The 46,223-nt window shown below is 68.5% G+C and carries 42 protein-coding genes and 1 pseudogene (1 of these 43 only partly in view); 25 read left to right on the top strand and 18 right to left on the bottom strand.

What is annotated here, in order from left to right; genetic code table 11:
• A pseudogene (locus tag AB4Z27_RS16755) lies at positions 1–177 on the top strand (hydrolase); the annotation flags it as partial.
• Here AB4Z27_RS16755 and AB4Z27_RS16750 read toward each other — a convergent pair.
• On the bottom strand, positions 164–976 hold the full coding sequence (locus AB4Z27_RS16750; protein ID WP_092291744.1) for an IclR family transcriptional regulator: 813 nt from the start codon (positions 974–976) through the stop codon (positions 164–166). The pseudogene AB4Z27_RS16755 and the gene AB4Z27_RS16750 overlap by 14 nt on opposite strands.
• A complete protein-coding gene (locus AB4Z27_RS16745; RefSeq protein WP_092291746.1) occupies positions 973–1,788 on the bottom strand; it encodes an IclR family transcriptional regulator in 816 nt (271 codons plus the stop codon). Before AB4Z27_RS16745 ends, AB4Z27_RS16750 begins: the two co-directional genes overlap by 4 nt.
• Positions 1,789–1,916: 128 nt before the next feature.
• Between AB4Z27_RS16745 and AB4Z27_RS16740 the strand changes: the two genes are divergently transcribed.
• The 6 genes from AB4Z27_RS16740 (at position 1,917) to AB4Z27_RS16715 (ending at position 7,539) form a co-directional block, all read left to right on the top strand.
• Positions 1,917–2,801, top strand: coding sequence for a LysR family transcriptional regulator (locus AB4Z27_RS16740; RefSeq protein WP_441644851.1), 885 nt, complete (start codon positions 1,917–1,919; stop codon positions 2,799–2,801).
• A 175-nt stretch (positions 2,802–2,976) separates the two neighbouring features.
• Positions 2,977–3,936, top strand: coding sequence for an MBL fold metallo-hydrolase (locus AB4Z27_RS16735; RefSeq protein ID WP_092291749.1), 960 nt, complete (start codon positions 2,977–2,979; stop codon positions 3,934–3,936).
• Between the two features lie 3 nt (positions 3,937–3,939).
• Positions 3,940–5,697 carry an FAD-dependent oxidoreductase gene (locus AB4Z27_RS16730; protein ID WP_441591636.1) on the top strand — a complete coding sequence of 586 codons (1,758 nt, stop codon included), beginning with the start codon at positions 3,940–3,942 and terminating at the stop codon, positions 5,695–5,697.
• Between the two features lie 35 nt (positions 5,698–5,732).
• Positions 5,733–5,924: a DUF2783 domain-containing protein gene (locus AB4Z27_RS16725; protein ID WP_092291752.1), complete on the top strand. Its 192-nt coding sequence runs from the start codon at positions 5,733–5,735 to the stop codon at positions 5,922–5,924.
• A 48-nt stretch (positions 5,925–5,972) separates the two neighbouring features.
• Complete coding sequence (locus AB4Z27_RS16720) at positions 5,973–6,389, top strand: hypothetical protein (RefSeq protein WP_441644850.1); 417 nt, start codon at positions 5,973–5,975, stop codon at positions 6,387–6,389.
• A gap of 229 nt (positions 6,390–6,618) precedes the next feature.
• Positions 6,619–7,539 (top strand): glutamate/aspartate ABC transporter substrate-binding protein, encoded by a 921-nt coding sequence (locus AB4Z27_RS16715; RefSeq protein WP_092291756.1) that lies wholly within the window; start codon positions 6,619–6,621, stop codon positions 7,537–7,539.
• Positions 7,540–7,557: 18 nt separating this feature from the next.
• Here the strand turns inward: AB4Z27_RS16715 and AB4Z27_RS16710 are convergent, their stop codons facing one another.
• Positions 7,558–8,457: a MurR/RpiR family transcriptional regulator gene (locus AB4Z27_RS16710; RefSeq protein ID WP_092291757.1), complete on the bottom strand. Its 900-nt coding sequence runs from the start codon at positions 8,455–8,457 to the stop codon at positions 7,558–7,560.
• Positions 8,458–8,639: 182 nt separating this feature from the next.
• On the opposite strand from AB4Z27_RS16710, the gene AB4Z27_RS16705 reads away from it, so the two are divergent.
• The 3 genes from AB4Z27_RS16705 to AB4Z27_RS16695 are packed head-to-tail and all read left to right on the top strand — an operon-like array spanning position 8,640 to position 12,085.
• Positions 8,640–9,965, top strand: a complete 1,326-nt coding sequence (locus AB4Z27_RS16705; protein WP_092291759.1) for an aspartate aminotransferase family protein — start codon at positions 8,640–8,642, stop codon at positions 9,963–9,965.
• A 15-nt stretch (positions 9,966–9,980) separates the two neighbouring features.
• Positions 9,981–10,829: a 3-keto-5-aminohexanoate cleavage protein gene (locus tag AB4Z27_RS16700; RefSeq protein ID WP_218158018.1), complete on the top strand. Its 849-nt coding sequence runs from the start codon at positions 9,981–9,983 to the stop codon at positions 10,827–10,829.
• Between the two features lie 59 nt (positions 10,830–10,888).
• Positions 10,889–12,085 carry a pyridoxal phosphate-dependent aminotransferase gene (locus AB4Z27_RS16695; protein ID WP_441644849.1) on the top strand — a complete coding sequence of 399 codons (1,197 nt, stop codon included), beginning with the start codon at positions 10,889–10,891 and terminating at the stop codon, positions 12,083–12,085.
• 132 nt (positions 12,086–12,217) lie between these two features.
• Here the strand turns inward: AB4Z27_RS16695 and AB4Z27_RS16690 are convergent, their stop codons facing one another.
• The 5 genes from AB4Z27_RS16690 to AB4Z27_RS16670 are packed head-to-tail and all read right to left on the bottom strand — an operon-like array spanning position 12,218 to position 17,466.
• Positions 12,218–13,642, bottom strand: coding sequence for an efflux transporter outer membrane subunit (locus AB4Z27_RS16690; protein WP_441644848.1), 1,425 nt, complete (start codon positions 13,640–13,642; stop codon positions 12,218–12,220).
• A 9-nt stretch (positions 13,643–13,651) separates the two neighbouring features.
• A complete protein-coding gene (locus AB4Z27_RS16685; protein WP_441644847.1) occupies positions 13,652–14,794 on the bottom strand; it encodes an ABC transporter permease in 1,143 nt (380 codons plus the stop codon).
• A complete protein-coding gene (locus AB4Z27_RS16680; RefSeq protein WP_441644846.1) occupies positions 14,791–15,777 on the bottom strand; it encodes an ABC transporter ATP-binding protein in 987 nt (328 codons plus the stop codon). Before AB4Z27_RS16680 ends, AB4Z27_RS16685 begins: the two co-directional genes overlap by 4 nt.
• On the bottom strand, positions 15,774–16,745 hold the full coding sequence (locus tag AB4Z27_RS16675; protein ID WP_441644845.1) for an HlyD family secretion protein: 972 nt from the start codon (positions 16,743–16,745) through the stop codon (positions 15,774–15,776). Before AB4Z27_RS16675 ends, AB4Z27_RS16680 begins: the two co-directional genes overlap by 4 nt.
• 16 nt (positions 16,746–16,761) lie before the next feature.
• Positions 16,762–17,466 carry a TetR/AcrR family transcriptional regulator gene (locus tag AB4Z27_RS16670; protein ID WP_092291771.1) on the bottom strand — a complete coding sequence of 235 codons (705 nt, stop codon included), beginning with the start codon at positions 17,464–17,466 and terminating at the stop codon, positions 16,762–16,764.
• Between the two features lie 200 nt (positions 17,467–17,666).
• Between AB4Z27_RS16670 and AB4Z27_RS16665 the strand changes: the two genes are divergently transcribed.
• Positions 17,667–19,025, top strand: a complete 1,359-nt coding sequence (locus AB4Z27_RS16665; RefSeq protein ID WP_441644844.1) for a carbohydrate porin — start codon at positions 17,667–17,669, stop codon at positions 19,023–19,025.
• 13 nt (positions 19,026–19,038) lie between these two features.
• Here AB4Z27_RS16665 and queF read toward each other — a convergent pair whose 3' ends face one another.
• Complete coding sequence (gene queF, locus AB4Z27_RS16660) at positions 19,039–19,872, bottom strand: NADPH-dependent 7-cyano-7-deazaguanine reductase QueF (protein ID WP_441591654.1); 834 nt, start codon at positions 19,870–19,872, stop codon at positions 19,039–19,041.
• Between the two features lie 10 nt (positions 19,873–19,882).
• Positions 19,883–21,472, bottom strand: coding sequence for a threonine ammonia-lyase, biosynthetic (ilvA, locus tag AB4Z27_RS16655; protein WP_092291775.1), 1,590 nt, complete (start codon positions 21,470–21,472; stop codon positions 19,883–19,885).
• Positions 21,473–21,723: 251 nt separating this feature from the next.
• On the opposite strand from ilvA, the gene otsB reads away from it, so the two are divergent.
• The 3 genes from otsB to AB4Z27_RS16640 all read left to right on the top strand — a co-directional run bounded on the left by otsB (position 21,724) and on the right by AB4Z27_RS16640 (position 25,857).
• Complete coding sequence (gene otsB / locus AB4Z27_RS16650) at positions 21,724–22,536, top strand: trehalose-phosphatase (RefSeq protein ID WP_441644843.1); 813 nt, start codon at positions 21,724–21,726, stop codon at positions 22,534–22,536.
• 137 nt (positions 22,537–22,673) lie between these two features.
• The gene (locus AB4Z27_RS16645; protein WP_092292137.1) at positions 22,674–24,431 is read left to right on the top strand and encodes a glycoside hydrolase family 15 protein; all 1,758 of its coding nucleotides are present in this window, start codon (positions 22,674–22,676) and stop codon (positions 24,429–24,431) included.
• 31 nt (positions 24,432–24,462) lie between these two features.
• A complete protein-coding gene (locus AB4Z27_RS16640; protein WP_092291779.1) occupies positions 24,463–25,857 on the top strand; it encodes an alpha,alpha-trehalose-phosphate synthase (UDP-forming) in 1,395 nt (464 codons plus the stop codon).
• 132 nt (positions 25,858–25,989) lie between these two features.
• Here AB4Z27_RS16640 and AB4Z27_RS16635 read toward each other — a convergent pair whose 3' ends face one another.
• Genes AB4Z27_RS16635 through AB4Z27_RS16615 form a run of 5 tightly spaced genes read right to left on the bottom strand, consistent with a single transcriptional unit; the run spans position 25,990 to position 30,316 of the window.
• A complete protein-coding gene (locus tag AB4Z27_RS16635) occupies positions 25,990–26,607 on the bottom strand; it encodes a nucleotidyltransferase family protein (RefSeq protein ID WP_092291781.1) in 618 nt (205 codons plus the stop codon).
• Positions 26,604–27,659 carry an XdhC family protein gene (locus AB4Z27_RS16630; protein ID WP_441644842.1) on the bottom strand — a complete coding sequence of 352 codons (1,056 nt, stop codon included), beginning with the start codon at positions 27,657–27,659 and terminating at the stop codon, positions 26,604–26,606. The genes AB4Z27_RS16635 and AB4Z27_RS16630 overlap by 4 nt, the downstream gene beginning before the upstream one ends.
• Complete coding sequence (locus tag AB4Z27_RS16625) at positions 27,632–28,195, bottom strand: CoxG family protein (RefSeq protein ID WP_441591658.1); 564 nt, start codon at positions 28,193–28,195, stop codon at positions 27,632–27,634. The genes AB4Z27_RS16630 and AB4Z27_RS16625 overlap by 28 nt, the downstream gene beginning before the upstream one ends.
• Positions 28,186–29,415 (bottom strand): vWA domain-containing protein, encoded by a 1,230-nt coding sequence (locus AB4Z27_RS16620; RefSeq protein ID WP_441644841.1) that lies wholly within the window; start codon positions 29,413–29,415, stop codon positions 28,186–28,188. The genes AB4Z27_RS16625 and AB4Z27_RS16620 overlap by 10 nt, the downstream gene beginning before the upstream one ends.
• Before the next feature lie 4 nt (positions 29,416–29,419).
• Entirely contained in the window at positions 29,420–30,316 is an 897-nt protein-coding gene (locus AB4Z27_RS16615; RefSeq protein ID WP_092291789.1) for an AAA family ATPase, read from the bottom strand.
• 105 nt (positions 30,317–30,421) lie between these two features.
• Here AB4Z27_RS16615 and AB4Z27_RS16610 point away from each other — a divergent pair, with 105 nt between their 5' ends.
• Both AB4Z27_RS16610 and AB4Z27_RS16605 read left to right on the top strand, forming a co-directional pair.
• Positions 30,422–30,856 carry a T6SS amidase immunity protein Tai4 family protein gene (locus AB4Z27_RS16610; RefSeq protein ID WP_218158019.1) on the top strand — a complete coding sequence of 145 codons (435 nt, stop codon included), beginning with the start codon at positions 30,422–30,424 and terminating at the stop codon, positions 30,854–30,856.
• The gene (locus AB4Z27_RS16605) at positions 30,853–31,356 is read left to right on the top strand and encodes a type VI secretion system amidase effector protein Tae4 (RefSeq protein ID WP_255370712.1); all 504 of its coding nucleotides are present in this window, start codon (positions 30,853–30,855) and stop codon (positions 31,354–31,356) included. Before AB4Z27_RS16610 ends, AB4Z27_RS16605 begins: the two co-directional genes overlap by 4 nt.
• Before the next feature lie 59 nt (positions 31,357–31,415).
• Here the strand turns inward: AB4Z27_RS16605 and AB4Z27_RS16600 are convergent, their stop codons facing one another.
• The 3 genes from AB4Z27_RS16600 to AB4Z27_RS16590 are packed head-to-tail and all read right to left on the bottom strand — an operon-like array spanning position 31,416 to position 35,116.
• Positions 31,416–32,216 (bottom strand): FAD binding domain-containing protein, encoded by an 801-nt coding sequence (locus AB4Z27_RS16600; protein ID WP_441591663.1) that lies wholly within the window; start codon positions 32,214–32,216, stop codon positions 31,416–31,418.
• A 17-nt stretch (positions 32,217–32,233) separates the two neighbouring features.
• The gene (locus AB4Z27_RS16595; RefSeq protein WP_441644840.1) at positions 32,234–34,612 is read right to left on the bottom strand and encodes a xanthine dehydrogenase family protein molybdopterin-binding subunit; all 2,379 of its coding nucleotides are present in this window, start codon (positions 34,610–34,612) and stop codon (positions 32,234–32,236) included.
• Between the two features lie 9 nt (positions 34,613–34,621).
• Positions 34,622–35,116, bottom strand: a complete 495-nt coding sequence (locus AB4Z27_RS16590) for a (2Fe-2S)-binding protein (RefSeq protein WP_092291798.1) — start codon at positions 35,114–35,116, stop codon at positions 34,622–34,624.
• Positions 35,117–35,410: 294 nt separating this feature from the next.
• Here AB4Z27_RS16590 and AB4Z27_RS16585 point away from each other — a divergent pair, with 294 nt between their 5' ends.
• The 9 genes from AB4Z27_RS16585 to ubiB all read left to right on the top strand — a co-directional run.
• Positions 35,411–35,989 (top strand): YqaA family protein, encoded by a 579-nt coding sequence (locus tag AB4Z27_RS16585; protein WP_092291800.1) that lies wholly within the window; start codon positions 35,411–35,413, stop codon positions 35,987–35,989.
• A gap of 117 nt (positions 35,990–36,106) precedes the next feature.
• Positions 36,107–40,087 carry a DUF3683 domain-containing protein gene (locus tag AB4Z27_RS16580; RefSeq protein WP_092291802.1) on the top strand — a complete coding sequence of 1,327 codons (3,981 nt, stop codon included), beginning with the start codon at positions 36,107–36,109 and terminating at the stop codon, positions 40,085–40,087.
• A gap of 27 nt (positions 40,088–40,114) precedes the next feature.
• Positions 40,115–40,549 (top strand): HIT family protein, encoded by a 435-nt coding sequence (locus AB4Z27_RS16575; protein ID WP_092291804.1) that lies wholly within the window; start codon positions 40,115–40,117, stop codon positions 40,547–40,549.
• A gap of 142 nt (positions 40,550–40,691) precedes the next feature.
• Positions 40,692–42,626, top strand: a complete 1,935-nt coding sequence (locus tag AB4Z27_RS16570; protein ID WP_092291806.1) for an ABC transporter ATP-binding protein/permease — start codon at positions 40,692–40,694, stop codon at positions 42,624–42,626.
• Positions 42,627–42,633: 7 nt separating this feature from the next.
• Positions 42,634–43,050 carry a gamma-butyrobetaine hydroxylase-like domain-containing protein gene (locus tag AB4Z27_RS16565; RefSeq protein ID WP_092291808.1) on the top strand — a complete coding sequence of 139 codons (417 nt, stop codon included), beginning with the start codon at positions 42,634–42,636 and terminating at the stop codon, positions 43,048–43,050.
• 37 nt (positions 43,051–43,087) lie between these two features.
• Positions 43,088–43,819, top strand: coding sequence for a bifunctional demethylmenaquinone methyltransferase/2-methoxy-6-polyprenyl-1,4-benzoquinol methylase UbiE (gene ubiE, locus AB4Z27_RS16560; RefSeq protein WP_092291810.1), 732 nt, complete (start codon positions 43,088–43,090; stop codon positions 43,817–43,819).
• A gap of 50 nt (positions 43,820–43,869) precedes the next feature.
• Positions 43,870–44,880, top strand: coding sequence for a Tim44 domain-containing protein (locus AB4Z27_RS16555; RefSeq protein ID WP_441591671.1), 1,011 nt, complete (start codon positions 43,870–43,872; stop codon positions 44,878–44,880).
• A gap of 108 nt (positions 44,881–44,988) precedes the next feature.
• Positions 44,989–45,654: a ubiquinone biosynthesis accessory factor UbiJ gene (locus AB4Z27_RS16550; RefSeq protein ID WP_092291815.1), complete on the top strand. Its 666-nt coding sequence runs from the start codon at positions 44,989–44,991 to the stop codon at positions 45,652–45,654.
• An 82-nt stretch (positions 45,655–45,736) separates the two neighbouring features.
• Positions 45,737–46,223 carry the beginning of a ubiquinone biosynthesis regulatory protein kinase UbiB gene (gene ubiB, locus AB4Z27_RS16545; RefSeq protein ID WP_092291817.1) on the top strand. 1,091 nt of this gene lie beyond the right edge of the window, so 487 of the gene's 1,578 nt are visible here — the first part of the coding sequence; it begins with the start codon at positions 45,737–45,739; the stop codon falls past the right edge of the window.

Genomic DNA, 46,223 nt, shown 5'->3' with positions numbered 1-46,223 from the left:
CGTGACTGGAAGAACAAGGAAACGTACGACGCCGTGACCGGCCTGGCCAAGCAACACTCGGGCGCCTACGGCATGGGCATCGACTACGCCTACACGATGGTCCACAAGGCTGCGCAGCGCACGCAGACCCCGCACGCGTCGATCGCGCCGGTGCATGCGCCGGTCATCGAGCGCTGATCGTCGGACCTGCCACAGGCGCCCCGAACCGCCAGGACAGCCGCTGCGCGGCCTGGCGGACCAGCGCGGCGGTGCCGCTGTCCGTGGCGCTGTCGAAGCTGCCGCTGCTGCCCATGACCGCGATGACGATGGCCAGCACTCCGGTATGGTCGAACACCGGCGCGGCCAGCGTGTCGATGCCGGGCACCGGCTTGCTGACGGCGTTGTCGATCCCTGTCGCTCTCACCGCCTTCAGCCGGTTGGCATAGCCCGCCGGCGTCCCGCCCGGGGTGCCGGCCATGCGGATGGCGTCCTGCGCCAGCGCGCCGGCCAGTACGTCGGCCGGCAGATGGGCGGCGAAGGTCCGCCCGATCGCCGTGTTGACCATCGACAACACCGTGCCAACCCGCAGGCTCACATGCTGGGGTCGCGCCGCTTCCTCCAGCCGGATCACGGTGGGCCCCAGCGGGCCAAGCACCGCCATCGCCACAGACAACCCGGTGGCATGGGCCAGGGCGATGATCTCCGGCTCGGCCTCCCGGGTGGGCGACAGCCGCTGCAGCGCCACCAGCCCCAAATCCAGGCTCAACGCCCCGGCCACGAAATCCCCCGATGCATTGCGCGACAGCAGCCCGATCTTCTGCAGGCTGACCAGATGCGGAAACGCCTTGGCCGGCACCATGCCGGCCGCGCGCGCCAGTTCGCCCAGCGGCAGGGGCCGTCCGGCCGCGACCAGTGCCATCAGCAGCTGCCCCGTGTTGTCGAGCGACTGGATGCCGCGTTGCGGCTTGGCGCCGCCGGGGAGCGTGTCGTCGTTCATGCGGGCGCCTTGTCGATGTTGGCGGCGATGGCGGAGGCGATGTCCTCCGCGGCGTCGCGCAGGGCGGCGGCCACCGGGCCGGTCCAGTCCACGTCGATGCCACCCGTGGAGCCGATCACCGTTAGCACCAGCCGTAGCGCGCCATCGCCATCCCGCAACGGCACGGCGAGGCTGCTCACGGCGGGGCTGGGCGAGTCGATGCTGCGCTCCATGCCGCGCGCGCGGATGTCCTCTAGCTGATGCAGGAAGCCGGGCAGGTCGGCGCCCTGCGGATGCTGCCGCGCCCAGATGTCCTGCCAGTGCCCGGGCGGCTGGAACGCGCAGTAGGTGCGGCCGGTGGCGGTGGCGGCGAGCGCCATGACCGTGCCGACGTGCAGGTTCACATGCAGCGGCGTGCCGGCGTGGGCGTAATGGACGATGGTCGGCCCCTGTGGCGTAGGCAGGCTGATCGCCACGCTGAAGCCGATGCGGGCGGCCAGCGCCTGCACGCGCGGCACGGCGGCGCGATAGGCYGGATCGTGGTCGAGGTGAAGCATSCCGAGCCGCAGCGCCAGCGGGCCGGGCTCGTAGTAACCGTCGATATGGTCGCGCTTGATCAGCCCGAGCCGCGTCAGGCTGACCAGATAGGTGTGCGCCTGCGCAGGCGCCAGTTGGGCGGCGGCGGCGAGGTCGGCCAGCGACATCGGCCGGCGCGCGTCGGCCAGCGCGCGCAGCACGCGGCCGCCCACCTCCACGCTCTGGATGCCGCGCTGCGTGCGCTCGGTGCTGTCGGCGCTATCGGTACTGTCGATGCTGTCGATGGGTGGGGCCATGCGGCGTCTGCCCGGGGTCCATGCTGGGGAAGCCCAGATAGTAATGGAATCCCTCCGGGAAACCATCCGCAGATCATGCCGCCCGGCGTACCATGCCTGCTTCATTGACAACCAGAGGTTGGCAACGCATGGACAAGGCCAGGGTGTTGACGCTGTTCCTGGGCGTGGTGCGCGCCAAGAGCTTCGCGCGGGCGGCCGTGGAGGCCGAGGTCACGCCGCAGGCGGTCAGCAAGGCAGTGCGCACGCTGGAGGAATACCTCGGCGTGCGGCTGTTCCATCGCACCACGCGCAAGCTGAGCCTGACCACCGAGGGCGCCCGGCTGTTCGAGCTGGCCGAGCCGGGCATGCGCCAGCTTGACGAGGCGCTCGAGCAGGTGCGCAGCAGCCGCAGCGAGGATGACGGCATGGTCCGCGTGACCGCGCCGCACTCGGTGGGCGCCCGCGTGCTGGTGCCGCTGATCCGGGCCTTCCGGGAGGAATACCCGGGCATCACCTTCGATGTGGTGCTCACTGACCTGTTCACCGATCTGGTCGAGGCGAAGATCGACATCGGCTTCCGCGCCGGCACCAGCCCCGGCCAGAACCTCGTCGCCCGCAAGCTGTGCGACCTGCCGCTGCTGATCTGCGCCGCCCCCGAATACCTGGCTCGCCATGGCACGCCGGACTCGCTCGACGCCCTGCGCAGCCACGCCTGCACCGGCTTCCGCCGGGCGGTCACGGGCCGGCTGCTGCCGTGGGAGCTGATGGTCGATGGCGATCTCGTCTACCTGGAGGTGCCGGCCGTGGCCACCTTCAGCGATGTGGAGACCGAGATCGAGGCGGTGCGCGCCGGYATCGGCATCGGGCAGCTACAGGCCTACATGGTGCAGGACGATCTGGCGGCCGGTCGGCTGGTGTCGATCCTGCCCGCCTACCGCAGCAASAACGTCGGCCTCTATATGTATTACCCGCACCGCACCCACGTGCCCGCGCGGGTGCGCCGGTTCATCGACTTCGTGATGGCGGCCAGCTAGGAGACGCTGCCGGCGCTGGCCGGGGAGGGGGGTAACGGCGGGTAGGGAGTTTCCCGGACGCCGCCACAGCGGCATGCGGTCTGGCGGGTGATTTAGCAAATGACAATTCGATTTGCCATTGACTAAGATTGGTCGGCTTCCTAAGCTTGGCCTATCCCCCCGCATCGAGACCGACATGGCAAAAGCATTCGCATCCCAGGCCGACCTGGAAGCCAAGCAGATCACCTTCACCCAGTTGTCCGAGAACGCCTACGCCTACACGGCCGAGGGCGACCCCAACTCGGGCGTGATCATCGGTGACGACGGCGTGCTGATCGTCGACACCACCGCCACCCCGGCGATGGCGCAGGATCTGATCGCCCGCATCCGCCAGATCACCGACAAGCCGATCAAGTACGTGGTGCTCTCGCACTACCACGCGGTGCGCGTGCTGGGCGCGTCGGCGTACTTCGCCGAAGGGGCGCAGCAGGTCATCGCCAGCCGGGGCACCTACGAGATGATCGTGGAGCGCGGCGAGGCCGACATGAAGTCCGAGATCGAGCGCTTTCCGCGCCTGTTCGCCGGCGTGGAGACCGTGCCGGGCCTGACCTGGCCGACGCTGGTCTTCGACAAGGAAATCACCCTGTTCCTCGGCAAGCTGGAGGTACGCATTGCCCATCTGGGCGCCGGCCACACCAAAGGCGACACCGTGGTCTGGCTGCCGCAGCAGAAGGTGCTGTTCTCGGGCGATCTGGTCGAGTACGACGCGGCCTGTTACTGCGGCGACGCCCAGCTCGCCCAATGGCCGGCCACGCTCGACGCGCTGGCCGCGCTGCAGCCGCAGAAGCTGGTGCCGGGCCGCGGCCCCGCGCTGACCACGCCCGCCGATGTGGCCAAGGGCATCGCCTACACCAAGGACTTCGTCACCACGCTGCTGCAGGCCGGCAAGGAGGCCGTGGCGGACCGTATGGACCTGAAGGCCGCCATGGCGCACACGCGCAAGTCCATGGACCCGAAGTTCGGCCAGGTGTTCATCTACGAGCACTGCCTGCCGTTCGATGTGTCGCGCGCGTTCGACGAAGCCGCCGGCATCACCCATCCGCGCATCTGGACCGCCCAGCGCGACCAGGAGATGTGGGCTGCGCTGCAGGACTGAGCCATGGCCACGGACGCCATCGACCCGGATTACCAGCGCCAGCAGTACGCCTACGCGCCGTGCGCGGAGCAGCGTCCGGGCCATGCCGCCGGCGCGCCGCACCCCGTGGTGGTAGTCGGGGCCGGCCCGGTCGGGCTGGCCACCGCCATCGACCTCGCCCGGCATGGCGTGCCGGTGGTGCTGATCGACGAGGACTGCACGCTCTCCACCGGCTCCCGCGCCATCTGCTTCGCCAAGCGCACGCTGGATATCTTCGACCGCCTCGGCTGCGCCGGGCGCATGGTCGAGAAGGGCGTGCGCTGGCACCTCGGCAAGGTCTTCCTGCGCGACAGCCTGGTCTACGCGTTCGACCTCCTGCCCGAGTCCGGCCACCAGCGCCCGGCCTTCATCAACCTCCAGCAGTATTACGTCGAGGGCTATCTGCTCGATCTGGCGCGCGCGCTGCCCCTGATCGACATCCGCTGGAAAAGCCGCGCGGTGAACCTGGAGTCGCGCGATGACCACGTGGCGCTGACCGTGGAGACGCCCGACGGCGGCTACACGCTGTGCGGCCGCTACGTGGTGGCCGCCGACGGCTCGCGCAGCGGCCTGCGCAAGCTGATGGGGCTGGAGAGCCATGGCCATACCTTCCGCGACCGCTTCCTGATTGCCGATGTGAAGATGGAGGCCGCGTTTCCGCCCGAGCGCTGGTTCTGGTTCGATCCGCCGTTTCATCCGAACCAGTCGGTGCTGCTGCACCGGCAACCGGACAACGTCTGGCGCATCGACTTCCAGCTCGGCTGGGATGCCGACCCGGTGTTGGAGAAAACACCCGAACGGGTGATCCCGCGCGTGCGGGCGCTGCTCGGCCCGGATGCGAAGTTCGAGCTGGAGTGGGTCAGCGTCTACACCTTCTCCTGCGTGCGGATGGACCACTTCCGCCATGGCCGGGTGCTGTTCGCGGGCGATGCGGCGCATGGCGTCTCGCCGTTCGGCGCGCGCGGCGCCAACAGCGGCGTGCAGGATGCCGAGAACCTCGCCTGGAAACTCGCCTATGTGCTGGCGGGCCGCGCGCCGGACAGCCTGCTGGACTCCTACGCCAGCGAGCGCGAGTTCGCCGCCGACGAGAACATCCGCCATTCCACGCGTTCGACTGATTTCATCACCCCCAAGAGCGCCGTCAGCCGCACCTTCCGCGACGCTGTACTCACGCTGGCGCGGGACCATGGGTTTGCCCGGCAACTGGTGAACAGCGGGCGGCTCTCGGTGCCGGCGGTACTGCACGCATCGCCGCTCAATACGGCCGATGGCGACGGCGAGGCCTTCGCCGGGGCGATGGTGCCGGGCGCGGCCTGTGCCGATGCGCCGGTATGCAGCATGAGCGGTGAACCGTGGCTGCTGCCCCGGCTGGGCGACCAGTTCGTGGCGCTGATCTTCGGCGCCCCGGCCGGGCTCGATGCCGCGACCCGCCGCGCGCTGCAAGCCTTGCAGCAGGGCGCGGCGCCGCTGCGGCTGGTCTTCGTGACCGATGCAGCCATCGCCGCCTCCGCCGATCCGTGGCCCGGCGCCACCGTGGTCCGCGACGTGGAAGGGCTGGCCGCCCGCCGCTACGACGCCCGCGCGGGTACCTGCTACCTGATCCGCCCGGACCAGCACGTCTGCGCGCGCTGGCGGACGGTGGATGCGGCGCGCGTCGGCGCTGCGCTGGACCGGGCCATCGGTCAGGCGGGGCAGGGCCGGCCAGCGGTGGCCCCGGCTCCCAAGCCGATGGCGATGGCGTGACTTGCCGCCCGTCGCGACAATCAGGAGACCCGCCGATGCCCCTCAACACCGCGCCGAACCTCGCGCGCCCCGACGATTTCTACGAGGCGCTGATCGACATGCATCGCGACCTCGACGACGCCGCCAGCCAGGCCGCCAACGCSCGGCTGATCCTGCTACTGGCCAACCATATCGGCGATCACCAGACGCTGCTCGAAGCCCTCGCGCTGGCCCGCGAGGCGCCGTAGGGCACCCCCGGTCGCCCTTGGGGCCGTCCGGACGCGTTAGGCGTTACCATGGCAGCACCGACCACAGGGAAGGAGTTCGTCATGCCGAGCCGTTGCCTTGCCGCAGTGAAGTGCCATGCCGTCGTTCTCCTCGCGCTGGGTGCCTGCCTCCCGGCCTATGCCCAGAATCCGCCCCAGCCCGGCGGCACGGCCGCCATCGACAACGTGATTGGCGATGCCGTGAAGGAAGGCGAGTCGCCCTACCGCCCCATGCCGCGCCCGCCCGGCGCCGCCGCGCCCACCCAGCAGACCATCGACGACGCCGAATGCCAGCAACTGATGGCGCAGATGAACGAGACACCCAAGCGCAGCTACAAGTCAGGCGCGCCGGTGGAGAACAGCCAGGGCAACGACGTGCTGTCCGTCGAGCGCGACCGCAGCCGCCGGCAGTTGCAGAAGACGTTCAAGGAGAAGTGCGGGACGTAGAACTGCTGCGCCGCAGCATTCCCCGGCCATCCCAACGCCGTGCCACCAACGCCCCGACCCGGGGCGTTTTTCTTTCCGGCTGCCCCCCTTGTGGCTCCCTTCTCGCTCCTTTGTTGCACCATCCCCGGGAATAACACATTTGTTTCATGGTAATCCATGATGGAACACTTGTTGCTCAATGCCTAGCATTGCAACACCTGACGCATCCATTCAAACAGGAGTGTTTTCCATGCCCAAGTCGATTTCCGTCCGCCCGGTGCTGCGCCTGATCGCTGCCGCCGCCGTCCTGGCCACCGCAGCCCCGGCCTTCGCGGTCGACGTGGCCGCCAGCCCGACGCTCACCAAGATCAAGTCGTCCGGCACGATCTCGATCGGGCACCGGACCTCGTCGATCCCGTTCTCGTACTACGACGCCAGCCAGAAGGTGATCGGCTTCTCGCAGGACATCTGCGACCGGGTGATCGATAGCGTGAAGAAGGAAGTGGGCGCGGCCAGCCTGCAGGTGCGCATGGTGCCGGTGACCTCGCAGAACCGGATCTCGCTGGTACAGAACGGCACGGTGGACCTGGAGTGCGGCGTCACCACGAACCTCAAGTCCCGCCAGCAGCAGGTGGCGTTCTCGACCACGTTCTTCGTGGCCGGCACGCGGCTGCTGGTGAAGAAGGGCAGCCCGATCCATGACTTTGGCGATTTGTCGGGCAAGGCCGTGGTGACCAATGCCGGCACGACTTCGGAGCGGATCCTGCGCAAGCTCAACGACGAGAAGCAGGCCAATATCACCATCCARAGCGCCAAGGACTACGGCGAGTCCTTCCTGATCCTGCAGTCGGGCCGGGTGGCCGCGTTCATGATGGATGACGTGCTGCTGTCGGGCGCCCGCACGCTGGCGCAGAACCCCGGCGACTGGACCGTGGTCGGCACGCCGCAGTCGTTCGAGGCCTACGCGTTCATGCTGCGCAAGGACGATCCCGGCTTCAAGCAGGTGGTGGACGGCGCCATCAGCGGCCTGATCAAGAGCGGCGAGATCAACACGCTGTACGCCAAATGGTTCGCCAAGCCGGTGCCGCCCAAGAACATCAGCTTCGACCTGCCGCTCAGCGAGCCGATGAAGAAGGCCTACGCCAGCCCCAACGACGAGGCGTTCGAATAAGTCCGAAAGACGGCCGGCTTAGCCGCGCTGGGCGGGCAGGTAGGCGCCGGTGCGGTGGAGCTGGCCCTCGGTCTGCTCCAGCGCGCGGATCGCACCCTTGCCCTTGCGGGCCAGCAGTTGCTCGACCAAGGCCTCGACCATCGCCACGCCAGCCGTGATCGACGGGAAGAAAGACGGGCTGTCGATGGCGAACAGCAGCGTGCAGTCCGCCTCCAGCGCGATGGGCGCCACCGTGCTGTCGGTCAGCGCCACGACCTTGCAACCGGCCTCCCGCGCGGCCGAGGCCACGCGCAGGCTCTCCTGCGAGTACGGCGCGAAGGCGGTGACCAGCACCACGTCCTTGGCGGTCAGCGCGCGCAGCTCCATCTCCAGCGTGCCGGCGTCGCCGCGCACCAGRTGCACCGAACTGCGGAACAGCCGGTAGATATAGTGGAACGTGAACGCGATCGGGAAGCACGAGCGGAAGCCGGCCACGTAGACATTGGGCGCCGCCGCGAGCAGGTCGGCGGCCTGCGGCAGCGTCTCGGCATTGTTGGCCAGCAGGGCGTCCAGGTTGTGATGCTGCACCTCGATCATCTCGGCCAGCATCCGGTTGGAGCCGCTCTCCTTCACCACCTTGCGCGCCCGCTTGGCGTAGGGCTGCGCGCCCTGGTCGCGCATCGCCTCCATGAACAGCTCGCGCAGGCCCTGCCARCCTTCGAASCCGAGCGACTGCGACAGCCGCACAAGTGTCGCTGGCTGCACCCCGGCGTTGGCGGCCACCTTGCGCATCGAGTGGAGCGCGATGTCGTGCGGATGGTCSAGCAGGTAGCGCGCGCCGCTCTGGAACTGCGCGCTCAGCGTCGGGAAATCGGCGCGGAGCTGGGTCAGCAGGGCATCCAGCGAGAGGGGCGAGGCAGGGGTGGTGTCAGGRGACATGGGCGAKGGCGGARCGCGGAATGCAACGATTGTTGCACAGGTCGGCGCCCCGTCCCCACGTCGATTGCTGGATCGAGTGTTTCTTTTTCATCGATCAATGAAACACATGTTGCAAAGAGGGTGCGCTTGTTCCTATACTCGCACCTGATCTCGGCGCCCCGCACAGGACAGCTTCTTCCATCATGACGCACGTATTCCATCGCAATCCCAAGCAAACCATGCCCGTGGCCGTTGGCGGCCAGGGGATCGAGCTGATCGACAGCACCGGCCGCCGTTACCTGGATGCCTCGGGCGGCGCGGCGGTGTCGTGCCTCGGTCACGGCCACCCGCGCGTGGTGGCGGCCATCAAGGCGCAGGTGGATACGCTTGCCTACGCCCACACCTCGTTCTTCACCACGGAAGTCTCCGAGACACTGGCGCGCACGCTGGCCGAGGCCGCGCCGGGGGATCTCGATCACGTCTACTTCGTCTCGGGCGGCTCGGAGGCCGTGGAAGCCGCGCTGAAGCTCGCGCGCCAGTATTTCGTCGAGACCGGCCAGCCGGCGCGCCGCCACTTCATCGCGCGCCGCCAGAGCTACCACGGCAACACGCTCGGCGCGCTGGCGATTGGCGGCAACGCGTGGCGGCGCGAGCCGTTCCTGCCGCTGCTGGTGCCTGCGCACCATGTGTCGCCGTGCTATGCGTACCGCGACCAGGCCGCYGGCGAGACGGACGCCCAGTATGCGCAACGGCTGGCGGACGAACTCGAAGCCAAGATCCTCGAACTGGGGCCGGAGAGCGTGGCCGCCTTCGTCGCCGAAACCGTGGTCGGCGCCACGGCCGGCGCGGTGCCGCCGGTGGGCGACTACCTGAAGCGCATCCGCGCCGTGTGCGACAAGTACGGCGTGCTGCTGATCCTCGACGAGGTGATGTCGGGCATGGGCCGCACCGGCCACCTGTTCGCCTGCGCGGAAGACGGCGTGGTGCCGGACATCGTCACCATCGCCAAGGGCCTCGGCGCCGGCTACCAGCCGATTGGCGCGATGATGTCCACGCGCCGCATCTACGAAGCCATCGTCGGCGGCAGCGGTTTCTTCCAGCACGGCCATACCTATATCGGCCACGCCACGGCCTGCGCGGCGGCGCTCGCCGTGCAGCAGACCATCGCCGAGGACAATCTGCTCGATAACGTGCTGGCGCGTGGCGAGCAGTTGCGCGCGCGGCTGCGCGAGGCGCTGGGCGATCATCCGAATCTGGGCGATGTGCGTGGGCGCGGGCTGTTCGTCGGCGTGGAGTTCGTGGCCGACCGCGCCACCCAGGCCACGCTCGACCCGGCCCGCAAGACCCACGCGGCGCTCAAGCGCACGTGCATGGCGCACGGCGTGCTGGTCTATCCGATGGGCGGCACCGTCGATGGCGTGCACGGCGATCATGTGCTGTTTGCRCCGCCTTTCATCTGCACGGCSGCGGACATCGACAATATCGTGGACCGTTTCGCRCAGGCCGTGCGCGTGGTCCTGCCCGCTTGAGATTGAGATACCCCCATGACTGAAGACATCCTGCGCCGTCCCTTCGCGCTGGCCGTGGCGCCCAACGGCGCCCGCAAGACCCACGCGGATCACGCGCGGCTGCCCATGACCCCGGACGAGCTGGCGCAATGCGCCCGCGAATGCGTGGAGGCCGGCGCCGCCATGATCCACCTGCACGTGCGACGCGCCGATGGCACGCACAGCCTGGAGGTGGCCGACTACGCGCCGGCCATCGCGGCGGTGCGGCAGGCCGTGGGCGACGCGCTGGTCCTGCAACTGACCACCGAGGCCGTCGGCATTTACCAGCCGGCCCAGCAGATCGCCACCGTCCGGGCGCTGCGCCCCGAGGCGGCGTCCGTGGCCGTGCGCGAACTGGTGCCGGACCCCGCCGCGCTGCCGGTCGCCGCCGAGTTCTTCGGCTGGATGCACCGCGAGCACGTGGTGGCCCAGTACATCCTCTACGACGCCGCCGACGTGCACCGCTACGCCGCGCTGCGCGAAAGCGGGGCGATCCCGGCCGGGCGCCACTGGGTGCTGTTCGTGCTGGGCCGCTATTCGGCGGGACAGAAGTCGACGCCGGCGGACCTGCTGCCGTTCCTCGCCGCCTGGCGCGAGACCGGCCTGGAAGGCACCGGCGTGGAATGGGCCGTCTGCGCGTTCGGCAAGCAGGAAGCCGACTGCGCGGCCACCGCCGTGATGCTCGGCGGCCACGCGCGCATCGGCTTCGAAAACAACATGGCCCTGCCGGATGGCGCTACGGCGCCGGACAATGCGGCGCTGCTGCGCGCCGTGGCGTCGCCGCTGGGCGGGCTGGGCTATGGGGCGATGACGGCCGCGCAACTGCGCGAGCGGTTCGCAGACTGACGACTTTCGCCGTTTCCGCTACGCTGGCGGCTTCATCGTCCCTCACCCCCGGAGCACMGATGTCCCAGCCGCCTGTTTCCCCTGCCACTGCGCCGCTGGCGCGAGACACCGTGCGCAGCCTGCGCGCGTCGCGCATCCGCGAGGTGGCCAACGCGGGYATCGGCCTGCCCGATGTACTGCCGTTCTGGTTCGGCGAGTCGGATCAGGTCACGCCGGCATTYATCCGGGATGCCGCCAGCCAGGCGCTGGCGTCCGGCGCCACGTTCTACACCCACAACCTYGGCATTCCGCCGCTGCGCGCCGCGCTGGCCGGCTAYGTGAGCCGCCTGCAYGGCGACACGCCGGTCGGCAACGTGGCCGTGACCAGCGCCGGCGTCAACGCGCTGATGCTGGCCGCCCAGCTCGTCACCGGCCCCGGCGACCGCGTGGTGGCCGTGACGCCGCTCTGGCCCAACCTCGTCGAGATCCCGCGCATCCTCGGCGCCACGGTGGAGACGGTGACGCTGGACTACGGCCCACACGGCTGGGCGCTCGACCTGGACAAGCTGCTCGCCGCGCTGACGCCGGGCACGCGCGCGGTGATGATCAATTCGCCGAACAATCCCACCGGCTGGGTCATGCCGCGCGCCGCCCAGCAGGCCGTGTTCGACCACTGCCAGCGGCACGGCATCTGGATCATCGCCGACGAGGTCTACGAACGGCTCTACTACGGCCCGGAAGGGACCATCGCGCCGTCCTTCCTCGACATCGCCCCGCGCGAGGCTCGCGTGATYGCCGTCAATTCGTTCTCCAAGGCATGGCTGATGACCGGCTGGCGCCTCGGCTGGATGGTGCTGCCGGCGGCGCTGATGGACGACCTCGGCAAGCTGGTGGAATACAACACCTCCTGCGCGCCGTCGTTCGTGCAGGAAGCCGGCGTGGTGGCGGTGACCGAAGGCGAGGCGTTCACGCAGGATCTGGTGCAGCGCCTGCGCGGCGCCCGCGATCACCTCGTSGGYGCRCTGTCGGCGCTSCCSGGCGTGGAYGCCCACGCSCCGGAAGGCGCGATGTACGTCTTCTTCAAGCTGGCCGGCACCACGGACAGCCTCGCGCTCTGCAAGCAACTGGTGCRGGAAGCCCACCTCGGGCTGGCCCCCGGCAGCGCGTTCGGGGATGAGGGCGAGGGCTTCGTGCGCTGGTGCTATGCGTGYGACGTGGAGCGGCTGGATGAGGGGGTTCGGCGGTTGAGGGGGTTTTTGGCGGCTGGACTTCGCTGAAGCGCTGGCCCTCTCCCCCGGCCCCTCTCCCAGAGGGAGAGGGGAGCTAACCGAGGGCCTATCAAAGGCTGTCTGGGGTCTCCCCTCGCCCGCTTGCGGGAGAGGGGCCGGGGGAGAGGGCAGGCGTGTCAGTCACTCCCAYCCCCCGCCCAGCGCCTGCATCAGCGCCGCGGAGTCTGCCAGCCGGGCGGCGGTGGCCTGGGASAGGTCGAGGGCGGCCTGGCGGGATTGGCGCTCGGCGTCCAGCAGGGTGAACTGGCTGACGCCGCCGAGCCGGTATTGCTCCGTGACGATGGCCAGCGTGCCGCGCGTCTGGCGGGCRTTGTCCTCGCGGGCCTGGAGCGTGGCGGCGTCGGCGTCGAGCGCGCGCAGGGTATCGGCCACGTTCTGCAGGCCTTGCAGCACCGCCTGCTGGTAGGCGCCGAGCGACTGCTCGTAGGCCGCCTCCTTGGCCCGCTTGCGGGCGCGCAGTTCGCCGCCGTGGAACACGGGCTGGACCACGCCGGCCGCCAGGCTCCACACATTCATGCTGCTGAACAGGTCGCGCGCGCGCATCTCCTGCGTGCCGCCGCTGGCCGTCAGCGTGATCTGCGGATAGAGGTTGGCCGTGGCCACGCCGATATCGGCCGATGCCTGATGCAGCAGCGCCTCCGCCGCGCGGATGTCGGGGCGGCGGCGGGCCAGTTCGGCGGGCAGGCTGACKGGCAGCGTCTCGGGCAGGGTCAGGTCGGCGAGCCCGAATTCGGGCAACTGCGCGCTGGCCGGGGTCTGGCCGAGGTAGACRGCCARCTGGTGGCGCGTGACATCGATCTGCTGGGAGAGGCCCGGAATCAGCGCCTGCGTCTGCGCCAGTTCGGCCTGCTGGCGCTGTACGTCCACGCGCGCCACGCCGCCCACCTTGAGGCGCTCGGTCATGATGCCGAGCTGGCGGCGCTGCGCGTCGGCCATCGCCACGGTATCGGCCAGCTGGGCGCGCAGCCCGGCTTCGCGGATCGCCGCCGTCACCACATTGGCGGCCAGCGAGAGCCGTGCGGCCTCAAGTTCGTAGCGCTGGTAATCGACCGCCGCCTGCAAGCCTTCCAGTTCGCGCCGCTGCCCGCCGAAGAGGTCCAGCGCGTAGGAGACCTGCACGGTGGCGTTGTAGAGCGTGAACGGGCCCGGGCTGGGGAACTGGGTGATGCCGACCGAGGTCAGGTCCACCTGCTGGCGCGTGGCGTTGAGCGAGGCATCGACAGTGGGAAACCGCGTGGCGCCGGTGCGCGCGTTGAGGTTCTCCTGCGCCTCCCGCAGCCGGGCGCGGGCCTGCGTGAGCGTGGGACTGGCTTCCAGCGCGGCGCGCACGGTGGCGTCCAGCTTGTCGCTGCCGAACAGGGTCCACCATTGCTGGGGCAGGTCCCCYGGCACGAAGGACTGGGACTTGCCCAGGGCCGGCACGGTCGCCACCGGCTGGGGCCCCGGCGTGTAGCGCGCGTCGGGCACGGCATCGGGGGACCGGAAGTCGGGGCCGACCGTGCAGCCGGCCAGCGAGAGCAACAGGACAAGCGAGAAGACTCGCATGGCATCCCCTCAGTCGAGCGTGCGCTTGTAGAAGCGCACCGCGATGGTCATGACGATGGCCGTGAACAGCGCCACCGGCCAGACGTTCGGCCACAACTCCAGCCAGCCGCTGCCCTTGAGCAGGATGCTGCGGATCATCCGGTTGAAGTAGGTCATCGGCAGCACGTTGCCGATCCACTGCGCCCACGTCGGCATCCCGGCGAACGGGAACATGAAGCCGGACAGCAGGATGTTGGGCAGGAAGTAGAAGAACGTGAGCTGCACCGCCTGGAGCTGGTTCTTGGCCAGCGAGGACAGCGTGATGCCCACCGTCAGGTTGGCCGCGATGAACAGCAGYGCCGCCAGGTACACGCCCACCACCGAGCCGAGAAAGGGCACCTGGAACACATAACGCGCCGCCAGCAGGATGATGGTGGCCTGGATCAGGCCGATGAAGATGTACGGCACGATCTTGCCGGAGATGACCTCCAGCGGCTGCACCGGCGTGGCGAGCAGGTTTTCCATCGTGCCGCGCTCGCGTTCGCGGGTCATCGCCAGGCCGGTCATCATCACCATCGTCATGGTCAGGATCACGCCCATCAGGCCCGGGACGATGTTGTACTGGGTGATGCCCTCGGGGTTGTAGAGGCGCTGCACGTTGACGTCGAAGGCGGGTTTGCCGCCGGCCAGCGGGGCCAGCGCGCCCTTGAGGTCGATGCGCGCCACGCTGACCGGCAGCTGCGCCAGTGCGCCGATCGCCGGGCCGGTGGCCGAGGGGTCGGTGGCGTCGGCCTCGACCAGGATCTCGGGGCGCTCGCCGCGCAGCAGCTTGCGCGAGAAATCGGTGGGGATGCTGACCACGAACTGCACGTCGCCGCGCAGCAGCGCCTCGCGCCCGGCGGCCTCGTCCGGCAGGGTGCGCACCACGCGGAAATAGGTGGTGTTCTCCAGCGCGTGGACGAAGGTGCGCGAGAAGTCGCTATGTTCGGCGACGATCACCGCAGTCGGCATATGGCGCGGGTCGCTGTTGATGGCGAAGCCGAACAGCAGCAGCTGCATGATCGGCAGGCCGACGATCATGCCGAAGGTGATGCGGTCGCGCCGCAGCTGCAGGAATTCCTTCAGCACGATGCTCCACCAGCGCTGGACGGAGAAGCGGGCGTTGGCGCTCACGATTGCCCCTTCGCTGGCTTGGCGGACTTGCCCGGCTGCGCCGCCATGTTGTCCTGSGCRCCGCTCATCATGTGGATGAACACGTCCTCCAGGCTGGTTTCGGTCAGGTGGATGCGGTGATGCGCGCCGGCGTAGCGCTTCAGCGTCTGTTCGAGCTGGCCGGCGTYCTTGCCGGTGACGTGCAGCGCCGTGCCGAAGGCCACGGTCTGGTCCACGCCGGGCTGGCCCTGCAGYTGGGCGGAGAGCGCGGCGAGGTCRTCGCCCTCCACGCTCCACGTGGCCAGGTCCTGGCTGGCCACCACCTCCGCCGACGTGCCCTGCGCCAGCAGCCGGCCATAGGCGATATAGGCGAGCTTGTGGCAGCGCTCGGCCTCRTCCATATAGTGCGTGCTGACCAGCACCGAGATGCCGCGCGCGGCGAGCTGGTGGAGCTGCTCCCAGAAGTCGCGCCGGGCCTTGGGATCGACGCCAGCGGTGGGTTCGTCGAGCAGCAGCAGCTKGGGTTCGTGCAGCAGGCACGCCGCCAGCGCCAGCCGCTGCTTCCATCCGCCCGACAGCGAGCCGGCGAGCTGCGCGGCGCGCGATTGCAGGCCGAGGTCTTCCAGCGCGCGGTCCACGGCCTCGCGGCGATTGGGCATGGCGTAGACGCGGGCGACGAAGTCGAGGTTCTCGCGGATCGACAGGTCTTCCCAGTAGGAAAAGCGCTGCGTCATATAGCCGACGTTGCGCTTGATCTCGGCGGCCTGCTTCAGGATGTCGAAGCCCAGGCAGGTGCCCGAGCCCGAGTCCGGCGTCAGCAGCCCGCACATCATGCGGATGGAGGTGGTCTTGCCGCTGCCGTTCGGGCCGAGGAAGCCGAAGATCTCGCCGCGCGCCACCTGCATGGTCAGGTCGTTGACCACGTGCTTGTCGCCGAAGCGCTTGTTCAGCCCCTTGACGTCGATCGCCAGCGCGCCGTTGGCGCGATCCTCGGTGCCGTTCATGACTGCGCCACCTCCACGGGCTGGCCGGGGCGCAGCTTGGGGGCGTCCTCGGGCGTGGGGCGGGCCTCGATCAGGAAGACCAGCTTGCGGCGCGTTTCGTTGCTGTAGATGACGGGCGGCGTGAACTCGGCCTCGTTCGATACATAGGTGATCTTCGCTGCGACAGGCGCCGCGCAGCCGTCGCAGCGGATCTGCACCGACTGGCCGTTCTTCAGCGCGCCCACCGCCGCCTCGGGCACGTAGAAGCGCACCTTGACGTTGCCGGGCGGCAGCATGCGCACCACGGGGCTGCCGGCAGGCACCCATTCGCCGGGGCGGTAGGGCACGTCGTAGACCAGCCCGGCGGCCGTGGCGTTGACCGACTTGCGCGAGAGCTTCCATTCGGCCTGCACCAGCGCGGCACGCGCGGCCTCTACCTGGGCCTGCTGGGCGGCGAGCTGGTCCTTGCGGCCGGGCAGGCGGGCCACGTCGATGTCCCGTTGCAGTTCGCGCACGCGCGCCGCGTCCGCATCGGCGGTGGCGCGGGTCTCATCCAGCTGCGCGCGGGAGATGCCGCCGATCTCGAACTGCGCCTCGTCGCGCTTGCGCTGGGCCGCACTGCGCGTGGCCTGGGCGCGAGCCTGCGCCAGCTGGGCCTGGTTCACGGCCACTTCCACGGGCCGCTTGCCGATCTGGATATCGGCCAGTTGCGCCTCGGCCACGCGCACCTGCTCGGCGGCCTGCTGGCGCGCGGCGCGTTCGTCGTCGGATTCGAGCACGAACAACGGCGCGCCGTCGGCGACCTGCTGGCCGCGATCGACGGTCAGCTTTTCCAGCCGCCCCGCGAAGGGCGACGCCACGGCGACGAATTCGCCCTCGACATAGCCTTGCCAGGTGACGGGCTGGTTGTTGCCACAGGCGGCGAGCGCGGCGCAGGCGGCGAGGAGGAGGAGGCACTGCGGGAGGCACTGCGGGAGGCGGGAGGGCATGCGCGGCTCCATGGCGTTAGGTCGACGAGGGGGATGCAGGTGCGGACAGTCCGTGGGCCAGCAGGGCGGTCACGTGGCGCACCAGCGTGTCGGTGTCGATGGCTTCCGCGCCGGGCAGGCGCTGCCAGATATGGGTGGTGGCCAGCGGCAGCAGCGTGAGGCCGATCAGCGAGACCATGACCAGCGCCGGCTCCAGGCCAGGATTGAGCTGGCCGCGCGCCTGCGCCGCCATCAGCGGGCCGGTGATCAGCGTGGCCCGCTGCATGGCCACCCGCTGCACCAGCCGTTCGCGCAACTGGCCTTCGACGCCGACGATCTCGCGGATCCACAGCCCCGGGAACCACGGCGTGGCCGACGCCACCCGGATCAGCCGCCCCGCGAGACCCTGGATCAGCGTGCCGACATCGGGTGGCGACCCCTCGCCGGCGGGCGGGGCGCCGCTGAAGACCTGATCGACCAGCGGCAGCAGCCGTTCCTCGAACACGGCTTCCAGCAGTTGCTCGCGCTCGCGGAAGTARTAGTGGACCAGCGCCGGGGTCACGCCGGCTTCGGCGGCGATTGCCTTGGTCGATGTGGCGGCTACGCCATGCCGGGCGAACAGGGTTACGGCCGCCTCGATCAGGCGGTCGCGCTGGCCGGCATCGGCGCGGGCGACGGGGCGCCCCGGGCGCCGGGCGTCAGGGCTGGGTGTGGAGTTTGGGGATGGTGGCTTGGTCGGCATGGGCGTGGCACTTCGTATCGGCTGAATATTAATTTTCGAATTAATTAATTCAAGGCGCGTTACAAAGTCGGCGGATGGGGGAACCGTGCCTTTCTTGTTGCGTTGCAGTAATCGCGGTAGACACGTCAGAAGCGGTTGGCTATGCTTCGCGCCAGTCTCGGATGGCCGCTGTGGCGCATCCGTCCCAGCCGAATTTCCCGATGCCGCGTTTCCGACTGATGGCCTGCGCCGGCCTTGCCTGGGCGACGCTGGCCACTGCGCCRGCCGCGTTCGCCCAGGACGCCGCCTCCGCCCCTGTTGCCCCCGCCGAGCCCGACACCGAAAGCCCGTTCGCCATCCACGGGCAGACCACCTATATCTGGCAGCGCAAGCCGTCCTTCGGCGCCGCSTACTCGGGCGAGAACAGCCTGACCACCGAGCGYGCCAAGAGCTACTCSTTCACGGGCACGCTCGACCTTGGCCTGCGGCTGTGGCAGGGCGCCGAGTTCCATTTCAACCCGGAAGTGGCGCAGGGCGTGCCGTTCTCGGACCTGCATGGCCTGGGTGGGCTGTCCAACGGGGAGCTGGCCAAGACGGCCAGCACCAGCCCGAAGTTCTATCGCGCGCGCGCCTTTATCCGCCAGACCTGGGGCCTGGGCGGCGGGGACGAAAAACTCGAATCGGATTTCAACCAGTTCGCCCGCACCGTGGACAAGCGCCGCGTGGTGCTGACCGCCGGCAACTTCGGCGTGATCGACGTATTCGACCAGAACCCCTACGGCTCGGACCCCCGCACGCAGTTCATGAACTGGTCGTTCATGACGCACGGCTCGTTCGACTATCCGGCCGATTCGCGCGGCTATAACTGGGGCGCGGCGCTGGAGTACATCGGCGACGGCTGGTCGGCGCGCTTCGGCCATTTCCTGCTGCCGCTGGAGTCGAACGGGCGCGAACTGGACACCCGGCTGTTCGAGCACTACGGCGACGTCCTCGAGCTGGAAAAGCGCTACACGCTGGCCGGCCGCCCGGGGCAGGCGCGGCTGCTGCTGTGGCGGAACAAGGCCAGTATGGGGTCGTTCAACGACGCCATCGCCTACGGGCAGGCCAATGGCGTAACGCCGGACCTCGCCGCCGTGCGGCGCGAGCACACCAAGCTCGGCATCGGCGTGGCGATGGTGCAGGAGGTGACCGATGCGCTGGGGGTGTTCTTCCGCGCCAATATGTCGGACGACAAGACCGAGACCTACGCCTTCACCGAGATCGGCCGGCAGGTGGCCGGCGGCGGCACGCTGAAAGGCAAGGCCTGGGGGCGGCCCAATGACGAGGTGGGCGTGGCGGTGGCGGCGAACATGCTCGGCTCATCGCACCGCAACTACCTGGCGGCAGGCGGCCTGGGCGCGTTCCTGGGCGATGGCGCGCTGCGCTACGGCCCGGAGCAAGTGTTCGAGATTTATTACAGTTTCGCGGTCTGGAAGACCCTGAGCCTGAGCCCGGACTTCCAGTACATCCGCAATCCCGGCTACAACCGGGACCGCGGACCCGCCAAGTTCTACGGCATCCGCGCGCACGCGGAGTTCTGACTGGCGGCCTGCCTTACTGGCGCGCATTGCGCCGGTTGTCCGGCCACGGCGTGTTGAAGTTGGTGCGGAACGGGTTGATGTCCAGCCCGCCGCGCCGCGTGTAGCGCGCGTAGACGGCCAGCTTCACCGGCTTGCACATGCGCAGCACGTCCGCGAAGATCCGCTCCACGCACTGCTCGTGGAACTCGTTGTGGTTGCGGAACGAGATCAGGTACTTGAGCAGCCCTTCCTGGTCGATCGGCGCACCCACGTAGCGGATTTGCACGCTGCCCCAGTCCGGCTGCCCGGTGACCAGGCAGTTCGACTTCAGCAGGTGCGAGACCAGCGATTCCTCCACCGGCGTCTCATCCTGATCCGCCGACAGCAGGGTCGGGTCCGGCTCGTAGATGTCGGTCTCGATGTCCAGSCGGTCCAGCAGCAGCCCATCCAGCTCGCCCATCTTCTGCGTGCCGAGGTCCGCCTCGGTGACCAGTCGCACCTGCACCGTGCCGCCGGTGGCCTCGGAGAGGTCGTGGTGCAGCAGTTGCTGGAGCGCCTCGGCCGAGGCGACCTTGCTCTGGTTGAACGAGTTCAGGTACAGCTTGAACGACTTCGACTCGACGATATTCGGCGTATCGGCCGGAATGATGAAGGTCGCCAGCGCCACCTGCGGCTTGCCCTTCAGGTTCAGCCAGGACACCTCGTAGGCATTCCAGATATCCACGCCGAAGAACGGCAGCGCGCGCCCTTCGGGCAGGCCGATCTCGGTGCGCTTGGGCTGCCGGGGAATCGGGAACAGCAGCGTCGGGTCGTATTCGGTCTTGTAGGCCGAGGGCTTGCCCAGCGGCGAGTGTTCGGGGAGCGTCATGATCGCGATCTCAGGACAGGAACAGCTTGTAGACCGGGTTGTCGGTCTCGTCCCAGTGTACGTAACCCAGCGTGGAAAGGAAGTCGCGGAAGGCGCGCTTCTCGTTCTTCGGCACCTGGATACCCACCAGGATGTTGGAGGCGTCGGCGCCCTGGTTCCGGTAGTGGAACAGGCTGATGTTCCAGTTCGGGCTCATGCTCGACAGGAACTTCATCAGCGCGCCCGGGCGCTCGGGGAATTCGAAGCGGAACAGCAGTTCGTCGTGCGCCAGCGGCGAGCGGCCGCCCACCATGTAGCGGATATGCTGCTTGGCCAGCTCGTTGTTGGAGAGGTCGAGCGTATCGAAGCCATGGCGGCGGAAGTTGGCGGCGATCTTGTCGCTCTCGGCGCGGTCGGCGATCTGCACGCCCACGAAGATGTGCGCCACGCCCTGGTCGGCGATGCGGTAGTTGAACTCGGTCACGCTGCGCGTGCCYACCTGCTCGCAGAAGCGCTTGAAGCTGCCGCGCTCCTCGGGAATCGTCACGGCGAACACGGCCTCGCGGGCTTCGCCCACCTCGGCGCGCTCGGCCACGAAACGCAGGCGGTCAAAGTTCATGTTGGCGCCGCAGGCAATCGCCACGAGCTGCTCGCCCTTGAGCTTCTCGCGCTCGGCGTAGCGCTTCAGGCCGGCCACGGCCAGCGCGCCGGACGGCTCGAGGATGCTGCGGGTGTCCTGGAACACGTCCTTCAGGCCGGCGCAGATCTCGTCGGTGTCCACCAGGATGATCTCGTCCACCAGTTCGCGCGTGATGCGGAAGGTTTCCTTGCCCACCAGCTTCACGGCGGTGCCGTCCGCGAACAGGCCCACATCCTTCAGTTCGATGCGCTTGCCGGCTTCCACCGAGCGCTTCATCGCGTCCGAGTCGAAGGTCTGCACGCCAATCACCTTGATCTCCGGCCGCACGGCCTTGACGTAGGCCGCCACGCCCGAGATCAGCCCGCCGCCGCCAATCGCCACGAAGATGGCGTGGATCGGGCCCGGGTGCTGGCGCAGGATCTCCATGGCGATGGTGCCCTGGCCGGCGATGACTTCGGGATCGTCGAACGGGTGGATGAAGGTCAGCTTTTGCTTCAGCCCCAGTGCCGCCGCGTGCTGGTAGGCGTCGCTGTAGGACTCGCCGTGCAGCACGATCTTGACCCAGTCGCCGCCGCGTTCGCGCACCGCATCGATCTTCACCTGGGGGGTGGTCGTCGGCATCGCAATAATCGCCTTGCACTGGAGCCGCGCTGCCGACAACGCCACGCCCTGCGCGTGGTTGCCGGCGGAGGCGGCGATCACGCCACGCTTCAGCTCGTCGGGCGTCAGCGACGCCATCTTGTTGTATGCGCCGCGCAGCTTGAACGAGAACACCGGCTGGGTGTCCTCGCGCTTGAACCAGACCGCGTTGCCGGTGCGGGCCGACAGCGCGTGCGCGTAGGTCAGCTCGGTTTCCTGGGCGACGTCGTACACCTTGGCGGTGAGGATCTTGCGCAGGTAGTCGGGCGTGGCGGCGCGGGGGGCCTTGGCGGCGCGGGCTGGCTTGGCGGGTTTTGCAGTCTTGGCGGTCTTGGCGGTCATGATGGGCAGGGCAGGGGCGCGGCAGGGGCGCGGGCAAAAAAAGCCGGAAAATTCGGCGGAAACCGCCAATGATAATGGATGGCGCCCATCCGGGCGGCGCTGGCGTGACGCGGGCGGAACGTGCCCGGCAGCGCCGTGCTGGCGCGTGGTGTGTCGGCGCGGGTGCCGAATGCGCCACAGCCGCGCCGGGCCGCGATGTAGGACAGCATCGGGTGGACGCTCGTCAAACACACGTGTTACGGTTTAACGCGATGCYCCCGCTACCCCTAATCGAACCCCATATCGCGCTGTTCCTGGACTTCGACGGCACGCTGGCCGACCTTGCGCCGCGCCCCGACCTGGTGCAGGTAGAGCCCCAACTGGTTGGCACGCTGCGTGCGTTGCATACCTGCCTGGACGGCGCGCTGGCCATCGTCTCGGGCCGRCCYGTKGCCGAGCTCGACCATTTCCTGCAACCGTTGCGCTTGCCTTCCGCCGGGATCCACGGGGCGGAATTCCGCCATGGCGGCGAACGGGTCGTCACGCCGCCCGCGCCTGGCATCGGCGCCTTGCTGCCGAAGCTGGAAGCGCTGGTGGCCCGGCATCCCGGGCTGCAACTCGAACGRAAATCGGTCGCCGTGGCCATCCACTACCGGCAGGTGCCGGAACTGGAGCCGCTGGTGCGGGCCGCCGTGGCSGACGTGCTGCGCGACGCSGCCGGCCTGGAGGCGCTGCCCGGCAAGATGGTCGTCGAGATCAAGCCGGCTGGCGTGGACAAGGGCGATGCCATCGCGGCCTTCATGCGCTCGCCGCCGTTTGCGGGCCGCATGCCGCTGTTTGCCGGCGATGACGTGACCGACGAGGCCGGATTCGTCGTCGTGCGTGAGTTGGGCGGCGTGGGCCTGCTGGTGGGCCAGCGCGCCACCGCCGCCACGGCGGTGCTGCCCAACCCCGACGCCCTGCGGGCCTGGCTGCACGAATCGGCCCACGCCCTGACGCACTGGATGGCCACCCGGGGCGATGCCCCGGAAGCGGCGCCCAAGGAACCCATCATCACACCGACGCTAAGGGAGGATTCGTTGTGAACCAGCCTGCCACTGATCACACCGATGCCGCCGATGCCGCCGATGCCGCCAACGTCGGGCGACAGCCCGAGGCGCCGGCAATCAACACCGACTCGGACACCTCGTGCCGCTACGCCGACCCGTCGCTCTCGCTCGGCATGATCGGCAATTGCGGCTTCTCGGCGCTGGTCGACGGCCGGGGCCGCATCGTCTGGTGCTGCATGCCGCGCTTCGACGGCGACCCGGTCTTCAACGCCCTGCTGGACCCGAGCGAGAACGCCGGCCACTGGGCCATCGAGATCGAGGACTTCCTCGAAGCCAAGCAGTGGTATGAGCCGAACACGGCCATCCTGCGTACGCAGCTGATCGACAAGCACGACAACTGCCTCGAAATCACCGATTTCTGCCCGCGCTTCTTCCGCCTTGGCCGCTATTTCCGGCCGCTGACGCTGGTGCGGCGCATCCGCCCGGTGCGCGGCGCGCCGCGCGTGCGCGTGACCGTGGCGCCGCGCTTCAACTGGGGCCGCAACAAGCCGCAGATGACGCGCGGGAGCAGTCACGCGCGCTTTATCGGCGAAGACATGACGCTGCGCATGACCACGGACGCGCCGCTGGCCTACGTGCTCTCGAACACGCCGTTTCTGGTCACGCGCGGCTACAACTTCATCCTCGGCCCGGACGAGACGCTGGCGCAGGGCGTGGAGGAAACTGCGCGGGACTTCGAGCAGGAAACCACCTCCTACTGGCGGCTCTGGACGCGCCGCCTGGCGGTCCCGCGCGAGTGGCAGGAGGCGGTGATCCGCGCCGCCATCACGCTCAAGCTGTCTCTGTACGAGGAAACCGGCGCCATCGTCGCCGCCATGACCACCAGCATGCCGGAGGCGCCCGGCAGTGGCCGCAACTGGGATTACCGCTTCTGCTGGCTGCGCGACGCCTTCTTCGTGGTGCGCGCGCTGAACAGCCTGTCCGAAGTCGGCACGATGGAGGACTACCTGCGCTGGCTCTCCAACGTCGTGATGCAGTCGCAGGACGGCCATATCCAGCCGCTGTACGGCATCGGGCTGGAGCGTGAACTGCCCGAGAGCATTCTCGATCACCTGCCCGGTTATCGCGGCATGGGGCCGGTGCGCGTGGGCAACCAGGCGCAGGAGCACTTCCAGCACGATGTCTACGGCAACGTGGTGCTCGGCGCCGCGCAGGCCTTCCACGACCATCGCCTGCTGCACCGGGGCGGGCCGGCCGAGTATGCGCGGCTGGAGGAAGTCGGCGAGCAGGCCGTGCGCGTGTTCGGCACGCCGGACGCAGGTATGTGGGAGCTGCGCACCCGGGCGCGCGTGCACACCTCGTCGGCGCTGATGAGCTGGGCCGCCTGCGACCGGCTGGCCAAGGTGGGCGAGGCGCTCGGGCAGCCGGCGCGCGCCGCCTACTGGCACGACCACGCCAACCGCATGAAGAAGCAGATCCTGGACGAGTCCTGGAACGAGTCGCGCCAGGCCTTCGCGGAGAGCTTCGGCGGGAAGGAACTCGACGCCAGCGTGCTGCTGATGGCCGAGGTCAACTTCATCGACCCGAAGGACCCGCGCTTCGTCTCCACGGTCAAGGCGCTGGAAGCCTCGCTCTGCGACGGCCCGTACATGCGCCGCTACGAGGCGCCCGACGACTTCGGCAAGCCCGAGACCGCGTTCAATATCTGCACGTTCTGGCGCATCGACGCGCTGGCCCGCATCGGCCGCCGCGACGAGGCGCGCGAGATCTTCGAGGCCATGCTGGCCTCGCGCAACCCGCTGGGGCTGCTCTCGGAAGACACACACCCGGTCACCGGAGAGATGTGGGGCAATTTCCCCCAGACCTATTCGATGGTCGGCCTGATCAACGGCGCCATGCGGCTATCTGCCCCGTGGGATTCGGTGATCTGACGACAGGATTGGCAACAACAAGAAGCGATCTATGGGAAGACTTGTAGCGGTATCGAACCGGGTCGCCGATCCGCGCAACCACGCGGCGGGCGGCCTGGCCGTGGCGCTCTCGGAGGCGCTGAGCAAGACCGGCGGCCTGTGGTTCGGCTGGAGCGGTCGCGCGGTGGAACCCAGCCACGGCGGCACGCCGGGCGAGGGCGAGCTGCACATCTCGCAGGCCGGCAACGTGACGCTGGCCACGGTGGACCTGAGCCGGGAAGACTACGACGCCTACTACCTGGGCTACAGCAACGGCGTGCTCTGGCCGGTGTTCCACTACCGGCTCGATCTGGCCGACTTCGACGCGGGCGGCAACCTGAACGCCTACCGGCGCGTGAACCAGCTGTTCGCGCGCAAGCTGGCGCCGCTGCTCAAGCCGGACGACGTGATCTGGATCCACGACTACCACCTGATCCCGCTCGCGGCGGAGCTGCGCGCCATCGGCTGCAGCCAGCGCATCGGCTTCTTCCTCCATATTCCGCTGCCRCCGCCGCTGATYCTCGCGGCCATCCCGCAGCATGAGTGGCTGATGCGGGCGCTGTTCGCCTACGACCTGCTGGGCTTCCAGAGCCAGGCCGATCTTGACCACTTCTCCCGCTACGTGCAGGGCGAGGCCAGCGCCGAGCCGATGGGCGAGTACCGCTTCCGCGCCTTCCACCGCACGGTGCGCGCGCAGGCGTTCCCGATCGGCATCGACGTGGACGAGTTCATCGACCTGGGCCGCGGCGACGAGGCGCGCGAGACCTACGAGATGATGCGCCACCAGTACGCGCGGCGCCGGCTGCTGCTCGGCATCGACCGGCTCGACTATTCGAAGGGGCTGCCGCAGCGGCTCAAGGCGTTCCAGGTCTTGCTGGCGGAGTACCCCGAGAACCGCTCCAGCGCCACGCTGATCCAGATCGCGGCGCCCTCGCGCGAATCGGTCGATGCCTACGCCGACCTGCGGCGCGACATGGAGGGCATCACCGGGGCGATCAATAGTGAATATGGCGAGCTGGACTGGATGCCGGTGCGCTACATCCACCGCTCCACCTCGCGCCGCCGGCTGCCGGGGCTGTGCCGCGCCAGCAGCGTGGCGCTGGTCACGCCGCTGCGCGACGGGATGAACCTTGTGGCGAAGGAGTACATCGCCGCGCAGGACCCGGAGGATCCGGGCGTGCTGGTGCTGTCCCGCTTTGCCGGCGCGGCGGAGCAGCTCAAGGAAGCGCTGCTGGTGAACCCTTACGACACGCGCGCCACGGCGCAGGCGGTGCAGCAGGCGCTGCACATGCCGCTGGCCGAACGGCGGGCGCGGCACGAGAAGCTGCTYGAGCGCATCCGCCAGCAGGACGTGCACTGGTGGAGCCGGGAGTATCTGCGGACGCTGATGGAGACCGAGGGCGGTTGAACGGTCGGGGCTGCGTCATGGCGCTGGYCCTCTCCCCCGGCCCCTCTCCCGCAAGCGGGCGAGGGGAGCAAACCAACGGTGTTCTCCCCTCTCCCTCTGGGAGAGGGGCGGGGGAGAGGGCAGGCGTAGCTACTACCGCGAACGCGGGGCCAGATCGCCCGGTGTGTCGATGTCCCGGAACGGGCCGTCGTCCTCGGTCAGGATGCGGGTGACCGGCTGGTCGGTCAGCAAGGCGCGTGCGCCTTCGTCGCCGTCCAGCTTCAGCAGGGCATCGCGCCAGGCGGCGCCGAAGCCGACCGGGTGGCCGCGCTTGCCGTCGCGCCACGGCGCGGCGATGGTTTCCGGCGTGGTGATGGTCAGCGCCACGGCGCGGACCAACTCCATYGGCAGCCACGGCATGTCCGCCAGCGCCACCACCCAGCCGCGTGCCTCGGCAGTCGCCGCCACRCCGGCGCGCAGCGCCACCCCCATGCCAGCCTCGGCATCGGGCGCTTCCACCACGCGGCAGCCACCGCGCCGCAGTTCCTCGGCCAGGGCCGCGTTGCCGGGCCGCACYACCGCAATCGAGTTCGGCAGGGCYGCCGCCAGCGTGCGCGCGCTGCGCCACGCCACGGTGCGGCCATCGGGCAGTACCTCCAGCAGCTTGTTGCGCGTGCCGGTGGCATCGAAACGCTTGCCGAAACCAGCGGCGAGCAGGATGCCGACCGGCAGGTCGGTCGGCGTGAGCGGGGCGCGTGCGGGCTTCTTCATGATTGCGTGGCCGTCGCCGTGGCCGTGGCGGGCAGCACAGGACATTCCGCCTCGCCCGCCGCGATCTCGCGTGCGGCCTTGGCACCYTCCACCTGGAGGATGTCCGGCAGCGAGACGTGGTTCTTGGCGGCGATGACCTCGGCCAGGATCGAGATGGCAATCTCGGGCGGCGTGCGGCTGCCGATATAGATGCCGACCGGGCCGTGCAGCCGCGCCAACTGGAGTTCGGTCAGGTCGAACTCCTTGAGGCGCTCGCGGCGCGCATGGTTGTTGCGGCGCGAGCCGAGCGCGCCCACGTAGAAGGCCGGCGTGCGCAGCGCCTCCATCAGCGCCAGGTCGTCGAGCTTGGGATCGTGCGTGAGCGCGATTACCGCGCTGCGCTCGTCGAGCTTCATGTCCATGACGGTGTCGTCGGGCATCGTGCGTACCATCGCCACGCCGGGGATGTCCCACGTCTCGGTGTATTCCTCGCGCGGGTCGCAGACGGTGACATGGAAGCCCAGCCCCACGGCGATCTGGCACAGGTATTTCGATAACTGCCCGGCGCCGATCACCAGCATGCGGTAGCGCGGGCCGTGGATGGTCAGCAGCTTGTCACCGTCGAACGCCAGGCCGTCSGTGGCCTGGGCGGGSCCGAGCGTGGCGGCGCCGGTGKYCAGGTCGAGCGTCCGCGCGACCAGCCGGCCGCTCTCCACGGCRTCSAGCARSTCGGCGATGCCGCTGGCGGCCTTGAGCGGCTCCGCCACCAGTTCGATGGTGCCGCCGCAGGGCAGGCCGAAGCGGTGGGCTTCCTCGGCGCTGATGCCGTACTTGATCGCCTCCGGGCGGCTGGCGTGGATCCCCTCGCGCCGCACGCGGTCGATGATGTCGTCCTCGATGCACCCGCCCGAGACCGAACCGACCACAAGGCCGTCATCGCGCACGGCCAGCATCGCGCCTTCGGGGCGGGGCGACGAGCCCCAGGTTCTCACCACCGTCACCAGCAATACCCCGTGGCCTTCCTGTTGCCACCGCACGCTGCTCTTCAGGACTTCGAGATCCACGCTGTCCATGATCGTTTCCGCTTCTCGCTACCTTGTTGCTCATCGCCGCCGTCCGCTTGCGCGGCGTCGGCTTCCTCGTTGACGTCCTGGCCTTCGGCTTCCTTGCCGCCGCTCACCGCCTCGGTGAAGCGCGTGAAGAAGGCCTCGGCCAGCTTGCGCGCRGCGCCATCCACCAGCCGCGAGCCGATCTGCGCGATCTTGCCGCCCACCTGGGCGTGCACCACATAGGTCAGGTCGGTCTCGTCGCCTTGATCCACCAGTGAAACATGGGCSGTGCCCTTGCCGAAGCCGGCCGCGCCGCCTTGCCCGTCGAACTGGATCGTATAGCTTTCCGGCGCCTGGATGTCCGTCAGCGCCATGCGGCCCTTGAAGCGCGCCTTGACCGGCCCCACCGCGGCGGTCATCGCCAGCAGGTAGGCGTTTTCGCCATCGGGCTCGATGCTCTCACATCCCGGAATACATTGCTTGAGGACGTCCGTGTCGTTCAAGGCCCCCCATGCCACGTCGCGGGGCACGGGCAGGCGCTGGGTCTGGGTCATCTCCATGGGGGGCTTCCTTTGGGGGTTGCGATGAAGGGCCGGCGCGCGTCGTCCGCGAGCAGGGATTCGAGCGCGAACAGGCTGTCGAGGTTGTGCGCGGGGCGCAGGGCGTCCACGTGCGGCAGGATGGCCTGCATGCCGCGCGCCTGCGGCGAGAAGCCGGCGTAGCGCAGCAGCGGATTGAGCCAGATGATGCGGTGCGCAAAACGGCGCAGGCGCGCCATCTCGGCGTCGAGCAGGTCGATGTGTTCGAGGTCGATGCCGTCGCTGACCAGCAGCACCGTGGCGCGGCCGGACAGCGTGCGGCGTGCCCACTGGCGGTTGAACTGCGCCAGCGCCGCGCCGATGCGCGTGCCGCCGGCCCAGTCGCGCACCTGGCCGGTGATCAGGTCGACGGCTTCGTCGGGATCGCGCTCGTGCAGCGCCCGCGTGACGTTGGTCAGCCGGGTGCCGAACAGGAACACGTGCATGCGCTCGCGCGACTGCATCAGCGCGTGGCAGAAGTACAGCACCGCGCGCGAGTACTGGCTCATCGATCCCGAGATGTCGAGCAGCAGCACCACAGGCGGCTTGCGCTCGGCGTGCTTGCGGTATTTCCAGCGCAGCCATTCGCCATGCTGGCGCACGGCCAGCCGCGCGCTGGCGCGCAGGTCGGCGTGGGTGCCGCAGGCCGCCGCGCGCAGCCGGCGCGTGCGCTGGAGCGCCAGGTGGGCACGCCGCGTACGCACGAGGTGCTGGAGCGCGCGCCATTCCTCGGCGGTCAGCGTCTCGAAMTCGCGCTGAGCCAGCCGCTCCTGATCGGAAAACGTCAGCGGGGCGGTGAAGCGCTCCTCGCGGGCGGGCTGGCCGGGGGACGGAGGCGGCGGCTGGCGCGCGGCAAGCGCATCGGCGAGCCGGTTGCTGCGCTTGGGCGGCGGCGCGCCGGCATCGACGCGCGGCAGCAGCATCGCGCGCATCTTGCCTTCCCAGTCCGGGTCGCGCCAGAACAGGTCGAAGGCGGCATCGAACAGTGGACGCTGGTCGGGGCCGGACAGCACCAGCGCGGCCAGCGCGGCGCGCACCTCGCCGCGCGCGCCAATGTCGATATGGCGCAGCGCGTCGAGCGCATCCACGGCGTGGGCCGGCGACAGCCCGAAGCCGGCATCGCGCAGCAGCCGCATGAAATGCGTGACGTTGCGCGCGAGCATGGGGAGGGCCGGGGTGGGGTGCGGCATGGGGTGCGGCATGGCGCTAGCGCTCCGGCGGGGCGCCAGCGAGCAGTTCGGCCACCGTGGGGCCATCGGCGCGGGCGAGGTCGTCCTGGTATTTCAGCAGCACGCCCAGCGTGTCGCGTACCGACTGCGGGTCCAGTTCGGTCACGCCCAGCGCGGCCAGCGCGCGGCACCAGTCGATGGCCTCGGCGATGCCGGGCGCCTTGAACAGGTCGATGCCGCGCAACCGATGGACGAAGTCGATCGCCTGATGCTGCAGCGCCGCGGCCGCCTCGGGCGCGCGGGCGGCCACGATCTCCAGCTCGCGCTGGCGGTCCGGGTAGCCCATCCACTGGTAGAGGCAGCGCCGCTTGAGCGCGTCGTGTACCTCGCGCGTGCGGTTGGAAGTGACCACGATCAGCGGCGGCCGCTCGGCCCGCACGACGCCGATCTCCGGAATCGACACCTGGTATTCGGACAGCACTTCGAGCAGGAAGGCTTCGAACGGCTCGTCGGCCCGGTCGATCTCGTCGATCAGCAGCACGCGCGGCACGCCCGGCGCAGCGGGGTCGGGCAGCAAAGCTTCGAGCAGCGGGCGCTTGAGCAGGAAATCGTCGTGATAGAGCGACTGCTGCTCGGGCCGCTCGCCACGCGCCTCCGCCAGCCGCAGCGCCATGATCTGGCGCGGGTAATCCCATTCGTAAAGCGCGCTGGCGGCATCGAGCCCTTCGTAGCACTGCAGCCGCAGCAGCCGCGTCCCGAGCGCCGCCGCCATGGCCTGCGCGAGCGCGGTCTTGCCTACGCCGGGCTCGCCCTCCAGGAACAGCGGGCGCTGCATGCGCAGGGCGAGATAAAGCACGGTCGCCGTCTCGCGGTCGGCGAAATACTGCTGGCGGTGCAGCAGGGCGGCGGTGTCGTCGATGGAGGCGGGGAGCATGGGTTCAATTTAGTCGATTTACGATTTTCATGGGCAGAAGAAGGCGGTAGAAGCGCCTCTGGTGCGTGATGTCATGCACTGCAACCGCTCTTCCTGGAGACACTCATGCTTCGAATCCGTTGGCTCATGCTGGCTTCGTGCGCGGCCTGGGCCCTAACCGCGAATGCCAAGGCGCCCGACACGCACGCGTCCGACGCGCAGGGTCGAACGTACGGCCAGAATTACAAGGACATGGTGCTGGCGCGCTGCATCGCCAGGGCATACGAGGGCGACGCAGCCGCATCGGCAGACGCCGGCCAGACGGCGGATGAACTGAGCGCATCCCTCTACTACGACATGGCATCAAGTATTGATGCGATCCCGCCCCTCGTCGACCAGTTCCTGGCACGCGACTACCGCAATCCACGGCTGAAGGCCCATTCCATGGGCCAGCAATTTCGTCTGTTGAAGTGCCTGGACCTCTATCACAGCAGGGCGCTTCAGGATCAGGTCAAGCGCCACGTCCCGAGGCCGAACCAGACCCACCGACAGGAGCCATGATGACGAGACCTTCCTTTCATGCGGCATGGGCTGCGGCCAATCGCATCTACGATCCCTCCAATTCCTCTGTGCGCGTGGCGAACGTCATTGGCGGTATGGTGAAGCGCAACATCCTGCACCCGGATCCGAAGCAACGTTGGGAGAACACCTGCGCCGTGCGCATCAGTTATGTCCTAAACCAAACTGGCGCACGAATCCCATTTGTCAAGAAGGAAACCGTCTCCGGCGCCGATGGCAGCTGGTACTTCTATCGCATCGAGAGGGTGCTCGACTACCTCAAGGTGCGATGGGGCCGGCCGGAAGTGGTTGCGCATCCGCCTTCCCACGGCGGCGCGTTGGCCGGACAACAAGGGTTACTGGTGTTCGAAATATCGGGCTGGACGGACGCCAAGGGACACGCCACCTTATGGGACGGCACCCACTGCTACGACAAGTGTTACTTCAACAGCGCCGCCGCGACCTATCGGACCGACCGCGCCAACTTCTGGCGCCTGCCATAGCCGGATAGGGCAGGCTGTTGGCTCCCCATCCCGGATGGATGGGGGGCCACAGCCTAGCATCACCCCTTCAACGCCTGCTCCACCGCCCTTGCTGTCAGCACCGGAATCAGATGCGCGCGGTATGCCGCTGACGCGTGCAGGTCCGTGTTGAGCCGGGCGGCGTCCACCTTTACCGCGCGGGCGGCGGCGGGGGTGAAGCTGGCGGTCAGGGCCTGTTCCAGGTCGGGGGCGCGGTAAACGCTGTCTGCCGCGCCGGTGATGGCCACGCGCACCAGTTTGCCGGTGCGCGCCACCATCACGCCGACCAGCGCGAAGCGCGAGGCCGGGTTGCGGAACTTGATGTAGGCGGCCTGGTCCGGGGTGGGGAAGCGGACCGCCGTGATCAGCTCGTCGGGGGCGAGCGCCGTTTCATAGAGCCCCTTGAAGAAGCTGTCGGCGGCGATGTTGCGCCGGTCGGTGACCACGGTGGCGTTGAGGCCGAGCACGGCGGCGGGGTAGTCGGCGCCGGGGTCGTCGTTGGCCAGCGAGCCGCCGATGGTGCCCATCGCCCGTACCTGACGGTCGCCGATGCCATTGGCCATGGCCGCCAGCGCCGGGATGCGGCGCATGACTTCCGCATGGGCGGCCACGTCGGCATGGCGCGCGGCGGCGCCGATCACCAACTCGTCGCCCTCCACGCGGATGTCCGCCATGCCCGGGATGCGCGACACGTCCACCAGCATGCTGGGCGCCGCGAGCCGCAGCTTCATCGCCGCGAGCAGGCTCTGGCCGCCGCCCAGGAACTTGGCGTCGGCGTCGGCCTGGAGCTTGGCCACGGCGGCCTTGGCATCCGTGGCGCGTTCGAACTGGAATGCGTACATGATGTCTTTCTCCCGATTCAGGCCGATGTGGATTGTGCGGACTGGATGGCCTGCCACACGCGGTGCGGCGTGGCTGGCATCTGCACGTCACGCACGCCGAGCGGTGCCAGCGCATCGACCAGCGCGTTGATGAACGCCGGTGGCGAGCCGATGGCGCCGGCCTCCCCGCAGCCCTTCACGCCGAGCGGGTTGTGCGTGCATGGCGTGCCCTTGGCGGTCTCCACGGTGAAGTCGGGCAGGTCGGCCGCGCGCGGCATGGCGTAGTCCATGTAGGAGCCGGTCAGCAACTGGCCGCTGTCGGCGTCGTACACGCACTGCTCCAGCATGGCCTGGCCCAGGCCCTGGCCGATGCCGCCATGCACCTGGCCTTCCACGATCATCGGATTGATGATGTTGCCGAAGTCATCCACGGCGGTGAACTTGACCACCTGCGACTCGCCGGTGTCGGGGTCCACCTCCACCTCGCAGACGTAGGCGCCGGACGGGTAGGTGAAGTTGGTCGGATCGTAGAACGCGTTCTCGTTCAGGCCCGGTTCGAGCTTGTCGAGCGGGTAGTTGTGCGGCACGTAGGCGGTCAGCGCCACCTCGCCGAAGGTCTTGGTGCGATCGGTGCCGGCCACGCGGAACACGCCGTCCTGGAACTCGATGTCGGCGTCGGATGCCTCCAGCAGATGCGCGGCGATCTTCTTGGCTTTCGCCTCGATCTTGTCCAGCGCCTTCATGATGGCCGAGCCGCCCACCGCCAGCGAGCGCGAGCCGTAGGTGCCCATGCCGAACGGCACCCGGCCGGTGTCGCCATGGACGATCTCCACCGCCTCCAGCCCGATGCCGAGCCGGTCCGCCACGATCTGCGCGAAGGTGGTCTCGTGGCCCTGCCCATGGCTGTGGGAGCCGGTGAACACGGTGACCGTGCCGGTGGGGTGGACGCGGATCTCGCCCACTTCGAACAGGCCCGCCCGCGCGCCGAGTGCCCCGGCGATGTTCGATGGCGCCAGTCCGCACGCCTCGATGTAGCAGGAGTAGCCCAGCCCGCGCAGCTTGCCGCGCTGCTTGGCGGCCTCGCGCCGGGCCGGGAAGCCGGCCACGTCGGCCAGTTCCTCGGCACGCGCCAGGCAGGGCTCGTAGTCGCCCGTGTCGTAGGTCAGGCCCACCGGCGTGGCGTAGGGGAAGTCGTGGATGAAGTTCTTGCGCCGCAGCGTGGCGGGGGCGATGTTCATCTCGCGCGCGGCGGTTTCCACCAGCCGCTCGACCACGTAGGTGGCCTCCGGGCGGCCGGCGCCCCGGTAGGCATCGACSGGCGAGGTGTTGGTGAACACCGCCTTGACCTCGGCGTAGATCGCCGGCGTGGCGTACTGGCCGGCCAGCAGCGTGGCGTAGAGGATGGTCGGCACGCTGCTGGCGAAGGTGGACAGGTAGGCGCCCATGTTCGCCACCGTGTGCACGCGCATGGCCAGGAACTTGCCGTCGGCGTCGAGCGCCAGCTCGGCCTTGGTCACGTGGTCGCGGCCGTGCGCGTCAGTCAGGAAGGACTCGGACCGCTCGGCGGTCCACTTCACCGGCCGGCCGATCTTCTTCGACGCCCAGGTCAGCGCCACGTCCTCGGGATAGAGGAAGATCTTCGAGCCGAAGCCGCCGCCCACGTCCGGCGCGATGATGCGCAGGCGGGACTCCGGCAGCCCGAGCACGAAGGCGCCCATCAGCAGGCGCTCCACGTGCGGGTTCTGGTTCGAGACGTAGACCGTGTAGCTGTCGTCCTGGCGCGTGTAGCTGGCGTTGACCGCGCGCGGCTCGATCGCGTTCGGGATCAGCCGGTTGTTGACGATATCGAGCGTGGTCACGTGCGCGGCCTTGCCGAAGGCGGCGTCCGTGGCGGCCTTGTCGCCATGGCCCCAGGTGTAGCAGGTGTTGGCCGGCACGTCGTCGTGGACCAKCGTGGCGGCTGCGGCGGCGTCCGCCGGGCTGACCACGGCGGGCAACTCCTCGTAGTCGACATCGACCATCTCGGCGGCGTCACGCGCCTGCTGGAGCGTTTCGGCGATGACCAGCGCCACCTGGTCGCCCACGTGGCGGGCCTTGCCGTGCGCCAGCGCGGGGTGGGGTGGCTCTTTCATCGGCGTGCCGTCGATGCTGTGGATCAGCCAGCCGCAGGGCAGGCCGCCCACCTTGTCGGCGGCCATCTCCTCGCCGGTCAGCACGGCAATCACGCCGGGCGAGGCCAGGGCCTCGGTCTTGTCGATGGAGCGGATGCGCGCGTGCGCGTGCGGCGAGCGGACGAAACAGGCGTAGCTCTGGCGCGGCAGGGTCACGTCGTCGGTGTACTGGCCGTTGCCGGTCAGGAAGCGGTAGTCCTCCTTGCGGCGGACCGGCGCGCCGATCAACTTCTCGGGTGCGTTCATGGTCGGCTCCTATTCCGCACTGGCGACGGCCTGGCCGCTGCGCATGCTCGATTGGCCCTGCTGCACGGCGCGGACGATGTTCTGGTAGCCGGTGCAGCGGCACATATTSCCTTCCAGCTGCTCGCGGATGGTCTGGGCATCGGCGTTGGGACGCTCGCGCAGCAGCGCGGTGGCGGCCATCACCATGCCGGGCGTGCAGAAGCCGCATTGCAGGCCGTGGCACTCGCGGAACGCTTCCTGCATCGGATGGAGTTGTCCGTCCGGCGCCAGGCCCTCGATGGTGGTGACCTTGGCGCCGTCCGCCTGGAGCGCCAGCACGTTGCACGACTTCACCGCCCGGCCGTCGAGGTGGACGGTGCAGGCGCCGCACTGGGCGGTGTCGCAACCGACATGCGTGCCGGTGAGGCGCAGGGTTTCGCGCAGGAACTGGACCAGAAGGGTGTGGGGTTCTACCTGCGCGTCAATGGGCTTGCCATTGACCGTCAGGCGGATCGGAATCGCCATGCTTGTCTCCAATATGGGGTGGACGCGCATGGCCTGCCGCAAGAATCCCGAACGACTGCGCGGGACGGGCCACGACGCGGTACTGCCGCTTGGTTGTTACGGCTATTTCGTGATATTGGTGCTGCCGGGCCTGGGGCCCGGCCTTGCCGGAGATGCCTGGCGTGGCGAATTCCGCGACGCGGCCGTGAACGATCGGCCAGAACCGGCTCTAACAGTTAATCACAAAACCCCCGGTGCTGCCATGCGGGTTCCCCACCATGGGGCGGCCCGGCGCACATCGATCTGCCCCGGACCATGCAAGCGTTCATCGACTGGCTGTTTGGAACCGTCGCCCTGCCCAGCGTGGGCCTGCCGGCCATCTTTGTGGTCAGCCTGGTCTCGGCCACGCTGCTGCCGCTGGGCTCGGAGCCGGCCGTGTTCGGCTATATCAAGCTCAACCCGGACATGTTCTGGCCGGCCATCCTCGTGGCCACGGTTGGGAATACGGTCGGCGGGGCCATCGACTGGTGGCTCGGCTACGCCGCCAAGCTGGCGCTGGTGCGCTACCGCCAGCGGCGCCAGCATATCCAGCACGAGCGGGAGCACGCCGAGCATCGCGGCCATCCGGTGAAGAAACACAAGCCCAAGCTGGACGCCAAATACTTCCGCTGGATGCGCCGGCTGGGCCCGCCCACGTTGCTGCTGTCCTGGCTGCCCGCTATAGGTGATCCGTTGTGCACTTTAGCGGGGTGGTTGCGCCTGTCGTTCTGGCCCAGCCTCGGCTATATGGCGATCGGCAAGTTCTTCCGCTACCTTGTGATGACGGCCAGCCTGATGTGGATTCCAGACTCGTTCTGGCACGGCGTGGGGGAAGCGATTCGTCAATGGTTCTGACAGAACCGTCTCTTATGCCTTGTTGCGGTGCAGCGAAGCGGGCCGTTGCAGTACAATCGCGCTTCAATGAACGACAATCGCGCACTGTCCCCGTGCGCAGCAGGAAGCGGTCCCGCCATGAACGCCCCACTCGTGCTCGATGCCAAGCTCGCCGCACAGGACGCCCCCGCGCGCCTGCGCGAGATTCCCTATAACTACACGTCCTTTTCGGACCGTGAGATCGTTATCCGCCTGCTGGGCGAGGAAGCCTGGCGCATTCTGGATGAACTGCGTGGTGAGCGCCGCACTGGCCGCTCCGCGCGAATGCTGTACGAAGTGCTCGGCGACATCTGGGTCGTACGGCGCAACCCGTACCTCCAGGACGACCTGCTCGAGAACCCCAAGCGCCGCCAGATGCTGGTCAGCGCGCTGCATCACCGCCTGAGCGAGATCGAGAAGCGCCGCGCCGCCGACCGTGCCGAGCACGCCGAGCCGGCCGCCGAGGATCGCTCGCACCGGGTGGAGCAGCTGGTGGCCTTCGCCAAGCAGGCCATCGAGTCGTTCAAGCAGGAATTCGCCGACGCCTACGACCTGCGCAAGCGCGCGCAGCGCGTGCTGGGCAAGGTCACGCAGAAAGACAACATCAAGTTCGACGGGCTGTCGCGCGTCTCGCACGTGACCGACGCCACCGACTGGCGCGTGGAATACCCGTTCGTCGTGCTGACTCCGGACAGCGAGGAAGAGATCGCCGGGCTGGTGAAGGGCTGCTTCGAACTCGGCCTGACCATCATCCCGCGTGGGGGCGGCACCGGCTACACCGGCGGCGCCGTGCCGCTGACGCCGTTCTCGGCCGTCATCAACACCGAGAAGCTCGAGGAGCTGGGCCTGGTCGAGCAGACCGACCTGCCCGGCGTGGACCACAAGGTGGCGACGATCTTCTCCGGCGCCGGCGTGGTCACGCGCCGCGTGGCGGACGCGGCCGACAAGGCCGGTCTCGTCTTCGCGGTGGACCCGACCTCGATCGATGCCTCGTGCATCGGCGGCAATGTGGCGATGAACGCCGGCGGCAAGAAGGCCGTGCTGTGGGGYACCGCGCTCGACAACCTGGCCTGGTGGCGCATGGTCGATCCCGAGGGCAACTGGCTCGAGATCACGCGCCTGGACCACAACCTCGGCAAGATTCACGACGTGCCCGTGGCCACCTTCGAACTGAAGTGGTCGGACGGCAACCGCGCGCCGGGCGACAAGGTGCTGCGCACCGAGACGCTGGCCATCGAGGGCCGCAAGTTCCGCAAGGAAGGGCTGGGCAAGGACGTCACGGACAAGTTCCTGGCCGGCCTGCCCGGCGTGCAGAAGGAAGGCTGCGACGGCATCATCACCAGCGCGCGCTGGATCCTGCACCGCATGCCCAAGCACGTGCGCACGGTCTGCCTGGAGTTCTTCGGCCAGCCGCGCGACGCGATTCCGAGCATCGTCGAGATCAAGGATTACCTGGACGGCGAGTCCAAGCGCGAAGGYGGCGCCATCCTGGCCGGCCTGGAGCACCTGGACGAGCGCTACCTGCGCGCCGTGGGCTACGCCACCAAGAGCCGCCGCAACGCCTTCCCGAAGATGGTGCTGATCGGTGACATCGTCGGCGACGACGAGGACGCCGTGGCGCGCGCCACCTCGGAAGTGATCCGCATGGCCAACGGCAAGAGCGGCGAAGGCTTCGTCGCGGTGAGCCCGGAGGCCCGCAAGAAGTTCTGGCTCGACCGCTCGCGCACGGCCGCCATCGCCCGCCACACCAACGCCTTCAAGATCAACGAGGACGTGGTGATTCCGCTGCCGCGGATGGGCGAGTACACCGACGGCATCGAGCGCATCAACATCGAACTGTCGATCAAGAACAAGCTCAAGCTGGCCGACGAGCTGGAAGCGTTCTTCGCGCGCGGCAACCTGCCACTGGGCCGCAGCGACGACGCGAACGAGATTCCGAGCGCCGAACTGCTGGAAGACCGGGTTGCACACGCGCTGACGCTGCTGCGCGAGGTGCGCGCGCGCTGGCGCTACCTGCAGGACCACCTGGACGTGCCGCTGGCCACCGCGCGTGCCGCGCTGATCGGTCACGGCCTGGGCCTGCTCGGCCCGGCGTTCGAGGAGCGCCTGCACCAGCAGCCGGACGCGAACGTGTTCCACCTGCTGCAGGACCGCACCATCCGCGTGAGCTGGAAGAGCGAGGTCCGCGCCGAGCTGCGCAAGATCTTCAACGGCGGCGARTTCAAGCCGATCCTGGACGAGGCGCAGAAGATCCACAAGCAGGTSCTGCGCGGCCGCGTGTTCGTGGCGCTGCACATGCACGCCGGCGACGGCAACGTCCACACCAACCTCCCGGTGAACTCGGACGACTACGCCATGCTGCAGGACGCCCACCGCGCGGTGGCCCGCATCATGGCGCTGGCGCGCTCGCTGGACGGCGTGATCTCGGGCGAGCACGGCATCGGCATCACCAAGCTGGAGTTCCTGACCGAGGACGAGATCGGCGAGTTCCGCGCCTACAAGCAGCGCGTGGACCCGCAGGGCCGCTTCAACAAGGGCAAGCTGCTGCCGGGCGCCGACCTGCGCAACGCGTACACGCCGTCGTTCGGCCTGATGGGGCACGAGTCCATCATCATGCAGCAGAGCGACATCGGCGCGATTGCCGAAAGCGTGAAGGACTGCCTGCGCTGCGGCAAGTGCAAGCCGGTGTGCGCCACCCACGTGCCGCGCGCCAACCTGCTGTACAGCCCGCGCAACAAGATCCTGGCGACCTCGCTGCTGATCGAAGCCTTCCTGTACGAGGAACAGACGCGCCGGGGCGTGTCCATCAAGCACTGGGACGAGTTCTCGGACGTGGCCGACCACTGCACGGTCTGCCACAAGTGCGTGACGCCGTGCCCGGTGAAGATCGACTTCGGCGATGTGTCGATGAACATGCGCAACCTGCTGCGCAAGATGGGCCAGAAGAAGTTCAACCCGGGTACCGCGGCGTCGATGTTCTTCCTGAACGCGACCAACCCGCAGACCATCAACCTGACCCGCTCGGCAATGATCGGGCTCGGCTACAAGGCCCAGCGGCTCGGCAACGAGGTGCTGAAGAAGTTCGCCCGCAAGCAGACCCAGCACCCGCCGGCCACGGTCGGCAAGCCGCCGGTGCAGCAGCAGGTGATCCACTTCATCAACAAGAAGATGCCGGGCAACCTGCCCAAGAAGACGGCCCGCGCGCTGCTGGACATCGAGGACAACGAGATCGTGCCGATCATCCGCGACCCGAAGCTGACCACGGCCGAGAGCGAGGCGGTGTTCTACTTCCCGGGCTGCGGCTCGGAACGGCTGTTCTCGCAGGTGGGGCTGGCCACGCAGGCCATGCTGTGGCACGTGGGCGTGCAGACCGTGCTGCCGCCGGGCTACCTGTGCTGCGGCTATCCGCAGCGCGGCAACGGCCAGTACGACAAGGCCGAGAAGATGGTCAGCGACAACCGCGTGCTGTTCCACCGCGTGGCCAACACGCTGAACTACCTCGACATCAAGACCGTGGTGGTCAGCTGCGGCACGTGTTACGACCAGCTCGCCGGGTATGAATTCGACAAGATCTTCCCGGGGTGCCGCATCATCGACATCCACGAGTACCTGCTTGAGAAGGGCGTGAAGCTGGAAGGCGTGACCGGTACGCGCTACATGTACCACGACCCCTGCCACACCCCGATCAAGACRATGGACCCGACCAAGCTGGTCAATGACCTGATGGGCGGGAACGGCGGCAGCGGTGCGGGCAAGATCGAGAAGAACGAGCGTTGCTGTGGCGAATCCGGCACTTTGGCCGTGACGCGCCCGGACATCTCCACGCAGGTCCGCTTCCGCAAGGAAGAGGAAATGCGCAAGGGCGCCGACAAGCTGCGCACGGACGGCTTCACCGGCGACGTGAAGATCCTGACCAGCTGCCCGTCGTGCCTGCAGGGGCTGTCGCGCTACAACGAGGACGCCTCGGTGACGGCCGACTACATCGTGATCGAGATGGCCAAGCACCTGCTGGGCGAGAACTGGCTGCCCGAGTACGTGGCCCGCGCCAACGCCGGCGGCATCGAGCGCGTGCTGGTGTAAGGCAGCCAGCGGACTCCGGCGGATACCATGACGCGACTCCCCAACTGCCCCCTGTGCGAAGCCGATGGCGGCGAACTGGTCTGGATGGGGGATCGCGCGCGCGTGATCCTCGTCGAGCATGACCGGCATCCCGGCTTCTGCCGCATCGTCTGGAACGACCACGCCGCCGAGCTGACCGATCTGGACGATGCCGACCAGGCCTGGCTGATGCGGCTGGTGGCCCGGGTGGAGCGCACCGTGCGCGAGGTGATGACGCCGGACAAGGTCAACCTGGCCGCGTTCGGCAACATGGTGCCGCACCTGCACTGGCATATCATTCCGCGCTACCGCTGGGACACGCATTTCCCGGAGGCGATCTGGGCGGCGCCCCAGCGCGCGGCGGAGCCGGCGCGCATCGGCGAGCTGGCCCTGCGGCTGCCGACGCTGCGCACCGCGCTGGCCGTSATGCCSTCCGCTGACTGATTGTCTGACTGCGATAACAACCGAGCATGGCTGACTGACCGGAGGGCGGCACGGAACCCGCCACGCGGCGGCGACGTCTGACCTCCGTCGAACAACAACACGCCCGCTGGCCGGAACGGCGGCGGGCCACACCTGCGCCACCATGTCCTCCACTCCGTCGTCCGTCACCGTGCCCGGCCCGGCYGTCCCGGCCGAGGCTCTCAAGATCCAGAGCCGGCTGCGCCTGGCGGCCACCTGGGACCTGATCAAGCCCTACTGGAAATCCGAAGACCGCAAGGCGGGGCTGGGGCTGCTGCTCCTGGTCGTCGCGCTCAATCTCGGCATCGTCTATATCAACGTGCTGCTGACCGAGTGGAACCGGGTGTTCTACAACGCCCTGGAACAGCGCGACTTCGTCTCGTTCAAGGAACTGCTGCTGCGATTCTCGTGGATCGCGGCCTGTTTCATCGTGCTGGCGATCTCGCGCCAGTACTACCAGATGATGTTGCAGATGCGCTGGCGGACGTGGATGACCGGCGTCTTCATGCAGCGCTGGCTCGGCCATCAGGCGTACTACCGCATCGAACAGACCCATTCGACCGACAACCCCGACCAGCGTCTGGCCGACGACCTGCGCCAGTTCACCGACGGGGCGCTGACGCTCTCCATGGGGCTGCTGAACTCGGTGGTCACGCTGGTGTCGTTCATCGGCATTCTCTGGGTGGTGTCGGGGCCGATCAGCTTCGTGCTGGGCGGCACCGAACTGACGATTCCCGGCTACATGGTCTGGTTCGCCGCCGGCTACGCGGTGATCGGCTCGCTGATTGCCCACTTCGTGGGCCGGCCGCTGATCGGCCTGTCCTTCCAGCAGGAGCAGTACGAAGCTAACTTCCGTTTCATGCTGGTGCGCCTGCGCGAGAATAGCGAGCCGGTGGCGCTGTACCGCGGCGAACCGACCGAGCAGGCCGGCCTGCGGGCCCGCTTCGAACGGATCCGGGCGAACTGGAACCAGCTGATGCGCTACACGCGGCGGCTGACCTTCGTGAACTCGGGCTACGGCCAGTTCGCGATCATCTTCCCGCTGCTGGTGGCCGCGCCGCGCTATTTCTCCGGCAAGCTCACGCTGGGCGGGCTGATGCAGATCAATTCCGCCTTCGGGCAGGTGCAGGGCGCGCTGTCCTGGTTCGTGGACAGCTACGCCACGCTGGTCGGCTGGAAGGCCGCCGCCAACCGTCTGATCGACTTCCAGGACGCCATCCGCGTGGCCGAGCGCCARGACCTGACGCACGAGGGCCCGGGCGACATCGAGGTGGTGGTGGCCGAGGGCCAGGACGGCATCGACCTGACCGGCCTCGCGCTGGCGCTGCCGGTGCGCGGCGGCAAGAGCCCGGACGAGGAGGGCGTGGATCCGCAACATCCGGCCCACCCGCGCCAGCGGCCGCTGGTGGCGCCGTTCTCGCTGTCCATCGGGCAGGGCGAGCGGTGGCTGGTCAGCGGGCCGTCCGGCTGCGGCAAGAGCGTGCTGTTCCGCGCGCTGGCCGGGATCTGGCCTTACGGCCACGGCCGCATCGCGGTGCCGGGCAAGCGCATGCTGTTCCTGCCGCAGCGCAGCTACCTGCCGATCGGCACGCTGGCCGATGCGCTGGCCTACCCGGACGCCGGCACGGCGCACTCGTGCGAGACGCTGCAACAGGTGCTGCGCCAGGCCCGGCTGGCCATGCTGGCGAACCAGCTCGATGTRTTCGACAACTGGTCGCTGCGCCTGTCGCCGGGCGAGCAGCAACGGCTGGCCTTCGCCCGCGCGCTGCTCCAGAAGCCCGATTTCCTGTTCCTGGACGAGGCCACGGCGGCGCTCGACGAGGAAACCGAGGCTGCCATGTACCAGCTGATGGTCGATAGCCTGCCGGACGCCACCATCGTCAGCATCGCCCACCGCAGCACCGTGGCCGCCTTCCATGACCGGCGGCTGCGCTACCTCCCCGTGGCGCCGACCGGCGCGCGCGACGAAAGCGGTGCCGGACCCCAGGATGGGCAAGGCATGGGGGGTGGAGTAAGCTATCGGGTCGTACAAGACACATCGGACGCGCTCCCCGCGTGACCCTACTATGGCTGGCCTAGAGAAAGACACCCCCCATCCCACCGCGCTGACCGTGCATACACAGTCGCGCGTGCTGGAAATCGGCTTCGACAATGGCCGCGCGTGGCGCCTGCCGTTCGAGCTGCTGCGCGTCTATTCGCCGTCCGCCGAGGTCCAGGGCCATGGCCCGGGCCAGGAAACGCTCCAGACCGGCAAGCGCGAGGTGGGCATCGCGGCGGTGGAGCCCGTGGGCAACTACGCGATCCTGATCCGCTTCGACGACGGCCACGACACCGGCATCTACTCGTGGGAGCTGCTGTATCGCCTGGGCGACCAGCAGGAAGCGCTGTGGAACGACTACCTGAAGCGGCTCGAAGCCGCCGGCGTCGACCGCGATGCGCCGATGGTGGCCGGCGGCGGCCATGCCTGCGGCCACCACCACTGATCCCCGTCTATATATATCCGCACCTGGAGTACCAGACATGAGCGAGACCCACTTCGGGTTCGAGAAAGTCGACGAAACGGATAAGGCCGGCAAGGTAGCTGGCGTGTTCCATTCGGTCGCRAGCAAGTACGACGTGATGAACGACCTGATGTCCGGCGGCATGCACCGGCTTTGGAAGATGTTCACCATCGCCCAGGCCAATGTGCGCCCGGGCCAGAAGGTGCTCGACATCGCCGGCGGCACGGGCGACCTGGCCAAGGCTTTCGCGAAGCGGGCCGGCCCGACCGGCGAGGTCTGGCTGACAGACATCAACGAATCCATGCTGCGCGTGGGCCGCGACCGCCTGCTCGACAAGGGCGTGGTGACCCCGGTGGCGCTGTGCGACGCCGAGCGGATTCCCTTTCCGGACAACTACTTCGACCTCGTCACGGTGGCGTTCGGGCTGCGTAACATGACCCACAAGGACCGCGCGCTGGCCGAGATGCGCCGCGTGGTGAAGCCGGGCGGCAAGGTCATGGTCCTGGAATTCTCCAAAGTCTGGAAGCCGCTGGAAAAGGCCTACGATGTTTACTCGTTCAAGGTATTGCCGTGGCTGGGCGAGCGGGTGGCTGGGGATGCCCCGAGCTATCGCTATCTCGCAGAATCGATCAGAATGCATCCAGACCAGGGTTCACTTGTACGCTTGATGGAACATGCGGGGCTCGAGAAGGTCGAATACTACAATCTGACGGGCGGAGTGGTGGCGCTCCACGTCGGGCGTAAGTACTAATTCGCCATGTTCGGCCTTGGATGGCCGAAACTGACAGGGGATCGCAGAAAATGTCTTCTTTTCGTGGAAAATTCCTCGCCGCGTCGCTGATCGCGACGCTGGCGCTGGGGGTCGCACTGGACGCCAATGCCAAGCGGCTGGGCGGCTCGCGCAGTGTTGGCAAGCAGTCGTCCTCCGTGACGCAGCAACGTCAGCAGGCGCCGGCCCAGCAATCGCCGACGCAGCAACCGGCCCAACAGCCCAACCAGGCGGCACCGGCCACGGCTGGCGCGGCCGGCGGTGCGGCGGCTGCTGCACCCAAGCGTAACTGGGGCGGCATGCTCGGCGGCCTGGCGGCTGGTCTGGGTCTTGGCTACCTGCTCTCGCACTTCGGTCTGGGCGGTGCGGCTGCCAGCTTCCTGTCGAATCTGATCCTGATCGGCGGTATCGCGCTGCTGGCCTTCTGGCTGATCCGCAAGTTCCGCGGAGGCGCAGCGCGCCGCCAGCAACCGGCCTACGCCGGCATGGGCAATCAGGGCAACCAGGGTGGTTTCGGTGGCAACGACCTGTCGCGCACTGCCGAGCCGACCTTCCGTCAGGCCGAGCAACCCGCGCAACCTGCCGCCTACGGCGGCGCGGCGGCCAACCCGGTGATGGGTGGCGCTGCCGCCGGCGCCGTGGCTGCTGCACCGCAGCAACCGTGGGGCGTGCCGGCCGACTTCGACACCGAAGCCTTCCTGCGCAATGCCAAGGTTCACTATGTGCGCCTGCAGGCCGCGTGGGACGCCGGCAATCTCGACGACATCCGCGAGTTCACCACGCCGGAAATGTTCGCCGAGATCAAGATGGATCTGGCCGAGCGCGGCGCCGAGGTCAACAAGACCGACGTCGTGACGCTGGATGCCCAACTGCTGGGCATCGAGGACACCCCGACGCAGCACGTTGCCAGCGTGCGTTTCGCCGGCATGATCCGCGAGCGCGCGGGCGAGCCGGCCCAGCCGTTCGCCGAGGTCTGGAACCTGGCCAAGGCCACCGCCGGCAACGGTGGCTGGCTGCTGGCCGGCATTCAGCAGGAGTCCTGAGCGTAATCTCCCCGCCGCTTCCACGGATGCGGCGGGCGAGTAGCTTAGAATGGAGGCCCACGCGTGCGTGGGCCTTTTTTGTTGCCCGACTACCGCAAACCGCTCGCCATGAACGCCTTGCCTTCCCCGCTGGCCGCGCCGATCGTTGCCGCCCTCAATCACCTGATCGAACAGGAGCCGTGGGCCTGCGCGCTGCTGTCGCCCTTTGCCGGCCGCGTGATCCGCTTCGATGCCGCCGCCTTTGCGCTAGCGCTGAAGGTGACCGAACACGGCTGCATCGAGCAGGCCACGGTGGCCGAGGCGCCGGCCGTGACCTTGCTGGTGCCGTTGCAGCAATGGCCGCTGGTGGTGGCCGACGTGGCCGAGGGCGGGCAGGCCGCCGCGATGCGCCATGTGCGGATCGAAGGCGACGCGGAACTGGCCAACGCCGTGTCCACGCTGGCCCGCAGCCTGCGCTGGGACGCCGCCGAAGACTTGTCGCGCGCGCTGCGCGGCGTGATGGGCGGCCCGGTCAGTGACAGCGTGGCGCAGCGCGTGGTCGATGGCGCACGCCAGGTCCACGACAACGCCACCCGCGTGGGCCGCGCCCTGCTCGACAATGTGACGGAATACCTACTCGACGAACAACCGACCCTCGTACGCCACGCGGCGCTGGACGGCTTTGCCGATGACGTGGCGCGGCTGCGCGACGACCTCGAACGGCTGGAAAAGCGGCTGGAACGGCTGGAACGCCAGCCGGCCGCGCCGGGCAAGCTGCCGTCCGCCCACCGTTGATGGCCCGGCCGTCGTCCTCCCTCCCTTTTGCCTGCGCCGCCGCCTGCGCGCGCGGCGTGCCTCCGCACCGTAAAGAACCCGCATGACCCGCCTTCTGCGTCTCTGCAAGATCGTCTTTGTCATCCTGTATTACGGGCTCGATGAACTCGTGCTGTCCGGCTTCAAGAGCCGGCGCATCAAGCTGCTGGTGAAGGTCATCACCATCGGCCGCAAGCTCGAGCAGCCGCGCGGCGTGCGCCTGCGGATGGCGCTGACCACGCTCGGGCCGATCTTCGTCAAGTTCGGCCAGGTGTTGTCCACCCGCCGCGACCTGATGCCGCCCGACATCGCCGACGAACTGGCGATGCTCCAGGACCAGGTGCCGCCGTTCGACCCGGTGTTGGCCGTCAAGATCATCGAGAAGTCGCTCGGCCGGCCGCTTTCGGACTTGTTCGAGAATTTCGAGCACACGCCGGTGGCCAGCGCGTCCATCGCGCAGGTGCACTTCGCCACGCTGCGCGGCGGCCCGAACCATGGGCGTGAGGTGGCGGTGAAGGTGCTGCGGCCCGGCATGCTGCCCGTGATCGACA

Source organism: Cupriavidus sp. KB_39 (genome assembly GCF_052114485.1).
Classification (GTDB): Bacteria; Pseudomonadota; Gammaproteobacteria; order Burkholderiales; family Burkholderiaceae; genus Cupriavidus.
The sequence above is the reverse complement of the archived record's forward strand: the minus strand, read 5'-3'. Positions and strand labels throughout refer to the sequence as shown.

Bases quoted from the DNA above. Each gene is read 5' to 3' on its own strand.
- AB4Z27_RS16600 (WP_441591663.1), bottom strand. From the start codon at position 32,216: ATGTACGCATTCCAGTTCGAACGCGCCACGGATGCCAAGGCCGCCGTG.
- AB4Z27_RS16555 (WP_441591671.1), top strand. From the start codon at position 43,870: ATGTCTTCTTTTCGTGGAAAATTCCTCGCCGCGTCGCTGATCGCGACG.
- AB4Z27_RS16735 (WP_092291749.1), top strand. From the start codon at position 2,977: ATGGCAAAAGCATTCGCATCCCAGGCCGACCTGGAAGCCAAGCAGATC.
- AB4Z27_RS16675 (WP_441644845.1), bottom strand. From the start codon at position 16,745: ATGCCCTCCCGCCTCCCGCAGTGCCTCCCGCAGTGCCTCCTCCTCCTC.
- AB4Z27_RS16645 (WP_092292137.1), top strand. From the start codon at position 22,674: ATGATCGGCAATTGCGGCTTCTCGGCGCTGGTCGACGGCCGGGGCCGC.
- AB4Z27_RS16585 (WP_092291800.1), top strand. From the start codon at position 35,411: ATGCAAGCGTTCATCGACTGGCTGTTTGGAACCGTCGCCCTGCCCAGC.
- AB4Z27_RS16565 (WP_092291808.1), top strand. From the start codon at position 42,634: ATGGCTGGCCTAGAGAAAGACACCCCCCATCCCACCGCGCTGACCGTG.
- AB4Z27_RS16615 (WP_092291789.1), bottom strand. From the start codon at position 30,316: ATGCTCCCCGCCTCCATCGACGACACCGCCGCCCTGCTGCACCGCCAG.
- AB4Z27_RS16720 (WP_441644850.1), top strand. From the start codon at position 5,973: ATGGCAGCACCGACCACAGGGAAGGAGTTCGTCATGCCGAGCCGTTGC.
- AB4Z27_RS16730 (WP_441591636.1), top strand. From the start codon at position 3,940: ATGGCCACGGACGCCATCGACCCGGATTACCAGCGCCAGCAGTACGCC.
- AB4Z27_RS16700 (WP_218158018.1), top strand. From the start codon at position 9,981: ATGACTGAAGACATCCTGCGCCGTCCCTTCGCGCTGGCCGTGGCGCCC.
- AB4Z27_RS16610 (WP_218158019.1), top strand. From the start codon at position 30,422: ATGCTTCGAATCCGTTGGCTCATGCTGGCTTCGTGCGCGGCCTGGGCC.
- AB4Z27_RS16750 (WP_092291744.1), bottom strand. From the start codon at position 976: ATGAACGACGACACGCTCCCCGGCGGCGCCAAGCCGCAACGCGGCATC.
- AB4Z27_RS16550 (WP_092291815.1), top strand. From the start codon at position 44,989: ATGAACGCCTTGCCTTCCCCGCTGGCCGCGCCGATCGTTGCCGCCCTC.
- AB4Z27_RS16605 (WP_255370712.1), top strand. From the start codon at position 30,853: ATGATGACGAGACCTTCCTTTCATGCGGCATGGGCTGCGGCCAATCGC.